Origin of the sequence: Salmonella sp. SAL00672, assembly GCF_046552175.1 — a bacterium.
Taxonomy (GTDB): domain Bacteria; phylum Pseudomonadota; class Gammaproteobacteria; order Enterobacterales; family Enterobacteriaceae; genus Salmonella; species Salmonella enterica.
On record NZ_JBGDUQ010000006.1, the window covers coordinates 173,015 to 229,999 of the forward strand.

The following is a 56,985-nucleotide window of genomic DNA, read 5'->3' on the forward strand; positions in this document are numbered from 1 at the left end:
CCGTGACCCAGCGCGGGCGGGTGATTTATGAGTCGCAGGTCCCGGCTGGGCCGTTTCGCATTCAGGATATTAATGAAACGGTATCCGGCGATCTACACGTCAAAATTGAAGAACAAAGCGGTCAGGTGCAGGAATATGACGTCAGCCCCGCCTCCATTCCGTTTCTGACCCGTCCCGGCCAGGTGCGCTACAAGTTGGCAGCCGGGCGACCGCAGGACTGGGATCACAATATGGAAGGCGGCTTTTTCACCTCAGCCGAAGCCTCCTGGGGGATCGCTAACGGCTGGTCGCTGTACGGCGGTGCCATCGGTGAGCAGGATTATCAGGCGCTGGCGTTAGGACTGGGGCGCGATCTGGCGCTGCTGGGCGCGTTTTCCGTCGATGTCACCCATTCCCGTGCGACGCTGCCAGAGGGTAGCGCCTACGGCGACGGCACCATTCAGGGTAACTCGTTCCGTGCCAGCTACGCTAAAGATTTTGATGATATAGACAGCCGTCTGACGTTTGCTGGTTATCGCTTTTCCGAAGAAAACTACATGACGATGGACGAGTTTATCGATACGCATAATGACGATAACGATCGTCAGCGCACCGGCCACGATAAAGAGATGTATACCCTGACGTACAGCCAGAACTTTTCGGCAATAAACGTCAACGCCTATATCAACTACACCCATCGCACCTACTGGAATCAACCTAACCAGGACAGCTATAACCTGACGCTGTCGCACTATTTCGATGTCGGTGAGGTGCGCGGGATCAGTCTGTCGGTGAACGGTTTTCGCAACGAATATGACAATGAGCGTGATGACGGCGTGTACGTCTCGCTCAGTATTCCGTGGGGCAACAACCGCACGCTGAGCTACAACGGCTCCTTTAGCGATGACAACAACAGCAATCAGGTCGGCTATTACGAGCGCATTGACGATCGCAATAACTACCAGATCAACGCTGGTCGCGCGGATAACGGTGCGACTCTCGACGGCTACTACCGTCATCAAGCGAGCTATGCCGACATTGACGTCAGTGCGAACTATCAGGAAGGCGACTATACCTCCGGCGGGCTGAACATCCAGGGCGGCGCGACGCTGACTGCTAAAGGCGGGGCGCTGCACCGCACCAGCGTCAACGGCGGCTCGCGGCTGCTGGTGGATGTCGGCGATGAAGCGAACGTACCCATCTCCGGCTACAGCACGCCGGTATATACCAACGCGTTTGGTAAAGCCGTCATTGTCGACGTCAACGACTACTACCGCAACCAGGTGAAAATCGACATTACCCAGTTGCCGGAAGACGCGGAAGCAATCCTCTCCATCGCTCAGGCGACCCTGACGGAAGGGGCGATCGGTTATCGCCGCATGGAGGTGCTCAGCGGTAAAAAAGCCATGGCCAGTATCCGCCTGCGCGATGGCGGCACGCCGCCCTTCGGCGCAGAGGTTTACAACAGTCGCCAGCAACAGTTAGGGATCGTAGGTGAAGACGGCAGCGTTTATCTGATCGGCATTAACCCCGGCGAGCGGTTGCAGGTGACATGGGAAGGTAAAACGCAGTGTGAAGCGACGTTGCCCGATCCGCTGCCGGGCGATCTGTTTAGCGGCCTGTTGCTGCCGTGCATCGGCGACGCTTCATCACCTGAGGCAACGCAGCCCGAAGAGAAACCATTACTCCAGCTTCATACGCAGCGGCGGACGTCTTCGACGCAACCCGAAGCGCTCTCTTCTCGTTATCCAACACATTGATTCAGGAAACCGCATTCATGATGTCATTAAAACGTTATAACCTGGCCGCTGTTTTGCTGCTTTTGCTGGGCGGCTACGGTAGCGCCCAGGCCGCCATCGCGCCCGATCGCACCCGCCTGGTGTTTCGCGGCGAAGATAAATCGATAAGCGTCGATCTGAAAAACGCCAACAGCAAACTGCCCTATCTGGCGCAGTCCTGGGTGGAAGATGAGAAGGGCGTCAAAATCACCTCGCCTTTAATCGTCGTCCCACCGGTCCAGCGCATTGAGCCGTCGGCAATCGGACAGGTCAAAATTCAGGGGATGCCGGCGCTGGCGTCGCTCCCCCAGGATCGGGAAACCCTTTTTTATTACAACGTGCGCGAAATTCCGCCGCAAAGCGACAAGCCCAATACGCTGCAAATCGCCCTGCAAACGCGCATCAAAGTTTTTTACCGCCCGCAGGCGCTATCGAAAATCGATATGCAGCATCCCTGGCAATACAAGATCACCCTTCAGCGTCAGGGCAATGGCTATCAGGTGAGCAATCCGACCGGTTACTACGTGGTGTTAAGCAACGCCAGCAACCGCATGGACGGCACACCAGCCAGAGGCTTTAGCCCTTTAGTGATTGCACCAAAAAGCAACGTGACGCTGGGAGGGGACGCCAGTGAATTAGGTCACTCGCCTGTGCTGACTTACGTCAACGATTATGGCGCGCGGTTACCGCTGATTTTTAACTGTACTGACAACAGTTGTGCGGTAGATGAAGCAAAAAGCAGAAAGTCGTAACCGACAAGGAGACGCAAGATGAGGCAATGGCGGTTACGGCTGGGCACGGTAACGTGTGCGGCCATGCTGAGTGCGGTCAGTATGCCGCTGGCAGCGGGAAGTAAGACGGTCAACATGACGCTGACGATAGTCGTTAATGCCGCGCCGCCCTGTACTGTGACCGGCGGTGAGGTGGAATTTGGCAATGTGTTGACGACGAAAGTGGATGGGGTGAATTACCGGCAGGCGGTGGGCTATCACCTGAGCTGTAACGGCAGAGTGAGCGATTACCTGAAGTTACAGATTCAGGGGAATGCGGTGACTATCAATGGCGAGTCGGTATTGCAAACCGATGTCGATGGATTGGGTATCCGTCTGCAAACCGCCACGGATGGCGCGCTGATTTCACCCGGCAATACGCAATGGTTGTCATTTCAATACAGCGGCGGCAGCGGTCCGGCCATTGAGGCGATTCCCGTCAAAAATAATGGCGTAACGTTAACAGGTGGCGCGTTTAACGCAGGCGCCACGTTGGTGGTGGATTACCAATGAAAAAAATAGTTTTGACGATGTTAATGGGGGGCAGCCTTGCCGCACAGGCAGCCGGTAATCTTAAGTTTCACGGCACATTAATTTCACCGCCGAATTGTACGATTAACAATGATCAGACGATCGACGTTAAGTTCGGTAACCTGCTGATTAATAAAATAGATGGTACGCGTTATGCGCAGAATGTTCCGTATGAGATCACCTGTGATTCAACGGTGCGCGATGAGACGATGGCGATGACCCTGACGCTAAGCGGTTCCGTGAGTGATTTTAATCCGGCGGCGGTAAACACCAGCGTGGCGGGGCTGGGGATTGAACTCAGGCAGAACGACCAACCCTTTACGTTGGGGTCCACCATTACGGTGAATGAACAATCGATACCTGTTCTGAAAGCCATACCGGTTAAAAAGAGCGGTGCTTCGCTGAAAGAAGGCGGCTTCGATGCGACGGCAACATTACAGGTGGATTATCAGTAATGGCTAAAAGACAGGCGTTATTACACGGCGCGGCCTGCATCCTCTGTGGGGCGCTGATATTGCCGGTCTCAGCGGCAGATAACCTGCATTTTTCCGGTAGCCTGGTGCCCAGTCCTTGCACGCTCACGATGCAGGGGACGGGGATTGCCGAAGTCGATTTTTCGTCGCTTGACAGTTCTGATTTCACTCCCGACGGCCAGTCTGCTCGTAAGCCTTTGGTGTTTGAACTCACGGATTGCGATTCGGCGCTGAGTAACGGGGTGCAGGTGACTTTCACTGGAACCGAAGCGACCGGAATGCGCGGTATCCTGGCCATCGATAGCCATTCAGGTGCTTTTGGGATCGGGATTGGTATTGAAACGCTATCCGGCGTTCCCGTGGGCATGAACGATAAAGAGGGTGCGATATTCACGCTGGTGACGGGGAATAACGCGCTAAACCTGAATGCCTGGGTACAACGCCTTCCTGGCGAGGACCTGGTTCCGGGAACGTTCTTCGCAAGCGCACTAGTTACCTTTGAGTATTTATGATGAGAAGCATACAGATTTTATTTTTACTGTTGGCGGTCGTTTGTTGCCGTTCAATAGCGGCGGGACCCATGCTGAAAGCGACGTTTTCAAGCACCACGATGTATTATGGTATTGGCCCTAATAGCGACAAATCTATTGTGGCGGAGGTGACGATAGCGACTCCGGAGGGAGTGTACTATGGCTCCTGGAACCTTTCGGGACATCGTAAAGGAGAAACGCTAACCGCAGACTCCTGGTCTGGGCCAGAACCTGCGCCGAAGGTTGTATTGAAGGATTTTGATAACACTGTTTCGCGATCTGCGTGCAAGAATCTTCCCTCGAACTGGAGGGGGTGTGGTTCTTTTACCCTGGAGATTACGGTACAAAGCGATGATTATGGTTGCCCCTGGCTGGCGTCGAGCCATATCGTTGCTACCGCTTTTATCACTAACGAAACGTATTCCCCGCCGGATACGCGCAGCTCAGTTTGCCCGAAAGTTCCCGTTGATACTTTTGATATTTCCTGGGATGCGAACGTTTCGAAACAGAAAACAACCCTCATGCTTGATGCCACCGGTGGCACAGTGAATCGCACGTTACATACCTATTTGATGGAGGGGGGGAAACTGTGCGATGGCAGCAAATTTGACAACCGTGGCGCTTATTGCCGTTTTGTCTCATCGGGTATTACGCTCAATGTGCTGGGCTGCGACCAGTCGAGCGTCACGACCAGCGCCGTTGATCATCCGATAACCGATGTTGAGCTTCATGACATTAATGTAGCGGTGAACACCCGCAACATTGGCTCCGGGCAGTTCACGTCGACCTGTAGCTTCCAGTATATTATTGATGAGCTTTAGGGGGGCTGGGTGTTTGGCGAAGATTCACGCTAACCTGGTATGAACCAAAAAAAAGCCGGGTGGCGGCTTCGCCTTACCCGGCCTACGTTGTTTTTGGACGTTCTCTTTTACAGTTTCGCAAACACCCGACGCGCGGCGTCAATAGTATTATTAATGTCGTCCATGCTGTGTGCGACCGACATAAAGCCCGCCTCAAACGCCGATGGCGCCAGATACACGCCTTCCTCCAGCATCAGGTGGAAGAAACGCTTAAAGCGTTCCACGTCGCACGCCATCACGTCCTGATAGCAGGTTACGCTCTCAGCGTCGGTGAAGAAAATCCCGAACATGCCGCCGACATGGTTAACCACCAGCGGAATATTCGCTTCTTCGGCAGCTTCCAGCAAACCTTCCGCCAGACGGGTGGTGAGCTCATCCAGCGTTTCATGAATGCCGGGCTGGGCGACTTCATTCAGGCAGGCGAAACCGGCCGCCATCGCAATCGGGTTGCCGGAAAGGGTGCCCGCCTGGTAAACCGGGCCCGTCGGCGCCAGCGCATCCATTACATCGCGACGACCGCCAAACGCGCCTACCGGCATCCCGCCGCCGATGATTTTACCCAGACAGGTCAGGTCAGGCACGACGCCGTAGTAATCCTGGGCTCCGGCCAGCGCTACGCGAAAACCGGTCATCACTTCGTCGATAATCAGCAGCGCGCCGAACTCATCGCACAAGGCGCGCAGACCTGGCAGAAATTCCGGCAGCGGCGGGACGCAGTTCATATTGCCCGCTACGGGTTCGACGATGATACAGGCGATTTCCTGCGGATATTGTTCAAACGCCGCGCGCACTGACGTCAGATCGTTATAAGTGCAGGTCAGCGTATGTTTCGCGAAATCTGCCGGCACGCCCGGCGAGTTCGGCTGACCGAGCGTCAGCGCGCCAGAACCGGCTTTGACCAGCAGACAGTCTGCGTGGCCGTGGTAGCAGCCTTCGAATTTGATAATCTTATCGCGGCCAGTAAAACCACGCGCCAGGCGAATAGCGCTCATCGTCGCTTCGGTGCCGGAGTTCACCATGCGCACCATGTCCATGGTCGGCACCAGGTTGGTCACCAGTTCCGCCATTTTTACTTCCATTTCGGTTGGCGCGCCGAAGCTTAAACCGCGCTCCGCAGCTTCGATCACCGCATTGCGGATAGCCGGATGGTTATGCCCCAGTACCATTGGCCCCCAGGAACCGACATAGTCGATATACGCTTTGCCATCGACATCATAAAGATAAGCGCCGTCCGCTTTTTCGATAAACAGCGGAGTACCGCCTACGCCAGTGAAGGCGCGAACAGGGGAGTTCACGCCGCCGGGGAGCAGCTCGCGGGCCGCGCTATAGAGATTTTCAGACTTACTCATGGAAAGATTCCTGGTTCGTAGAAAAAGTGAATACCCGCTATTCTAAGTTATTCAGAGAAGGTTATGAAAGTTTTACGCATTTGAAACAATACGATTTGCAGGGGATTTTCGCGGCGTTGGCGAGTAGAATGCCGACTTTAGATTTGTATTACCAATTAATGATCTTCTGATGAAAACAGACACTTCCACCTTTTTAGCTCAGCAAATTGTGCGCTTACGGCGCAGAGATCAGATTCGCCGGTTAATGCAGCGGGATAAAACGCCGCTGGCCATCCTGTTCATGGCGGCCGTTGTCGGCACGCTTACCGGGCTGGTTGGCGTCGCCTTTGAAAAGGCGGTTTCCTGGGTACAAAACATGCGCATTGGCGCGCTGGTTCAGGTCGCGGACCATGCGTTTTTGCTTTGGCCGCTGGCCTTTATCCTTTCGGCGTTACTGGCGATGGTCGGCTACTTTTTGGTGCGAAAATTTGCGCCGGAAGCCGGCGGCTCGGGTATCCCGGAAATTGAAGGCGCGCTGGAGGAGTTACGTCCGGTGCGCTGGTGGCGCGTGTTGCCGGTGAAGTTTATCGGCGGGATGGGAACGTTGGGCGCAGGAATGGTATTAGGGCGCGAAGGGCCAACGGTGCAAATCGGGGGCAACCTGGGGCGCATGGTGCTGGATGTTTTTCGTATGCGCAGCGCCGAAGCGCGGCATACGTTGCTGGCGACCGGCGCGGCGGCGGGGCTCTCTGCGGCGTTTAACGCGCCGCTGGCGGGTATCCTGTTCATTATTGAAGAGATGCGCCCGCAGTTTCGCTACAACCTGATTTCGATTAAAGCGGTGTTTACCGGCGTCATCATGTCGAGCATTGTGTTCCGCATATTTAACGGCGAAGCGCCGATTATTGAAGTCGGCAAACTGTCTGATGCGCCGGTTAACACACTGTGGTTATACCTTATCCTCGGCATTATTTTTGGCTGCGTCGGGCCGGTATTTAATTCGTTGGTGCTGCGTACCCAGGATATGTTTCAGCGCTTTCATGGCGGCGAAATTAAAAAATGGGTGCTTATGGGCGGCGCGATCGGCGGCCTGTGCGGTATTCTGGGGTTGATTGAGCCGGAAGCGGCAGGCGGCGGATTTAACCTTATTCCTATCGCCGCGGCAGGTAATTTTAGCGTCGGGCTACTGCTGTTCATCTTTATTACCCGGGTGGTCACAACGCTGCTTTGCTTTTCTTCCGGCGCGCCGGGGGGCATTTTCGCCCCGATGCTGGCGCTGGGAACGCTGCTTGGTACGGCCTTCGGTATGGCGGCGGCAGTGCTTTTCCCGCAGTATCACCTGGAGGCCGGTACCTTTGCGATTGCCGGGATGGGGGCGCTGATGGCGGCGTCGGTGCGCGCCCCGCTGACGGGGATTGTGCTGGTGCTGGAGATGACCGATAACTACCAGCTCATTTTGCCAATGATTATCACCTGTCTTGGCGCGACACTATTAGCCCAGTTTTTGGGCGGGAAACCGTTATACTCAACCATCCTGGCGCGCACTCTGGCGAAGCAGGATGCGGAACAGGCGGCGAAAAGCCAGAATGCGCCTGCGGGCGAGAATACTTGAACGAATTACTAGGGTATTAGATAATGACTGCCAATATTGGGTGAAAATTTATCCAATTACCGATGTCGTTTGGAGCAAAATATGAGTGATGACGTAGCGCTGCCGCTGCAGTTTACCGACGCAGCAGCGAATAAAGTAAAAAGTCTTATCGCTGACGAAGATAACCCGAATCTGAAATTGCGCGTGTATATCACCGGCGGTGGTTGCAGCGGCTTCCAGTATGGTTTTACCTTTGACGATCAGGTTAACGAAGGGGATATGACCATCGAAAAACAGGGCGTTGGCCTGGTGGTTGACCCGATGAGTTTGCAGTATCTGGTGGGGGGTTCGGTCGATTATACCGAAGGCCTGGAAGGTTCCCGCTTCATTGTAACCAACCCGAATGCGAAAAGTACCTGCGGGTGTGGCTCTTCCTTCAGTATTTGATTGCTGTTCGTTGTGCCGGATGGCGACGCGAGCGTCTTATCCGGCCGACAGGAAAGATGTTCCAGGCCCGATAAGCGTAGCGCCATCGGGCAAAACAATATCAACGTCCGTTTTCATCCAGGGCAAACGTCGGCAATTTCAAATGCCAGCGAATGGCCGCCAGGCGAATGAACAGCGTGACGACCATACCCATCATGCTGGCGCTTTCCAGCGGTACTGAAAACGTATAAAACGCGGTGGCGTGAACAATCCCGCCGATAATACAGGCCGTGGCATAGATTTCGGTGCGTAGGATCATGGGGATCTCGCGTGCCAGAACATCGCGAATAATCCCGCCGCCGACGCCGGTAATCACGCCCATACAGACGGCCACTAATGGCCCCGTTTCAGCGAGGAAGGCTTTATTCACCCCAATGCCGACAAACACCGCCAGCCCGACCGCATCCAGCACCGGCAACATCCATTTCGGCAGACGTCTTGGCTGGCGAACCAGCAGGATGGTCAGCATACTGGTGACCATGGCGACGACCAGATCGGTAGGATCTTTAACCCAGAATACCGGGCCGTTATCCAGCGCCATATCGCGGATTGTCCCGCCGCCGACGGCAGTAACGACGCCGAGCACCAGGACGCCGAACGGATCCATACGTAATTTCCCGGCCAGCAACACGCCAGAGATAGCAAATACAGCCGTGCCTACAATATCCAGCCAATAGACGAGCATTGTCGAATCCCCACTGGGAGCCTGGTAAGACAGGCTCTAATTCACCTGTGAAAGCGCATTACAGAGTTGTTTTGCGGCGAGGATAATACGCGGGCTTGCGCGTTCAAACCAGTCGCTGTTAAGCGGAATAACCGGAATTTTTAACAGGTTTCCCCAGTATTGTTCAATTTTGAGAATTTCGCCCGCTTTTCCGGCCACGATAATGGCCTGGGGATGCCTTGCCAGCACCTGCTCACGGCTGACTTGTGGCCACGGCACGCGGCTGTCAGCAAAGACGTTTTCTCCGCCGCAGGTCGTCAAAACCTGATGTTGAATAGACCCTTTACCACTGGTAAACAGAGGATTCATGCCAAACTGAAGAAAGACGCGCTTTTTAGCTTTACCGGCATACTCGACTTTGAGCGCGGCGTACTCGTTTAGCAATGTCTGCGCTGCCTGCTGAGCCTTTTCCGGCTGCGGGCTCCAGGCGGCCAGTTGGCGGAGCGCGTCGGCGATCTGTTCGATGGTTACCGCGTCCACCCACATAACCTTAATACCTAATGACGTTAGTTGGTTTACCTGGCGTTCCGTATTACCGCCGCGCCAGGCGACGACCAGATCCGGCTTCAGCGCCACAATGCGTTCCAGATTCATTCCCTGCCAGGTAGAGACCTGTTCTATTTTTTGCGCTTCGGGCGGGTAGTCGGAATAGCTGCTGACGCCAACGGGCGTAATCCCGGCGGCAAAAGCGAGCTCCGTATTGGCGGGAGAGAGGGTAATGACGCGCGGCGCAGCGTAAAGCCACACCGGGAGCGTAAGCAGCAGGGCGACCAGCGCCCTGAACATTTGCTTAACCATGCGCCAGTTTCTGTACCAGCGTTTCGACCATCAGAGTCGACTGTTTCGCCGCCACCGCGAGGAATTCGTCAAAGCTGAGGTGCGATTGCTGATCGGCCACGTCAGAAATAGCGCGTACCACCACGAACGGCACGTTGAAGTTATAGCAGACGTGTGCGATAGCGGTGGCTTCCATCTCTACGGCGACCGCGTCGGGGAAGTTATGCCGGATTTTCGCCAGCCCGACGGAGCCGTTAATAAACGCGTCGCCGCTAACAATAAGGCCGCGTACCGCGTTCAGATTCAGCTCTCTGATGCAGGATTCCGCGGCGGCGATCAGTTTGTCATCGGCCTTAAATCCGGCCGGACAGCCCGGTAATTGCCCGTATTCATAGCCGAAAGCGGTCACATCAGCGTCGTGGTAACGCGCTTCGTCAGAGACGACGATATCGCCGACCTTCAGCGTGGACGCCAGACCGCCTGCGGAACCGGTATTGATGATCACGTCCGGCTTGCAGTGCTCCAGAAGCAACGTTGCGCCCAGCGCCGCCGCGACTTTACCGATACCGGATTTCAGCAACGCCACTTCGGTGCCGTTCAACTGGCCAGTGTAAATTTCGCAGCCGCCCAGCGTAATCGTCTGACGGTTGTCAATTTTGTCACGCAGCAGCGTAACTTCTTCTTCCATTGCGCCAATGATGCCGATTTTCATAGATTTACTCGCGATAAGTCAGTTTTGGGGGCATAGTTTATCATGCGCTTATGGGGAAGCGCATTTCTCAGGCGGGGAGAGGATATGGCATCGATCGATTTCCGAAATAAAATTAACTGGCATCGTCGTTATCGTTCACCGCAGGGCGTAAAGACGGAACATGAGATCCTGCGGATTTTTGAAAGCGATCGCGGGCGGATTATCAACTCTCCGGCTATACGCCGTTTGCAGCAAAAAACGCAGGTTTTCCCGCTGGAGCGCAATGCCGCGGTGCGTACTCGTCTGACGCATTCGATGGAGGTGCAGCAGGTGGGGCGTTATATCGCGAAAGAGATTTTAAGCCGCCTGAAAGAGCAAAACCGACTGGAGGAGTACGGTCTGGATGCGCTGACCGGTCCCTTTGAAAGTATTGTGGAAATGGCCTGCCTGATGCACGACATCGGTAATCCGCCGTTCGGTCATTTTGGCGAGGCGGCGATCAATGACTGGTTTCGTCAGCGGCTGCATCCGGAAGATGCGGAAAGTCAGCCGCTCACGCATGATCGCTGTGTGGTTTCCTCGCTACGGCTACAGGAAGGCGAAGAAAATCTGAACGATATTCGCCGCAAGGTACGTCAGGATATCTGCCATTTTGAAGGCAATGCACAGGGAATTCGTCTGGTACATACGCTCATGCGGATGAATCTTACCTGGGCGCAGGTTGGCGGAATTTTAAAATATACCCGTCCGGCATGGTGGCGAGGGCCGGTGCCGGATTCCCATCGCTATTTAATGAAGAAACCGGGCTATTATCTTTCTGAAGAGAAGTATATTGCGAGGTTACGTAAAGAACTGCAGTTAGCGCCTTACAGTCGCTTTCCATTAACGTGGATTATGGAAGCCGCAGATGATATTTCTTATTGTGTCGCCGATCTTGAAGACGCGGTAGAGAAAAGAATCTTTAGCGTTGAGCAGCTTTATCACCATTTATATCACGCGTGGGGCCACCATGAGAAGGATTCGCTGTTTGAGCTGGTGGTAGGAAATGCGTGGGAAAAATCACGCGCCAATACATTAAGCCGCAGTACCGAAGATCAGTTTTTTATGTATTTACGGGTAAATACATTAAATAAACTGGTGCCCTATGCCGCTCAGCGTTTTATTGATAATTTGCCGCAGATTTTTGCCGGTACCTTCAATCAGGCGCTGCTGGAAGATGCCAGCGGTTTTAGCCGCCTGCTTGAACTCTATAAGAATGTGGCGGTTGAACATGTGTTTAGCCATCCGGATGTAGAACAGCTTGAACTACAGGGATACCGGGTGATCAGCGGGTTATTAGATATCTATCAGCCGCTATTAAGCTTGTCGCTTAACGACTTTCGCGAGCTGGTGGAAAAAGAACGGTTGAAACGCTTCCCTATAGAATCGCGCTTATTTCAGAAACTTTCTACGCGCCATCGTTTGGCCTACGTGGAAGTCGTCAGTAAATTACCCACGGATTCGGCGGAGTACCCGGTACTGGAATATTATTATCGCTGTCGGTTGATTCAGGATTATATCAGCGGGATGACTGACCTTTACGCATGGGATGAATATCGGCGTTTGATGGCGGTCGAACAGTAAATGGACTTTTGTAAAGATGGACAATAAATTTTTACTTTTTCCAGAAACTTTGTTCCGGAACTTCGCGTTATAAAATGAATCTGACGTACACAGCAATTTTGCGTTACCTGTTAATCGAGATTGAAACACATGAAAAAAACCACATTAGCAATGAGTGCACTGGCTCTGAGTTTAGGTTTGGCATTGTCGCCTCTGTCTGCCACGGCGGCTGAAACGTCCTCTTCAGCAATGACTGCCCAGCAGATGCCAAGCCTGGCACCGATGCTCGAAAAAGTGATGCCATCGGTGGTCAGTATTAATGTAGAAGGTAGCACCACGGTGAATACGCCGCGTATGCCGCGTAATTTCCAGCAGTTCTTTGGCGATGACTCCCCGTTCTGCCAGGACGGTTCTCCGTTCCAGAATTCTCCGTTCTGCCAGGGCGGCGGTAACGGCGGCAACGGCGGTCAACAACAGAAATTCATGGCGCTGGGCTCCGGCGTAATTATTGACGCCGCGAAGGGCTACGTCGTCACCAACAACCACGTGGTTGATAACGCCAGCGTGATTAAAGTACAGCTTAGCGATGGGCGTAAATTCGATGCTAAAGTGGTAGGCAAAGATCCGCGTTCTGATATCGCGCTGATTCAAATTCAGAATCCGAAGAACCTGACGGCGATTAAGCTGGCGGACTCCGACGCGCTGCGCGTGGGGGATTATACCGTCGCTATTGGTAACCCGTTTGGTCTGGGCGAAACGGTGACGTCAGGTATCGTTTCGGCGCTGGGGCGTAGCGGCCTGAACGTAGAAAATTATGAGAACTTTATTCAGACCGACGCCGCGATTAACCGCGGTAACTCCGGCGGCGCGCTGGTGAACCTGAACGGTGAGCTGATCGGTATTAACACCGCGATTCTGGCGCCGGACGGCGGCAACATCGGTATCGGCTTCGCTATCCCCAGTAACATGGTGAAAAACCTGACGTCGCAGATGGTGGAATACGGCCAGGTGAAACGCGGCGAACTGGGGATCATGGGGACTGAGCTGAATTCCGAATTGGCGAAAGCGATGAAAGTCGACGCCCAGCGAGGCGCGTTCGTCAGCCAGGTGATGCCGAATTCGTCCGCGGCGAAAGCGGGTATCAAAGCCGGGGATGTCATTACCTCGCTGAACGGTAAACCGATCAGCAGCTTTGCGGCGCTGCGCGCTCAGGTCGGCACTATGCCGGTCGGCAGCAAAATCAGCCTCGGTCTGCTGCGTGAAGGTAAAGCGATTACGGTGAATCTGGAACTGCAGCAGAGCAGCCAGAGTCAGGTTGATTCCAGCACCATCTTCAGCGGGATTGAAGGCGCTGAAATGAGCAATAAAGGCCAGGATAAAGGCGTTGTGGTGAGCAGCGTGAAAGCGAACTCACCCGCCGCGCAAATTGGCCTCAAAAAAGGCGATGTGATTATCGGCGCTAACCAGCAGCCGGTGAAAAATATCGCCGAGCTGCGTAAGATTCTCGACAGCAAGCCGTCGGTTCTGGCGCTGAATATTCAGCGTGGTGATAGTTCTATTTATTTGCTGATGCAGTAATCACCTTTGTCCCCCTTCCGCCATGGAAGGGGGCAACACTTTTCTGTGAAACCCCCCACAACTCCATACTTATTTGCACCGTTTTGTGCATTTGCACAATGTCGAGACCTGTCATCTTCCTTATGCTTGTGCTCTGCTCACAGGAGGGATTTATGGCTGGCTGGCATCTTGATACCAAAATGGCGCAGGATATCGTGGCGCGCACTATGCGCATCATCGATACCAATATCAACGTAATGGATGCCCGCGGGCGTATTATCGGCAGCGGCGATCGGGAACGTATTGGTGAATTGCACGAAGGCGCGCTGTTAGTGCTGTCGCAGGGCCGGGTTGTGGATATCGACGACGCCGTGGTGCGACACCTGCACGGGGTGCGTCAGGGGATTAATCTTCCCTTACGTCTTGAGGGCGAAATTGTCGGCGTGATCGGTCTTACCGGCGAACCAGAGCATCTGCGTAAATATGGCGAACTGGTGTGTATGACTGCCGAAATGATGCTGGAACAGTCGCGGTTAATGCACCTTTTGGCGCAGGATAGCCGTTTGCGTGAAGAGCTGGTGATGAACCTGATTCAGGCCGAAGAAAATACGCCGGCGCTGGTGGAATGGGCGCAGCGTTTGGGGATCGATTTGAACCAGCCGCGTGTGGCGGCGGTGGTGGAAGTCGACAGCGGCCAGCTTGGCGTCGATAGCGCAATGGCGGAACTTCAGCAGTTGCAGAATGCGCTTACCACGCCGGAGCGTAACAACCTGATAGCCATTGTTTCTCTCACCGAGATGGTGGTGCTCAAACCCGCCTTAAACTCGTTTGGTCGTTGGGATGCTGAAGATCATCGTAAGCGCGTAGAGCAGCTTATCTCGCGCATGAAAGAGAATGGTCAGCTACGTTTTCGCGTGGCGCTGGGCAATTACTTTACCGGGCCGGGCAGTATTGCACGTTCATACCGCACGGCGCGCACTACGATGATGGTCGGCAAACAGCGGATGCCAGAAAGCCGCAGCTATTTTTATCAGGATTTGATGCTGCCGGTTCTGTTAGATAGCCTGCGTGGCGGCTGGCAGGCCAATGAGCTGGCGCGCCCGCTGGTAAAACTCAAAGCGATGGATAACAACGGGTTATTACGTCGGACGCTGACGGCGTGGTTTCGCCATAATGTCCAGCCGCTGGCGACCTCTAAGGCGCTGTTTATTCATCGTAACACGCTGGAATATCGGCTAAATCGTATTTCGGAACTGACCGGGCTGGATTTGGGAAATTTTGACGATCGGCTGTTGCTGTATGTGGCGCTACAACTGGATGAACAGCGTTAAGCCCGGCGGCGCTACGCTTATCAGGCCTACCGGGATATATCTGTAGGCCGGATAAGGCGTAACACGTCGCCATCCGGCAACACACAGCTTACTTACGGGTAAGCTTGTCCAGATCGGCTTCGATTTCACTGATCTTATTCGCGACGACGCTTTCCAGATGGCGCAAGTCGTCGAGGATCTTACGTTTGAGATCGAGTTCTGAGCGGTCGCGCTGGCAGATTTGGTCCAGCTCGTCAATCACATAGCGTAGGTTAGGGCTAATCTCCTGTACTTCTTTATAACCCTGACCGATGCCATCGGCCACCACCGTTTTACGCTGGCGTGGATACTTAAACTTCACGCTTTTAGCAAAGAATTCACCTCTATCCTTTTGAAAATAGATTTTCAGGATATCGTTATTGGCTTCTTGCCGCAGGCTGTAACGATCGATTTCCTCAGGATTGGTAATGCCCAGACTTTTTAGATTGTCATACATAGCGGTATCCTTCATCACACTATAACTTTTGAATAATTAACGAAAAATTGGTTTTTCGCCACCAATGTATACAAAAAAAGCGCGGTTGATCGCAGAAGACGTCTCGGCAACGTCATGAGCAAAAGGGCGACGGTTATTGATAGCTTAAGTAATTCAACGCGATATTCCGTTTATAGAGAAAGCGTTTGAAGTCAGTGTGGGAAATTGACCGGAGGCAGTGGTCGATAACCTTGAGAGGCGGAGTCTATGTCCGGAACGTATAATGCTACTATTCGCCGGGTGGTGGTTTCCGCCTGGATAGGAAACTCCATTGAATATTATGATTTTCTATTATACGGCCTGGCAAGCGCGCTGGTATTTGGCCCGCTTTTTTTTCCTGGCGCCAGCCCATTGACTGCAACGTTATCTTCTTTTGCCAGTTTCGGCGTGGGATTTATCTCCCGGCCGCTGGGCGCGCTATTTTTTGGCAACAGGGGAGATACGCTTGGGCGTAAAAACACGTTATTAATTACGTTAGGGGGGATGGGCGCGGTCACGTTTCTCATCGGTTGCCTGCCTTCTTACGCCAGTATCGGCGCGCTGGCGCCTGCTTTACTGGTTATTCTGCGTTTTCTACAGGGATTTATGGTTGGAGGCGAATGGGGAGGCGCCATGTTGATGGTCGTGGAATATGCTGCTGGAAAGCACCGGGGGCGGTTAAGCGCGCTATCGCAAACAGGAGGACTCACGGGACAATTATTGGCGACAGGCGTATTTATAGTCGTGACCCAATTACCGAAGGAGGCGTTGTTATCGTGGGGATGGCGTATTCCTTTTCTGCTCAGTGCGCTTTTGGTGTTGCCTGGATTATATATGCGTCATCGTCTGGATGAGACGCCTGTCTTCCGTGCGTTTAAAAAGCAGCAGGCCATTAATCATAGGCAGCAAAGAGAAGAAAGGCCGGTGGTCAAAGTGGTACGAGAACAATGGCGTAGCATTTTGCTGATTATAATTCTGCGTTTTGCGGAAAGCGTTCCCTTTTTTCTTGCTACCGTCTTCGCGGTTTCCTGGGCGACGACGCAGCTTGGGATTGCCAGCCTGACTATTCTGTACATTGTAATGTTCACCTGTCTGCTGGCGTATCCCATGCACGTGCTATTTGGCATCATGTCGGATCGGCGTGGCTGCCGTCAGGTGTATATTTTCGGCGCGCTTTTTGTCGCGGCAATGGCTTTTCCCTTTTTCTGGCTGCTGGAAAGCCGTTCGCTCATACTGATGACAATGGGCTACGTTTTGCTTATTAACATTGGTCATAATTCACTGAATGCCGTGCAACCTTCTTTTTTCGCCGGACTGTTTCATCCGCCTGTACGCTACAGCGGTTCATCAATTGGCGCTCAGTTGGGGGCGGTTGTGGCAGGGGGATTCACGCCGTTTATCGCTAAAGCGTTAAGCGCAGTCTATGATAACAGTTGGACTTTGGTTGCCGGTTATGTCGTTTTGACTGCGCTGGCTTCGGCGTTTGCGGCAAAGATTGCGCCGGAAACCGTGTTACCGCATTCACCGTAATGCAAAGGGGGGCTGCCGCCCCCGCTTTTCACTCGCTTAATCAATAGTGCGCAATAATTCGTTAATGCCCACTTTACCACGCGTTTTGGCGTCGACTTTTTTCACGATCACCGCGCAGTACAGACTGTACTTGCCGTCTTTTGACGGCAGGTTGCCGGAAACGACCACGGAGCCCGCCGGTACGCGGCCATAGTGAACTTCACCGGTTTCGCGATCGTAGATTTTGGTGCTCTGGCCGAGGTATACCCCCATGGAAATGACGGAACCTTCTTCGACAATGACGCCTTCCACGACTTCAGAACGCGCGCCAATAAAGCAGTTGTCTTCAATGATGGTCGGGTTAGCCTGCAGCGGCTCCAGTACGCCGCCGATACCCACGCCGCCGGAAAGGTGAACATTTTTACCAATCTGCGCACAGGAACCCACCGTCGCCCAGGTGTCAACCATGGTGCCTTCGTCAACGTAGGCGCCGATGTTAACGTAAGACGGCATCAGCACGGTGTTGCGGGCGATAAATGCGCCCTGACGAACGGCCGCAGGCGGAACGACGCGGAAGCCTTCTTTCTGAAAACGCGCTTCGTCGTAATCAGCGAATTTCATCGGGACTTTATCGAAGTAGCGGCTTTCCGCACCGTCGATAACCTGGTTATCGTTAATACGGAAAGAGAGCAGAACCGCTTTCTTCAACCACTGGTGAGTGACCCACTGACCGTCGATTTTTTCTGCGACACGCAGCGCGCCGGAATCAAGTAGAGAAATGACCTGTTTTACCGCCTCTCGGGTCACGGTATCTACATTAGCCGGCGTAATATCGGCGCGGCGCTCAAAAGCGGTCTCAATAACGTTCTGTAACTGCTGCATTGTTAAACTCTTTCATATAAATAAACACACTACCCTTTATCGTTTGGATTGAGGGCCGCTGTCAACCGTTGTTGCACCTCAAGTTGCAGCACATTATTAAGTGCGCGCCGATCCGCTGTGGCGATTATGAATAAATCTTCTACTCGTTCACCAATGGTTGTAATTCGGGCGCCATGAAGCGAAATTCCCAGATCGGCAAAAATTTGTCCGACCCTGGCCAGCAGACCAGGTTGATCGAGCGCGATCAATTCCATGAATGATTTTCTGTCGGTATGGGTGGGCAGAAAATTGACTTCCGTTTCGACCGTAAAGTGCCGTAACTTTGCCGGTTGCCGACGCGGCTGCGGCGGCTGCCAGCTACGCTGCGTAATGGTCTGCTCAAGACCTGTGCGAATAACGTCATGGCGATCCGCCGCCAGCGGGCTGCCGTCTGGTTCCAGAACGATAAACGTATCCATTGCCATGCCGTCGCGAGTGGTAAAGATCTGCGCGTCATGGACGCTTAAATTACGCCTGTCCAGCTCGGCGCAGACGGCGGCAAACAGATAGGGTCTGTCCGGACTCCAGATAAAAATTTCGGTTCCACCGCGCGTGGCCTGCGGACTGAGCAACACTAACGGTTGGCGCAGATCGTGCTGCAATAAATGGCGTGCGTGCCAGGCGAGCTGATTTGGACTATGACGAACAAAATAGTTAGCGCGACAGCGGGTCCAGATTTTGTGCAGCGCGGCTTCATCAATATTGTCCATTCGCAGCAGCGCCAGCGCCTGAAGCTGATGGTGACGCACGCGCTCACGCATATCCGGCGTATTTTGCATTCCACGCCTGAGCTGTTTTTCAGTGGCGAAGTACAGCTCGCGCAGCAGGCTCTGTTTCCAGCTATTCCACAAGGTTTCGTTGGTCGCGCAGATGTCCGCGACGGTCAGGCAGACCAGAAAACGCAGCCGTGTTTCGGTTTGCACCTCTTCGGCGAACTGCTTGATGACTTCCGGATCCTGGATGTCGCGGCGCTGGGCGGTGACTGACATCAGCAGGTGTTGGCGCACCAGCCAGGCGACCAGTTGCGTTTCGCGTGAGTTCAAACCGTGCAGTTCGGCGAAGGTGAGTACATCCTGCGCGCCCAGTACCGAATGGTCGCCGCCGCGTCCTTTCGCAATATCGTGAAACAGCGCGGCGATCAGGATCAGTTCCGGATGGGGAAGCCGCGGCCAGAGATCGACGCATAGCGGATGGCGCTGGCGTGTCTCTTCTTTCGCAAAGCTCTCCAGTTTGAGCATTACGCGGATGGTGTGTTCATCCACCGTGTATGCGTGGAACAGGTCAAACTGCATTTGTCCGACGATGTGCGACCACTGCGGCATATAAGCCCACAGTACGCTGTGGCGATGCATGGGCAGCAGGCCGCGGCTGACCGCGCCGGGATGGCGCAGCATACTAAGAAACAGAGTGCGCGCCTCCGGGATGTAACACAGCGGTTGGCTCAGGTGGCGGCGGGCGTGGCGCAAATGGCGTAACGTCGTAGAGTAGATGCCGGTGATCGCGCTATTGCGCACCATCATATAAAACATCCGCAGGATCGCTTGCGGTTCGCGGATAAACAGCGTGTCGTCACGCAGATCAATGAGCGTGCCGCGCAGTTGAAACTCATCGTCAACAGGACGTGGTTTTTCATCCGCAGGTAGCGCCAGAATCGCCTCGTCAAATAGCTGAAGCAGCATCTGATTAAGTTCGCTCACCCGACGCGTAACCCGGAAGTAGTCTTTCATCATCCGCTCAACCGGATCGTTGCCCTCGCCGCTGTAGTTAAGGCGTTGAGCGACGCTTAACTGGCGGTCGAACAGCAGGCGGTTATCGTAGCGGCTGACCACCAGATGTAGCGCAAAGCGAATGCGCCACAGGATATGCAGGCACTCGTTGAGCTCCGCGCGCTCAGCGGGGGTTAAAAAGCCGAATCCCACCATCTCATCGAGCGAGGTAGCGCCGAAGTGACGTCGGGCGACCCACTGCAATGTATGGATATCGCGCAGGCCGCCGGGGCTGCTTTTAATATCCGGCTCCAGATTATAGCTGGTACCGTGATAGCGCTGGTGGCGCTGGTTCTGCTCTTCTACTTTGGCGGCGTAAAATTTGTCGGACGGCCAAAAACCTTCGCTGAAAATATGTTTTTGTAGTGCCAGAAACAGAGCGACATCACCGATCAGCAGGCGCGTTTCGATGAGGTTTGTTGCAACGGTTAAATCAGACAGACCTTCCAGCAGACACTCTTCCAGCGTACGTACGCTATGCCCGACATCCAGCTTGACGTCCCATAATAAAGTCAGCAGCTCGCCGACCTTTTGCGCCTGTTCATCAGGCAGCTTTTTGCGGCTTAAAATGAGCAGATCAATATCGGAAAGCGGATGCAGTTCGCCGCGTCCATAGCCGCCGACGGCGACCAGCGCCAGATCGGCAATCTGACCGAAACCGGCCTCAATCCACAGGCGTTGCAATAACTGGTCGATAAATTCGGTTCGGGCTTCAATAAGCTGTTCAGCACAAATGCCGCTGTCAAATGCCTCTCCCAGCCAGTGTTGAAAGATGTCGATGCGGGCTTTGATACCGGCGACGGTCAGTTCAGCGCGCGGCCAGACGCCAGGGTTTTGCGGCTGGTCAGGGAGGGTGGGGAGTGCGGTATTCGCGTGCTGTTCAGGAAGAGTATTCATATGCGCCACCCATTAAAAAGCCGGATAATGGCGTGAACGCCTTATCCGGCCTACGTATTTACTCTTCATCCTTCAAGTTGCTTCTACGTTGGCTGCGCTCGTTCACTCCAGTCACGTACTTATGTACGCTCCTGAAGATTCACTCTCTTGCCGCCTTGAGGCAACTCGAATGATTTTGAGTAAAGGTGTAATTTGTAGGCCTGATAAGATGCGAAGGCATCGCCATCAGGCAAAACATTATTCGTCGTGTGTGATGATCGCCGGGATGGTGTCATCTTTACGCAGCGTCAGAATTTCACAGCCGTTTTCCGTTACCACAATAGTATGCTCGTACTGAGCAGACAAGCTGCGGTCTTTGGTTTTTACCGTCCAGCCGTCTTTCATGGTGCGGATACGGTAATCCCCGGCGTTCAGCATCGGTTCAATGGTAAAGGTCATGCCAGGCTGCAACACGACGCCGCCATCGTCTGCATCATAATGCAGCACCTGCGGTTCTTCATGGAAGCCGCGACCAATACCGTGTCCGCAGTATTCACGTACCACGGAGAAACCTTCGCCTTCGGCATATTTCTGGATGGCGGCGCCAATGGTGCGCAGGCGGATGCCCGGTTTCACCATTTTGATGCCCAGATACAGGCTCTCTTGCGTGACGCGGCACAGACGCTCGCCCAGAATGGTCGGTTTGCCGACGATAAACATCTTCGAGGTATCGCCGTGGAATTCATCTTTAATCACGGTCACGTCGATGTTGACGATATCACCATCTTTCAGATGTTTAGCGTCATCCGGAATGCCGTGGCACACCACTTCATTAATAGAGATACAGACGGATTTCGGATAGCCGTGGTAGCCGAGGCAGGCGGAGATCGCGTGTTGTTCGTTAACGATGTAATCGTTACAGATACGGTCCAGTTCGCCGGTGGTGACGCCCGGTTTGATATACGGTTCGATCATTTCCAGCACTTCGGCTGCCAGACGGCCCGCGACGCGCATTTTTTCGATGTCTTCAGATGTCTTGATAGAGATAGCCATGAATTCTGTCCATCAGTGCCGATGATTTCGGCAATAATTGTGTAAGTGCTGACAATGGTATCAGTCAGGGGTGTGCCCTGCCAAATTGAGAATCATTCTGAACTTCGCCTTTCGTGCCACAGGTGCGTTGGCGACATTTTTTCACCCCAGTCACTGACTGGCCGTAAGCTCTCGGGGATGCAAAAATTTGCCGCCTGCCTGTAACACGAAATTCATCGTTCAATTCAGCACTGAGTGCCAACAATTATTGGTGTCGGTGGCGTATTTGTGGTATAAAGCGCGCCGGACTTCCGATCCATTCGAAGACTACACACGATGGACGGGAGCGACAAATCTCACTTTGTGTAACAACACACACGTATCGGCACATATTCCGGGGTGCCCTTTGGGGTCGGTAATATGGGATACGTGGAGGCATAACCCCAACTTAATCTATAGAGGTTTTAAATCATGGCAACTGTTTCCATGCGCGACATGCTCAAGGCTGGTGTTCACTTTGGTCACCAGACCCGTTACTGGAACCCGAAAATGAAGCCTTTCATCTTCGGCGCGCGTAACAAAGTTCACATCATCAACCTTGAGAAAACTGTACCGATGTTCAACGAAGCTCTGGCTGAACTGAACAAGATCTCTGCTCGTAAAGGTAAAATCCTTTTCGTTGGTACTAAACGCGCTGCAAGCGAAGCGGTGAAAGAAGCTGCTAACAGCTGCGACCAGTTCTTCGTGAACCATCGCTGGCTGGGCGGTATGCTGACTAACTGGAAAACAGTTCGTCAGTCCATCAAACGTCTGAAAGACCTGGAAACTCAGTCTCAGGACGGTACTTTCGAAAAGCTGACCAAGAAAGAAGCGCTGATGCGTACTCGTGAGCTTGAGAAACTGGAAAACAGCCTGGGCGGTATCAAAGACATGGGCGGTCTGCCGGACGCTCTGTTCGTTATCGATGCTGACCACGAGCACATTGCTATCAAAGAAGCGAACAACCTGGGTATCCCGGTATTTGCTATCGTTGATACCAACTCTGATCCGGACGGCGTTGACTTCGTTATCCCGGGTAACGATGACGCAATCCGTGCTGTTAGCCTGTACCTGGGCGCTGTCGCTGCAACCGTTCGTGAAGGCCGTTCTCAGGATCTGGCTTCCCAGGCGGAAGAAAGCTTCGTAGAAGCCGAGTAATAAGGCTTGATAACTCCCTAAAATAGTTCGAGTTGCAGGAAGGCGGCAAGCTCGAGAATTCCCGGGAGCTTACATCAGTAAGTGACCGGGATGAGCGAGTGAAGGCAACGCGCCTGCGGCTCGAAATATGAAGGGGAGAGCCCTTATAGACCAGGTAGTATCACGTTTGGTTAGGGGGCCTGTATATGGCCCCCTTTTTCACTTTTATATCTGTGCGGTTTGATGCCGGGCAGATCAAATCTTTCGAGGATTTTAGAATGGCTGAAATTACCGCATCCCTGGTAAAAGAGCTGCGTGAGCGTACCGGCGCAGGCATGATGGATTGCAAAAAAGCGCTGACTGAAGCGAATGGCGACATTGAGCTGGCAATCGAAAACATGCGTAAGTCCGGCGCTATCAAAGCGGCGAAAAAAGCAGGCAACGTGGCTGCTGACGGCGTAATCAAAACCAAAATCGACGGCAACGTCGCTTTCATTCTGGAAGTTAACTGCCAGACTGACTTCGTGGCTAAAGATGCTGGCTTCCAGGCATTTGCTGACAAAGTGCTGGACGCCGCTGTTGCTGGCAAAATCACTGACGTAGAAGTTCTGAAAGCACAGTTCGAAGAAGAGCGCGTTGCTCTGGTAGCGAAAATTGGCGAGAACATCAACATTCGTCGCGTCGCTTCCCTGGAAGGCGACGTTCTGGGTTCTTACCAGCACGGTGCGCGCATCGGCGTTCTGGTTGCCGCTAAAGGCGCTGACGAAGAGCTGGTTAAACAGCTGGCGATGCACGTTGCGGCAAGCAAGCCGGAATTCGTTAAGCCGGAAGACGTGTCTGCTGACGTGGTAGAGAAAGAGTACCAGGTACAGCTGGACATCGCGATGCAGTCCGGTAAGCCGAAAGAAATCGCAGAGAAAATGGTTGAAGGCCGCATGAAGAAATTCACCGGCGAAGTTTCTCTGACTGGTCAGCCTTTCGTCATGGAACCGAGCAAATCTGTTGGCCAACTGCTGAAAGAGCACAACGCTGACGTGACTGGCTTCATCCGCTTTGAAGTGGGCGAAGGCATTGAGAAAGTCGAGACTGACTTTGCAGCAGAAGTTGCTGCGATGTCTAAGCAGTCCTGATTTTCCTGAGGAGCCGCCTGAGGGCGGCTTCTTTTTGCGCCTCTCTTGTAAAATCAGCCGACGCCTGGCGTCTGCGCTGAAATGCGACGTACAATGTCGCCGGAATTAACTCATATCAATCGTTGACAGTCTCAGGAAAGAAACATGGCTACCAATGCAAAACCCGTCTATAAACGCATTCTGCTTAAATTAAGCGGCGAAGCTCTGCAGGGTACGGAAGGCTTCGGTATTGATGCAAGCATACTGGATCGTATGGCTCAGGAGATCAAAGAACTGGTTGAACTGGGTATTCAGGTTGGTGTGGTGATTGGTGGTGGTAACCTGTTCCGTGGCGCGGGTCTGGCAAAAGCGGGGATGAACCGCGTTGTGGGCGACCACATGGGCATGTTGGCCACCGTCATGAACGGCCTGGCAATGCGTGATGCGCTTCACCGCGCCTATGTGAACGCCCGCCTGATGTCGGCAATTCCTTTAAACGGCGTGTGCGACAACTACAGTTGGGCCGAGGCTATTAGCCTGCTGCGTAATAACCGTGTTGTGATTCTGTCTGCAGGTACGGGTAACCCGTTCTTCACTACCGACTCTGCGGCCTGTCTGCGCGGGATCGAAATTGAAGCGGATGTCGTACTGAAAGCGACCAAAGTGGATGGCGTATTCACTGCCGATCCGGCAAAAGATCCTTCCGCGACCATGTACGATCAGCTGACCTACAGCGAAGTGCTGGATAAAGAGCTGAAAGTGATGGATCTGGCGGCGTTCACGCTGGCTCGTGACCACAAACTGCCGATTCGTGTTTTCAACATGAACAAACCAGGCGCGCTGCGTCGTGTGGTGATGGGCGAAAAAGAAGGGACGTTAATCACGGAATAATTCCCGTGAGCGCCAAATACGGGTAAGATTCTGTTCTATTGACGGGTCTTATTACCTGGCAGAAATTAAACGAGACTATACTTAGCACATCTTTGTATTGTGTGACCGTCTGGTCTGACTGAGACTAGTTTTCAAGGATTCGTAACGTGATTAGCGATATCAGAAAAGATGCTGAAGTACGCATGGAAAAATGCGTTGAAGCGTTCAAAACCCAAATCAGCAAAGTGCGCACGGGTCGTGCTTCTCCCAGCCTGCTGGATGGTATTGTCGTAGAATACTATGGCACTCCGACCCCGCTGCGCCAGTTGGCAAGCGTAACGGTAGAAGACTCCCGTACCTTAAAAATTAACGTGTTTGACCGTTCTATGGGGCCAGCCGTTGAAAAAGCGATCATGGCGTCAGACCTCGGTTTGAATCCAAGCTCTGCGGGCACCGATATTCGCGTTCCGCTGCCGCCGCTGACCGAAGAACGTCGTAAAGATCTGACGAAAATTGTCCGTGGCGAAGCGGAGCAGGCGCGTGTCGCCGTTCGTAACGTCCGCCGTGATGCGAACGATAAAGTAAAAGCTCTGCTGAAAGATAAAGCGATCAGTGAAGATGACGATCGTCGCTCTCAGGAAGAAGTACAGAAAATGACCGACGCGGCAATTAAGAAAGTGGATGCGGCGTTGGCAGATAAAGAAGCAGAACTGATGCAGTTCTGATTGATCTGTACGCAGATATAAACTCATTCCACCGCTAAACCTGGCGGATGAGTGGTGTACAAAGCGCCGCGCAGAAGACATTATCAGGTCTCCTGTGCGGCGTTTTGCTTTTTATTCCGTTTCAACACTTCTGGACGTTTCATGAAGCAATTAACCATTCTGGGCTCGACCGGCTCTATTGGTTGCAGCACACTGGACGTGGTGCGCCATAATCCTGATAGCTTCCGCGTTATCGCGCTGGTGGCGGGTAAAAATGTCGCCCGCATGGCGGAGCAGTGCCTGGAGTTCTCGCCGCGTTATGCCGTGATGGACGATACGTCGAGCGCAGAACAGCTCAAAATAATGCTTCAGCAGCATGGCAGCCGCACCGAGGTTCTGAGCGGTCAGCAGGCTGCCTGTGAGATGGCGGTGCTTGATGAGGTCGGGCATGTGATGGCGGCCATTGTGGGCGCGGCTGGTTTACTGCCGACCCTGGCGGCGATTCGCGCAGGGAAGACGATTCTGCTGGCGAATAAAGAATCGCTGGTGACCTGCGGGCGGCTGTTTATGGACGAAGTAAAACGCAGCAACGCCCGGCTTTTACCCGTCGATAGCGAACATAACGCGATTTTTCAGAGTTTGCCGCAATCTATTCAGCATAATCTGGGATACGCTGACCTTGAGCAAAATGGCGTAACGTCGATTTTGCTTACCGGGTCTGGTGGCCCGTTTCGTGAAACGCCAATGTGCGATCTGGCAGCGATGACGCCGGATCAGGCATGTCGTCATCCGAACTGGTCGATGGGGCGAAAAATCTCCGTCGACTCCGCCACCATGATGAATAAAGGTCTGGAATACATTGAAGCGCGTTGGTTATTTAATGCCAGCGCACGTCAGATGGAAGTGTTGATCCATCCGCAATCGGTCATTCATTCGATGGTGCGTTATCAGGACGGCAGCGTCCTGGCGCAGCTTGGAGAACCTGACATGCGTACGCCTATTGCGCATACGATGGCATGGCCGAATCGCGTCACGTCCGGCGCGCAGCCGCTTGATTTTTGCAAACTCAGCGCGCTGACGTTTAGCGCGCCAGATTATCAGCGTTATCCGTGCCTGAAGCTGGCGATGGAGGCGTTTGAGCAAGGTCAGGCGGCAACGACGGCGCTCAATGCGGCAAACGAAATCACCGTTGCCGCGTTTCTGGCGCAACAGATTCGTTTTACCGATATCGCCGGGCTCAATTTAGCGGTGCTGGAGAGGATGGATTTACAGGAACCGGCAAGCGTTGAGGACGTATTGCAGGTTGACGCCATCGCGCGTGAAGTAGCCAGAAAACAAGTGATACGGCTCTCACGCTGACGATTATCCCGCGACAGAAGATCGTGCTATTTGTTAGCGTTGGGCTTCGGTGATATAGTCTGCGCCACCTGATCGCAGGTTTTTGGCTTTTTTCGGTCAGGTTAGCCGTGGTTTTACACGGCTTTTTTGTGGATACACAAAATCATTCAGGACGCATCGGGACGGCAGGCGAATACGTTCCCGGCGTGCGCAGACAGCGCACGACAGGGGCGATAATGCGCAGCCATCCGCGAAGCGGACCGAAGAGAATGTGTATAAAGGCTTCAGTATTCCTGAGTACCGCTAAATCCTTTCAGGGACAAAAAACGCGTTATGTTGTCTGCAACTCAACCAGTAAGCGAAAATTTGCCAGCGCATGGCTGCCGTCATGTTGCAATAATTATGGATGGCAATGGTCGCTGGGCGAAAAAGCAAGGGAAGATCCGGGCCTTTGGGCATAAAGCCGGAGCGAAGTCCGTCCGGCGAGCGGTCTCTTTTGCTGCCAATAACGGTATTGATGCGTTAACGCTGTATGCCTTTAGTAGTGAAAACTGGAACCGACCGGCGCAGGAAGTGAGCGCGTTAATGGAGCTGTTTGTGTGGGCGCTGGATAGCGAAGTCAAAAGCCTGCACCGCCATAACGTTCGCCTGCGTATTATCGGCGATATCAGCCGATTCAACTCACGTTTACAAGAACGTATTCGCAAATCAGAAGCGCTTACCGCCCATAATACGGGTCTAACGCTGAATATCGCTGCGAATTACGGCGGACGTTGGGATATTGTCCAGGGAGTCCGACAACTGGCGGAACAGGTGCAGGCTGGAGTGCTGCGCCCCGATCAGATTGATGAAGAGAGACTAGGCCAGCAAATCTGTATGCATGAGCTGGCGCCTGTGGATTTAGTAATTAGGACTGGGGGAGAGCATCGCATTAGTAACTTTTTGCTTTGGCAAATTGCCTATGCCGAACTTTACTTTACGGATGTTCTTTGGCCCGATTTCGATGAACAAGACTTTGAAGGTGCGCTGCATGCCTTTGCTAATCGAGAGCGTCGTTTCGGCGGTACCGAGCCTGGTGATGACAAAGCCTGATGGGGGTTGCTTTTGCTGAAGTATCGCCTGATTTCTGCTTTTGTGTTAATACCCGCGGTCATCGCTGCGCTTTTTTTATTGCCGCCGGTGGGGTTCGCCATTATTACGCTGGTTGTCTGTATGCTGGCCGCGTGGGAATGGGGACAGTTAAGCGGTTTCGCCGCGCGTTCACAGCGGGTTTGGCTGGCGGTGCTGTGTGGTCTGTTATTGGCGCTGATGCTATTTTTGTTGCCTGAGTATCATCACAACATTCGTCAACCGCTGGTTGAGATGTCGCTTTGGGCATCGTTAGGATGGTGGGTTGTCGCGCTACTGCTGGTGCTATTTTATCCCGGTTCGGCGGCAATCTGGCGCAACTCAAAAACATTGCGTCTCATTTTCGGTTTGTTAACTATTGTGCCATTTTTCTGGGGCATGCTGGCGCTGCGCGCCTGGCACTATGACGAGAATCATTACAGTGGCGCAATATGGCTACTCTATGTCATGATCCTGGTCTGGGGAGCGGACTCTGGCGCGTATATGTTTGGTAAATTATTTGGCAAACATAAGCTGGCGCCGAAGGTTTCCCCGGGTAAAACCTGGCAAGGGTTTATCGGCGGGCTTGCTACGGCTGCCGTGATCTCATGGGGTTACGGTATGTGGGCGAATCTGAATGTTGCGCCTGTTATCTTGCTGATTTGCTCTGTAGTGGCGGCTCTGGCTTCTGTACTGGGCGACCTCACCGAGAGTATGTTTAAGCGCGAAGCAGGAATTAAGGATAGCGGCCACTTGATTCCAGGCCATGGCGGCATTCTGGACCGAATTGACAGCCTGACGGCTGCCGTACCGGTCTTTGCTTGCCTGTTGTTACTGGTGTTCAGGACGCTCTAACGGAAGGTTTTATGCTGAGTATTCTCTGGAATCTGGCTGCATTCATCATCGCACTGGGCGTGCTGATCACTGTGCATGAATTTGGTCATTTCTGGGTTGCCCGGCGCTGCGGTGTGCGAGTTGAGCGCTTTTCCATCGGTTTTGGCAAAGCGCTCTGGCGTCGTACCGATCGGTACGGCACCGAGTATGTCATCGCCCTGATCCCGCTGGGCGGCTACGTCAAAATGCTGGATGAGCGCGCCGAACCGGTAGCGCCGGAATTGCGTCGTCACGCCTTCAATAACAAAACGGTGGGCCAGCGCGCCGCAATTATTGCCGCAGGTCCGGTTGCGAACTTCATTTTTGCTATCTTTGCTTACTGGCTGGTCTTTATCATCGGCGTCCCTGGCGTTCGTCCGGTCATTGGCGAAATAACGCCCAACTCGATTGCTGCGCAGGCGCAAATTGCGCCTGGTACGGAACTTAAAGCCGTTGATGGTATCGAAACCCCTGATTGGGATGCCGTGCGTTTACAACTGGTGTCCAAAATTGGCGATCAGCAGACGACGGTGAGCGTCGCGCCGTTTGGTAGCGACCAGCGGCAGGATAAAACGCTTGATTTACGTCACTGGGCATTTGAGCCTGATAAGCAAGATCCTGTATCTTCTTTAGGGATTCGGCCCCGCGGGCCACAGATTGAACCGGTACTGTCAGAAGTGCAGGCGAATTCCGCAGCCAGTAAAGCGGGTTTGCAAGCGGGCGACAGGATCGTTAAAGTCGATGGTCAGCCGTTAACGCAGTGGATGAAATTCGTGACGTTTGTACGCGATAATCCCGGTAAGCCGTTAGCGTTAGAGATTGAAAGGCAGGGGAGCGCCTTGTCGTTGACGTTAACGCCGGATACGAAATCGGTTAACGGAAAGGCGGAAGGGTTTGCAGGCGTGGTGCCTAAAATTATTCCTCTGCCGGAAGAGTACAAGACTATACGCCAGTATGGGCCTTTTAGCGCCATCCTCGAAGCCACGGATAAGACGTGGCAGTTGATGAAGCTGACGGTCAGTATGCTGGGTAAATTGATAACCGGTGATGTGAAACTGAACAACCTCAGTGGGCCGATTTCTATCGCTCAGGGGGCTGGGATGTCAGCGGAGTTCGGGGTGATTTATTACCTGATGTTCCTTGCGCTAATCAGCGTGAACTTAGGGATAATTAACCTGTTTCCGCTGCCCGTTCTTGACGGGGGTCATCTGCTGTTCCTGGCGATTGAAAAGCTTAAGGGCGGGCCGGTATCCGAGCGGGTTCAAGACTTTAGTTATCGCATTGGCTCGATTTTGCTGGTGTTGTTAATGGGGCTTGCACTTTTCAATGATTTCTCTCGGTTGTAAGAGAGTTAGTTAGGAAGAACGCATAATAACGATGGCGATGAAAAAGTTGCTCATAGCGTCGCTGCTGTTCAGCAGCGCCACCGTATACGGTGCTGAAGGGTTCGTAGTGAAGGACATTCATTTCGAAGGCCTGCAGCGAGTCGCCGTTGGTGCGGCTCTCCTCAGTATGCCGGTGCGCACAGGCGACACGGTTAATGATGAAGATATCAGTAACACCATTCGCGCTCTGTTCGCCACCGGCAACTTTGAGGACGTCCGCGTCCTGCGCGATGGTAATACCCTTCTGGTTCAGGTAAAAGAACGTCCGACCATTGCCAGCATCACTTTCTCCGGGAACAAGTCGGTGAAAGATGACATGCTCAAGCAAAACCTCGAAGCGTCTGGCGTACGTGTTGGCGAGTCTCTGGATCGCACCACTCTGTCTGATATCGAAAAAGGTCTGGAAGACTTTTACTATAGCGTAGGTAAATACAGCGCCAGCGTTAAGGCGGTCGTCACGCCGCTGCCGCGCAACCGTGTTGATCTTAAACTGGTGTTCCAGGAGGGCGTATCGGCGAAGATCCAACAGATCAACATCGTCGGTAACCATGCCTTTAGCACCGAAGAACTCATTTCTCATTTCCAGTTGCGTGACGAAGTGCCGTGGTGGAACGTCGTCGGCGATCGTAAATACCAGAAACAGAAGCTGGCGGGCGACCTTGAAACCTTGCGCAGCTACTATCTGGATCGCGGCTACGCGCGTTTCAATATTGACTCCACGCAAGTGAGTCTGACGCCGGATAAGAAAGGGATCTACATCACCGTCAATATCACCGAAGGCGATCAGTACAAGCTTTCCGGGGTTCAGGTGAGCGGTAACCTGGCCGGACATTCCGCTGAAATTGAGAAACTGACGAAAATTGAACCGGGCGAGCTCTATAACGGCACCAAAGTGACCAAAATGGAAGATGACATCAAAAAGCTTCTGGGTCGCTATGGTTACGCCTATCCGCGCGTGCAGTCACAGCCTGAAATTAACGATGCTGACAAAACCGTAAAACTGCGCGTGAACGTCGATGCGGGCAACCGTTTCTACGTGCGTAAGATCCGCTTTGAAGGCAACGATACCTCAAAAGATTCCGTTCTGCGCCGTGAAATGCGCCAGATGGAAGGGGCGTGGCTGGGCAGCGACCTGGTTGACCAGGGGAAAGAGCGTCTGAACCGTCTCGGCTTCTTTGAAACCGTCGACACCGACACGCAGCGCGTTCCGGGGAGCCCGGATCAGGTTGATGTGGTGTACAAGGTGAAAGAGCGTAACACCGGTAGCTTCAACTTCGGTATCGGTTACGGTACAGAAAGCGGCGTGAGCTTCCAGGCCGGCGTTCAGCAGGACAACTGGTTAGGTACCGGTTATTCCGTGGGGATTAACGGCACCAAAAACGACTACCAGACCTACAGCGAACTGTCCGTTACTAACCCATACTTTACCGTTGACGGCGTGAGCCTCGGTGGTCGTATCTTCTATAACGACTTCCAGGCGGACGACGCGGATCTATCCGACTATACCAACAAGAGTTACGGTACGGATGTGACGCTTGGCTTCCCCATCAACGAGTACAACACGTTGCGTGCTGGTCTGGGTTATGTCCATAACAAACTGTCCAACATGCAGCCGCAGATCGCGATGGATCGTTATCTTGAGTCGATGGGACAATCTGCTGATACCAGCAGTTTTGCCGCTGATGACTTCACCTTTAACTACGGCTGGACCTATAACAAGCTTGACCGTGGTTATTTCCCGACGGACGGTTCGCGCGTCAATCTGACGGGGAAAGTGACGATTCCAGGTTCCGACAACGAATACTACAAAGTGTCGCTGGATACCGCGACCTATGTGCCTATCGATAACGATCACAAGTGGGTGGTTCTGGGGCGTACTCGCTGGGGTTACGGCGATGGTTTAGGCGGCAAGGAAATGCCGTTCTATGAGAACTTCTATGCCGGTGGTTCCAGTACCGTGCGTGGTTTCCAGTCGAATACTATCGGCCCGAAAGCGGTTTATGGCTATGGTGCTCACACCGATCCTAATGATAACAATGATGATTACGAAGCCTGTACTCAGTCTTCAGGCTGTAAATCAGATGATGCGGTAGGTGGTAATGCCATGGCTGTCGCCAGCCTGGAATTTATTACCCCGACGCCGTTCATCAGCGAAAAGTATGCCAACTCGGTTCGTACCTCCTTCTTCTGGGATATGGGTACCGTTTGGGATACGAACTGGGATCCGTCATCTGCGCCGTCAGATGTACCGGATTACAGCGATCCAGGCAACATCCGTATGTCCGCGGGTATCGCATTACAATGGATGTCCCCATTGGGGCCGTTGGTCTTCTCCTACGCCCAGCCGTTTAAAAAGTACGATGGAGACAAAGCCGAGCAGTTCCAGTTTAACATTGGTAAAACCTGGTAATTGTTCACTGCAAAGGAATGCATTGGTAGTGTAGCGATGACTTTTGGCGATGCCCCCGGGGATCGCCAGGCCACGCAAAGAGCTGTACCTTCGGGTGCAAATGGGATGGTAAGGAGTTTATTGTGAAAAAGTGGTTATTAGCTGCAGGTCTTGGTTTGGCGATGGTAACGTCCGCACAGGCTGCTGACAAAATTGCAATCGTCAACATGGGTAATCTGTTCCAACAGGTTGCGCAGAAGACGGGTGTATCCAATACACTGGAAAACGAATTTAAAGGCCGTGCGGCTGAACTGCAAAAAATGGAAACCGATCTGCAATCTAAAATGCAGCGTCTGCAATCCATGAAAGCAGGTAGCGATCGTACTAAGCTGGAAAAAGACGTGATGTCTCAGCGCCAGACTTTCGCGCAAAAAGCGCAGGCTTTTGAGAAAGATCGCGCTCGTCGTTCCAACGAAGAACGCAACAAACTGGTGACTCGTATCCAGACTGCGGTGAAAAAAGTGGCTAACGACCAGAGTATCGATCTGGTGGTAGACGCAAACACCGTTGCTTACAACAGCAGCGATGTGAAAGACATCACCGCTGACGTACTGAAACAGGTTAAATAAGTAATGCCTTCAATTCGACTGGCTGACTTAGCAGAACAGTTGGATGCAGAATTACACGGTGATGGCGATATCGTCATCACCGGCGTTGCGTCCATGCAATCTGCAACAACAGGCCACATTACGTTTATGGTGAATCCTAAGTACCGTGAACACTTAGGTTTATGCCAGGCTTCTGCGGTTGTCATGACGCAGGACGATCTTCCTTTTGCTAAGAGTGCGGCGCTGGTAGTTAAAAATCCCTACCTGACCTACGCGCGCATGGCGCAAATTTTAGATACTACGCCGCAGCCCGCGCAGAATATCGCGGCAAGCGCCGTGATTGATGCGACGGCAACGCTGGGTAGCAATGTTTCAGTCGGCGCGAATGCGGTGATTGAATCTGGCGTACAACTGGGCGATAACGTGGTTATCGGCGCAGGCTGTTTCGTCGGAAAAAATAGCAAAATCGGGGCGGGTTCACGCTTGTGGGCGAACGTAACGATTTACCACGACATTCAGATCGGTGAGAATTGCCTGATCCAGTCCAGTACGGTGATCGGCGCGGACGGTTTTGGCTACGCTAACGATCGTGGCAACTGGGTGAAGATCCCACAACTGGGCCGGGTCATTATTGGCGATCGTGTCGAGATCGGCGCTTGTACCACCATTGACCGTGGCGCGTTGGATGATACTGTTATTGGCAATGGCGTGATTATTGATAATCAGTGCCAGATTGCACATAACGTCGTGATTGGCGACAATACGGCAGTTGCCGGTGGCGTCATTATGGCGGGTAGCCTGAAGATTGGCCGTTACTGCATGATTGGCGGCGCCAGCGTGATCAATGGGCATATGGAAATATGCGACAAAGTCACGGTAACTGGCATGGGTATGGTGATGCGTCCCATCACGGAACCGGGCGTCTACTCCTCAGGCATTCCGCTGCAACCCAACAAAGTATGGCGTAAAACTGCTGCACTGGTGATGAACATTGATGATATGAGCAAGCGTCTCAAAGCGATTGAGCGCAAGGTTAATCAACAAGACTAACGTTCCGCCTTGTAGTTGCCATTCTTTTCCGGCCTGTCACATTCATACGATTGCGGCAGGCCGTGTTATTATTGCCTTTTTGTATATTTGGACAGGAAGAGTATTTTGACTACTAACACTCATACTCTGCAGATTGAAGAGATTTTAGAGCTTCTGCCGCACCGTTTTCCGTTTTTACTGGTCGATCGCGTGCTGGACTTTGAAGAAGGTCGTTTTCTGCGTGCGGTGAAAAATGTCTCCGTCAACGAGCCGTTTTTCCAGGGACACTTCCCGGGCAAACCGATTTTGCCAGGCGTGCTGATTCTGGAAGCGATGGCGCAGGCAACCGGTATTCTGGCGTTTAAAAGCGTTGGTAAACTGGAACCTGGCGAACTGTATTATTTCGCGGGTATTGATGAAGCGCGCTTTAAGCGTCCGGTGGTGCCAGGCGATCAGATGATCATGGAAGTCACTTTCGAGAAAACGCGCCGTGGCCTGACCCGCTTTAAAGGGGTTGCGCTGGTCGACGGTAAAGTCGTGTGCGAAGCAACCATGATGTGTGCTCGTAGCCGGGAGGCCTGATTCGTGATTGATAAATCCGCCTTTATTCATCCTACCGCCATTGTGGAAGACGGCGCTGTAATTGGCGCTAATGCCCACATTGGTCCCTTTTGTATTGTTGGGCCGCAGGTCGAAATTGGTGAGGGAACCGTACTGAAGTCTCATGTGGTCGTGAATGGTCAAACCAAAATCGGCCGCGACAACGAGATTTATCAGTTTGCCTCCATCGGTGAAGTGAACCAGGATCTGAAATATGCGGGTGAGCCGACCCGTGTGGAAATTGGCGATCGTAACCGCATCCGCGAAAGCGTCACCATTCATCGTGGTACAGTGCAGGGCGGTGGGTTGACGAAGGTGGGTAGCGATAACCTGCTGATGATCAATGCGCATGTCGCACATGATTGTACGGTAGGTAATCGCTGCATCCTCGCCAACAACGCCACGCTGGCGGGGCACGTATCAGTCGATGATTTTGCGATTATCGGCGGTATGACGGCAGTTCATCAATTCTGCATTATCGGTGCGCATGTGATGGTCGGCGGCTGCTCCGGCGTGGCGCAGGATGTCCCTCCGTATGTGATTGCGCAGGGTAACCATGCGACGCCGTTCGGGGTAAATATCGAAGGGCTGAAGCGTCGCGGCTTTAGCCGTGAAGGGCTGGTGGCGATTCGTAATGCCTACAAACTGTTGTACCGCAGTGGTAAAACGCTCGACGAAGCGAAGCTGGAAATCGCTGAACTTGCTGAAAAGCATCCGGAAGTGAAGGCGTTTACCGAGTTCTTTGAGCGTTCAACGCGCGGTCCGATTCGTTAATGGCGGCACAGCGTCCTTTAACGATTGCCCTGGTCGCCGGTGAAACGTCCGGCGATATTCTTGGCGCAGGCTTAATTCGTGCGCTGAAAGCGCGCGTACCCAACGCCCGTTTTGTGGGCGTTGCGGGGCCGCGTATGCAGGCCGAAGGGTGTGAAGCCTGGTACGAGATGGAAGAGCTGGCGGTCATGGGCATTGTTGAAGTGCTCGGACGTTTACGCCGTTTGTTGCATATCCGCGCCGATCTGACCCGCCGTTTTACCGAACTCAAGCCCGATGTCTTTGTCGGGATTGACGCCCCTGATTTCAATATTACCCTCGAAGGTAATCTGAAAAAACAAGGGATTAAGACCATTCATTATGTCAGCCCGTCCGTTTGGGCCTGGCGACAGAAACGCGTTTTCAAAATAGGCAGATCCACCCATATGGTGCTGGCTTTTCTGCCTTTCGAAAAAGCGTTTTACGATAAATTTAACGTCCCGTGCCGCTTTATCGGTCACACCATGGCGGATGCCATGCCGCTGGACCCGGATAAAAATGCGGCGCGCGACGTGCTGGGTATCCCGCATGACGCCCATTGTCTGGCGCTACTGCCAGGCAGCCGTGGCGCGGAAGTGGAAATGCTCAGCGCCGACTTCCTGAAAACCGCGCAATTGCTGCGACAGCGCTATCCCGATCTGGAAGTGGTCGTGCCGCTGGTAAACGCGAAACGCCGCGAGCAGTTTGAAAAAATTAAAGCGGAGGTTGCGCCGGATCTCGCCGTTCATTTGCTGGACGGCATGGCGCGCGAGGCGATGATCGCCAGCGACGCGGCGTTGCTGGCCTCGGGTACGGCGGCGCTGGAGTGTATGCTGGCAAAATGCCCGATGGTCGTGGGGTATCGTATGAAGCCCTTCACTTTCTGGCTGGCGAAACGTCTGGTGAAAACGGAGTATGTGTCTTTGCCTAACCTGCTGGCGGGAAGAGAATTAGTCAAAGAGCTGTTGCAGGAAGAGTGCGAACCGCAAAAACTCGCCGAAGCGCTGTTGCCGCTACTGGCGAACGGTAAAACCAGCCATGCGATGCACGACACCTTCCGTGAGCTGCATCAGCAGATCCGCTGTAATGCCGATGAGCAGGCGGCAGATGCCGTCCTGGAGTTAGCACAATGATCGAATTTGTTTATCCACACACCCATTTAGTGGCGGGTGTGGATGAAGTGGGCCGTGGCCCGCTGGTGGGCGCCGTAGTGACCGCCGCCGTGATCCTCGATCCGGCTCGTCCGATCGTCGGTCTGAATGATTCCAAAAAATTGTCTGAAAAGCGTCGTCTGTCATTGTATGACGAGATTAAAGAAAAGGCGTTAAGCTGGAGTCTGGGACGCGCGGAAGCGCATGAAATTGATGAGCTGAATATTTTGCACGCCACCATGCTCGCCATGCAGCGCGCTGTCGCTGGTCTGCATATTGCGCCAGAATATGTGCTGATCGACGGCAATCGCTGTCCGGAACTGCCTGTGCCGTCAATGGCCGTGGTGAAAGGCGACAGCCGCGTGGCGGAGATTAGCGCGGCGTCTATTCTGGCGAAAGTCACCCGCGATGCAGAAATGGCGGCGCTGGATATCGTTTTTCCTCAGTATGGCTTTGCGCAGCACAAAGGCTATCCAACCGCTTTTCATCTGGAAAAGTTGGCCCAGTATGGCGCGACGGCGCACCACCGACGCAGTTTTGCGCCTGTTAAACGCGCTCTGGGACTTGTGTCCTGACTCTTGTATCGAGAAATCTGAAGATGTCTGAACCACGTTTCGTTCACCTGCGGGTGCACAGCGACTACTCTATGATCGATGGGCTGGCGAAGACCGGGCCGCTGGTGAAAAAGGCGGCCTCATTAGGTATGCCTGCGCTGGCGATCACCGATTTTACCAACCTCTGCGGTCTGGTGAAGTTCTACGGAGCGGGTCATGGCGCGGGCATTAAACCCATCGTCGGGGCGGACTTTAACGTTCACAACGAACTGCTGGGAGATGAGCTGACTCATCTGACGGTACTGGCGGCGAATAATACGGGATACCAGAACTTGACGTTGCTGATCTCGAAAGCGTATCAGCGCGGCTACGGCGCGGCAGGCCCGATTATCGAGCGCGACTGGTTGGTAGAGCTTAAAGAAGGTTTGATTCTGATTTCCGGCGGACGCATGGGCGACGTAGGCCGCTGTCTGCTACGCGGCAACCAGGCGCTGGTGGAGGAGTGCGTTGCTTTCTATGAAACGCATTTTCCCGATCGCTACTTCCTGGAACTGATCCGTACCGGCAGACAGGACGAAGAGACCTATCTCCATGCTGCGGTTGAACTGGCTGAGGCACGTGGTTTGCCGGTTGTCGCGACAAACGATGTCCGTTTCCTTGAAAGCGATGATTTTGACGCCCATGAGATTCGTGTCGCGATCCACGACGGTTTCACGCTCGACGATCCTAAACGTCCACGCAATTATTCACCGCAGCAGTATATGCGCAGTGAAGAAGAAATGTGCGAGCTGTTCTCCGATATTCCGGAGGCGCTGGAAAATACGGTGGAGATTGCCAAACGCTGCAACGTAACGGTGCGTCTGGGTGAATATTTCCTGCCGCAGTTCCCGACCGGCGATATGACCACCGAAGATTATCTGGTCAAAAAATCGAAAGAGGGGCTGGAAGAGCGTCTGGCTTTCCTGTTTCCGGACGAAGAAGAGCGCAAAAAGCGTCGCCCGGAATATGACGAGCGTCTGGATATTGAACTACAGGTTATCAACCAGATGGGGTTCCCTGGCTACTTCCTCATCGTGATGGAGTTTATCCAGTGGTCAAAAGATAACGGCGTGCCGGTAGGGCCGGGACGTGGTTCCGGGGCTGGTTCGCTGGTGGCCTACGCGCTGAAAATTACCGACCTTGATCCGCTGGAATTTGACCTGCTGTTCGAACGTTTCCTGAACCCGGAACGTGTCTCGATGCCTGACTTCGACGTTGACTTCTGTATGGAGAAACGCGACCAGGTGATTGAACACGTCGCAGATATGTACGGGCGTGATGCGGTATCGCAAATTATCACCTTCGGTACGATGGCGGCGAAAGCCGTTATCCGCGATGTGGGCCGCGTGCTGGGGCATCCGTACGGTTTTGTCGATCGTATCTCGAAGCTGGTGCCGCCCGATCCGGGCATGACGCTGGCAAAAGCCTTTGAAGCGGAACCGCAACTGCCGGAAATTTACGAGGCGGATGAAGAGGTCAGAGCGCTGATCGATATGGCGCGTAAGCTCGAAGGCGTCACGCGTAACGCCGGTAAGCACGCTGGCGGCGTGGTCATCGCGCCGACCAAAATTACCGACTTTGCGCCGCTGTACTGCGATGAAGAGGGCAAGCATCCGGTTACCCAGTTTGATAAAAGTGACGTGGAATATGCCGGGCTGGTGAAGTTCGACTTCCTCGGTTTGCGTACGCTGACCATCATCAACTGGGCGCTGGAGATGATCAACAAGCGGCGCGAGAAAAACGGCGAGCCGCCGCTGGATATCGCCGCCATTCCGCTGGATGACAAGAAAAGCTTCGACATGCTGCAGCGCTCGGAAACCACGGCGGTCTTCCAGCTTGAATCGCGCGGCATGAAAGATCTGATCAAACGTCTGCAGCCGGACTGCTTTGAAGATATGATCGCACTGGTGGCCCTGTTCCGTCCCGGCCCGTTGCAGTCAGGGATGGTAGATAACTTTATCGACCGTAAGCACGGTCGTGAAGAACTCTCTTACCCGGACGTTCAGTGGCAGCATGAAAGCCTGAAGCCGGTACTGGAGCCGACCTACGGCATCATTCTGTATCAGGAACAGGTGATGCAGATTGCCCAGGTACTTTCCGGGTATACTCTCGGCGGCGCGGATATGCTGCGTCGTGCGATGGGTAAGAAAAAGCCGGAGGAGATGGCCAAACAGCGTTCCGTTTTTGAAGAGGGCGCGAAAAAGAACGGTATCGACGGCGAACTGGCGATGAAAATCTTTGACCTGGTGGAGAAATTCGCCGGTTACGGGTTTAACAAATCGCACTCCGCCGCTTATGCGCTGGTTTCTTACCAGACGCTATGGCTAAAGGCGCACTATCCGGCTGAATTTATGGCGGCGGTGATGACTGCCGATATGGATAACACCGAGAAGGTCGTCGGCCTGGTGGACGAGTGCTGGCGGATGGGACTGAAAATTCTACCGCCGGATATTAACTCCGGATTGTACCATTTCCACGTTAATGATGAGGGCGAGATCGTCTACGGCATCGGCGCGATCAAAGGCGTCGGCGAAGGGCCGATCGAAGCGATCATCGACGCGCGTAATCAGGGCGGCTATTTCCGCGAGCTGTTTGATCTGTGCGCGCGGACCGATACCAAAAAGCTCAACCGCCGGGTGCTGGAAAAGCTGATCATGTCCGGGGCGTTCGACCGCCTGGGGCCGCACCGCGCCGCGCTGATGAACTCATTGGGCGATGCGCTGAAAGCCGCCGACCAGCACGCTAAAGCGGAAGCTATCGGTCAGGCGGATATGTTCGGCGTGCTGGCGGAAGAGCCGGAGCAAATCGAACAATCCTATGCCAGCTGCCAGCCGTGGCCGGAGCAGGTGGTGTTAGATGGGGAACGTGAAACGTTGGGGCTGTACCTGACGGGCCACCCCATCAATCAGTATTTAAAAGAAATTGAGCGCTATGTCGGCGGGGTAAGGCTCAAAGACATGCATCCGACAGAACGTGGTAAAGTCACCACGGCTGCGGGGCTCGTGATTGCCGCAAGGGTTATGGTCACCAAGCGCGGCAATCGTATCGGCATCTGTACGCTGGATGACCGTTCCGGGCGTCTGGAAGTGATGTTATTTACCGACGCGCTGGATAAATACCAGCAGTTGCTGGAAAAAGACCGCATACTTATCGTCAGCGGACAGGTCAGCTTTGATGACTTCAGCGGGGGGCTTAAAATGACCGCCCGCGAAGTGATGGATATTGACGAAGCTCGCGAAAAATACGCTCGCGGGCTTGCTATCTCGCTGACGGACAGGCAAATTGATGACCAGCTTTTAAACCGACTCCGTCAGTCTCTGGAACCCCACCGCTCGGGGACCATTCCAGTACATCTCTACTATCAGAGGGCGGATGCGCGTGCGCGGCTGCGTTTTGGCGCAACGTGGCGTGTCTCTCCGAGCGATCGTTTACTTAACGATCTGCGTGGCCTCATTGGTTCGGAGCAGGTGGAACTGGAGTTTGACTAATACAGGAATACTATGAGTCTGAATTTCCTTGATTTTGAACAGCCGATAGCAGAGCTGGAAGCGAAAATCGATTCTCTGACTGCGGTAAGCCGCCAGGATGAGAAACTGGATATTAATATCGATGAAGAAGTCCATCGCCTGCGCGAAAAAAGCGTAGAACTGACGCGCAAAATCTTCGCCGATCTCGGCGCATGGCAGGTAGCCCAACTGGCGCGCCATCCGCAGCGTCCGTACACCCTGGATTATGTCCGTCTGGCGTTTGATGAGTTTGATGAGCTGGCGGGCGATCGCGCCTATGCTGATGACAAAGCCATCGTCGGCGGTATCGCGCGTCTGGAAGGGCGACCGGTGATGATCATTGGTCATCAGAAAGGTCGTGAAACCAAAGAAAAAATTCGTCGTAACTTTGGCATGCCAGCGCCGGAAGGCTACCGCAAAGCGCTGCGTCTGATGGAAATGGCTGAACGCTTCAACATGCCGATTATCACCTTCATCGACACCCCGGGCGCTTACCCTGGCGTGGGCGCGGAAGAGCGTGGTCAGTCTGAAGCTATCGCCCGCAACCTGCGTGAGATGTCTCGTCTGAACGTACCGGTCATCTGCACCGTGATTGGCGAAGGCGGCTCCGGCGGCGCATTGGCGATTGGCGTGGGTGATAAAGTGAATATGCTGCAATACAGCACCTATTCCGTTATCTCCCCGGAAGGTTGCGCCTCTATTTTGTGGAAGAGCGCCGACAAAGCGCCATTGGCTGCTGAAGCAATGGGCATCATCGCGCCGCGTCTGAAAGAGCTGAAGCTAATCGATTCCATCATTCCGGAGCCGCTGGGCGGCGCGCACCGTAATCCGGAAGCGATGGCGGCATCGCTAAAAGCGCAGCTGCTGGAAGATTTAGCCGATCTCGATGTGTTAAGCACCGATGATTTAAAAAACCGTCGTTACCAGCGTTTGATGAGCTACGGTTACGCCTAATCATTTACCTCATTTTTCCCAAGAGGCCGGATAATCCGGCCTCTTTTTTTTTGGTCGAGGAAAAATGAGACGCCGATGAGCTGATGTGATTAAACGCAACGGCATGTTCTCCCTGACACTGTATCAACTGCCAGGCGTGTGGCCAGGGCAGGCAGTGAACTACCCTTCAAGGAGAAAATTATGGGATTGCAAAAAACACTGGCGCTCAGCGCCGTAGCGGCAGGGATCATGTTGAGCTTATCCGGTGCGCAGGCCGCGCCGCTGCTTAGCAGTAGTGAGCCAATGACCATTAACGCCAGCGATCTGGCGGCGAAAGAGAAAGCGCTGACGGATTTTCCGTTAATGGAGGCCGTGAAATCCTCTATCCAGACGTTGGATAACAGCGCGGTCGAACAAATCGAACCGGGGCGCGCCGCTAACCCGGCAAACGTAAAACGCGTTGAAAGTATTCTGAAAGAGGCCGACTGGGATTATCTGTTCCCGATGCGCGCGCCGGAATACACTTACTCTAACTTCCTGAAAGCGATAGGTAAATTCCCGGCGGTTTGTGGTACCTACACCGATGGACGCGATAGCGACGCTATCTGCCGTAAAACCCTGGCTACTATGTTTGCGCATTTTGCCCAGGAGACGGGCGGTCACGAAAGCTGGCGTGACATTCCGGAATGGCGTCAGGCGCTGGTCTATCTGCGCGAAGTCGGCTGGACTGAAGGGCAGAAAGGCGGCTACAACGGCGAATGTAACCCGGATGTATGGCAGGGCCAGACCTGGCCGTGCGGTAAAGATAAGGACGGCGATTTCCTCAGCTATTTTGGTCGCGGGGCAAAACAGCTTTCTTATAACTACAACTATGGGCCTTTCTCTGACGCGATGTATGGCGACGTTCGCCCTCTGCTGGATAAACCCGAGCTGGTGGCGGATACCTGGATGAACCTGGCGAGCGCCGTCTTCTTCTTTGTGTATCCGCAGCCGCCGAAGCCGTCTATGCTACATGTGATTGACGGTACCTGGCAGCCAAACGATCGCGATAAAGCAAACGGCCTGGTATCAGGTTTCGGCGTCACCATTCAAATCATCAATGGCGGCGTGGAGTGCGGCGGCGCAGATGAGAATGCGCAGTCGCTTAACCGCATCGCCTACTACAAAGAGTTTGCCAACTACCTGAAAGTGCCGGTGCCGGCGGACGAAGTGTTGGGCTGTAAAAAGATGAAGCAGTTCGATGAAGGCGGCGCTGGCGCGTTACCGATCTATTGGGAACAAGACTGGGGCTGGAGCGCCGATACTGCGGACGGTAAAACCTATTCCTGCCAGTTAGTGGGATATCAGACGCCGTATACCGCCTTTAAAGAGGGCGACTACACGAAATGTGTACAGCATTATTTCAACGTTAATGTCGTCGATGATAACGGAACCACTGAACCGGATGTCACGCCAACTCCGGCGCCAGTGACGGATGAAAACGTGGCGCCAGTCGCGCGCATTGCCGGGCCAGTCGGGGCGGTGGAAGCCGGTAGCCCGGTTTCACTCAGCGCGGAAGGATCGACCGACGCGAATGGCGACAAGCTCACCTATACCTGGATGTCGCAGGATGGCAAAACGCTGAGCGGCCAGGATAAAGCCGTTGTGATTTTCAACGCGCCGGATGTCACTCAGAACACCCAGTATGTGGTGAATCTGACCGTTAGCGACGGTACGCTCTCCAGTACAGCGGTTTATACGCTGAATGTGAAAGCGAAGGCCGCCGCTGCGGATGACGAAGATAAGACCACCAGCTACCCTGCCTGGAGCAGCAGCCAGAAATGGAATCCGGGCGACATCGTTAATAGTAATGGCGCATTGTACCAGTGCAAACCGTTCCCGGAAGGCTCATGGTGTAATGTTGCGCCTGCCTACTATGAGCCCGGCGTAGGGATTGCCTGGGCCGATGCATGGAACGCATTGTAATAAGATAAATCCTGTCGGTGCTTTGCATCGGCAGGATTGTTACTATGCTTATCTCAGGTTTTTTCAGGAGAAAGCATGAACATCATCGCCATTATGGGGCCGCACGGGGTTTATTATAAAGATGAACCCATCAAGGAGCTTGAGCGTGCATTACAATCCCTGGGATTTCAAATTATCTGGCCGCAAAATAGCGTTGACTTGTTGAAGTTTATTGAACATAACCCGCGCATCTGCGGCGTTATTTTTGACTGGGATGAATACAGTCTCGACCTTTGTAGCGAAATCAACCAGCTAAATGAATACCTTCCTCTCTACGCCTTTATCAATACCAACTCCACGCTGGACGTTAGCGTTCACGATATGCGCATGGCACTGTGGTTTTTTGAGTATGCATTGGGGCTGGCTGAAGATATCGCGACGCGCATTCATCAATATACAAACGAATATCTCGATAATATTACGCCGCCGTTTACCAAAGCGCTGTTTACCTACGCCAAAGAAGGAAAATATACCTTTTGTACGCCGGGTCATATGGCGGGAACGGCGTATCAGAAAAGCCCGCCAGGCTGTCTGTTTTATGACTTTTTTGGCGGCAATACCTTAAAGGCCGATGTGTCGATTTCGGTGACTGAACTGGGATCGCTGCTGGATCACACCGGGCCGCATCTGGAAGCGGAAGAGTATATCGCCCGTACTTTTGGCGCCGAGCAGAGTTATATGGTGACGAACGGTACGTCGACCTCGAATAAAATTGTCGGTATGTATGCCGCGCCTGCGGGAAGTACGCTACTTATTGATCGCAATTGCCATAAATCGCTGGCGCATTTGCTGATGATGAGCGATGTGGTGCCTCTCTGGTTGAAGCCGACGCGCAATGCGCTCGGTATTCTCGGCGGTATTCCTAAGCGTGAATTTACCCGCGACAGCATTGCGCGTAAGGTGGCGGAAACCGCGCAGGCGCAATGGCCAGTTCATGCGGTTATCACCAATTCTACTTACGATGGTCTGCTGTATAACACTAACTGGATCAAGCAGATGCTGGATGTTCCCTCGATCCATTTTGATTCCGCCTGGGTACCCTATACCCATTTCCATCCGATCTACCAGGGGAAAAGCGGGATGAGCGGCGATCGGGTGCCCGGAAAAGTGATTTTCGAAACGCAATCCACCCATAAAATGCTGGCGGCTTTTTCGCAGGCGTCGCTTATTCATATCAAAGGGGAATATGACGAAGAGACGTTTAACGAAGCGTTTATGATGCACACTTCCACATCGCCGAGCTATCCCATTGTCGCCTCTATCGAGACCGCAGCGGCGATGCTGCGCGGCAATCCAGGGAAAAGATTGATTAATCGTTCGGTGGAGCGGGCGCTCCATTTTCGTAAAGAGGTACAGCGGCTACGTGAAGAGTCCGATAGCTGGTTCTTTGATATCTGGCAGCCGGAAGAGGTTGATGAGGCCGAATGCTGGCCGGTCACGCCGGGAGAAACCTGGCATGGCTTCGCCGATGCCGATGACGATCATATGTTCCTCGATCCGGTTAAGGTGACAATCCTGACGCCGGGGATGGATGAACAGGGCAACATGAGCGAAGAGGGGATACCCGCCGCGCTGGTGGCGAAGTTCCTCGATGAGCGAGGCGTGGTGGTGGAAAAAACCGGGCCGTATAATCTGCTGTTTTTGTTCAGCATAGGGATTGATAAGACCCGTGCGATGGGGCTGCTGCGCGGACTGACGGAATTTAAACGCGCCTACGATCTTAACCTGCGCGTCAAAAATATGTTGCCGAATCTGTATGCGGAAGATCCGGATTTTTACCGCAATATGCGCATTCAGGATCTGGCGCAGGGGATCCATAAACTGATCCGCCAGCACGATCTTCCGGGGCTGATGCTGCGGGCGTTCGAGGTTTTACCGGAGATGATCATGACCCCGCACCAGGCCTGGCAGCGTCAGATCAAAGGCGAGGTGGAAACCGTGGCGCTCGATCAACTGCCAGGGCGCGTTTCCGCGAATATGCTCCTGCCTTATCCGCCAGGCGTTCCGCTGTTGATGCCCGGCGAGAGGATTACGCAACAGAGTCGGGCCGTGCTCGATTTTCTGCTGATGCTCTGCTCGATTGGCCAGCATTATCCCGGTTTTGAAACGGATATTCACGGCGCGAAACGGAATGAAGACGGGGTGTACCAGGTACGAGTCTTAAAACACGCCTGTTAGCTTGCCTGACGGGAATGTGACGAGTAACGTACTGATAATCAATAAAGGAGACGCTATGCTGGGATTAAAACAGGTTCATCACATCGCGATCATTGCGACAGACTATGCGGTGAGCAAGGCGTTTTACTGCGATATTCTGGGGTTCGATCTGTTAAGCGAAGTTTGGCGGGAAGAGCGTGACTCGTGGAAGGGCGATTTGGCGCTAAACGGGCAGTATGTGATTGAGCTTTTCTCTTTTCCCTTCCCTCCGGCGCGTCCAAGCCGACCTGAAGCCTGCGGCCTGCGCCATCTGGCTTTCAGCGTGGAAAATGTGGAAAACGCCGTTGCGCATCTGGAAAAGCATCAGGTTAAGTGCGAACCGATACGCATCGATCCGTATACCGGGAAGCGCTTTACTTTTTTCAACGATCCGGACGGTTTACCGCTTGAGCTGTATGAGCAGTAAGGCTTGTCATTAAGACGCTCGCCAGGTAACGTTGCCGGGCTAAGTCACTATAAGCATGGATCATGACCACTCTCACGTTGAATACCTCGTTACTCTCTTCTTGCCGTATTCTGGCTGCCTTTAGCGGCGGCCTGGATTCTACGGTGCTTCTGCATCAACTGGTGTTGTGGCGAGAACGCCATCCTGACGTTACGCTGCGTGCTATCCATATTCATCACGGTTTAAGCCCTCATGCTGATAGCTGGGTGCGGCATTGCGAAACCGTATGCGAACGCTGGCAGGTTCCGCTGGTAGTGGAGCGGGTGACGCTGGCAGATAATGGCCTGGGTATCGAGGCCCATGCGCGTGAAGCGCGCTACCGGGCGTTCGCACAGACGCTATTGCCTGGCGAAGTGCTGGCAACCGCGCAGCACCTTGACGATCAGTGTGAAACATTCCTGCTGGCGTTAAAGCGCGGCAGCGGTCCGGCCGGACTTTCCGCGATGGGAGAATGCTCGCCTTTTGCCGGAACTCTGCTTCTTCGCCCGCTGTTGAGAGAAACGCGGAAGACGCTGGAACAGTGGGCTGTGCGGCATGGCTTATGCTGGATTGAAGATGAAAGCAATCAGGATGACGCCTACGATCGCAATTTTTTACGCCTGCGCGCGCTTCCGCTCTTACAGCAGCGCTGGCCGCATTTTCCTGCGGCGGTAGCCCGTAGCGCGACGCTCTGCGCCGAGCAAGAAAGGCTGCTGGACGAGCTTCTGGCCAGCGATCTTACGGACTGTATCACGGCGGAGGGAACATTGCGGCTCTCTCCATTAATGTCGATGAGCGATGTGCGGCGGGCGGCGATTTTGCGTCGCTGGCTGGCGATGCGTAATGCGCCGATGCCCTCTCGCGACGCGCTGGAACGTATCTGGCAGGAGGTGGCGCTGGCGCGCGACGATGCCTCTCCCTGTTTACGCTTTGGCGATCACGAGATTCGCCGTTATCAGTCGCAACTGTGGTGGATTAAAACCGTAGCCGGACAACACGAAACGACGGTCGCCTGGCCCGTCTGGCAAACACCGCTGGCGCTGCCTGCCGGCTTAGGGACGGTACAGCTCGCTCCTGGCGGCGAACTGCGCCGACCGCGAGAGGAAGAATCCATCAGCATTCGTTTTAAAGCGCCAGGCGTACTACATATTGTCGGGCGTAACGGCGGACGTAAATTAAAGAAAATCTGGCAGGAGCAGGGGATCCCGCCTTGGCGACGAGACACCACGCCGCTGTTGTTTTACGGCGAAACGCTGATTGCGGCTGCGGGTGTTTTTGTGACGCGTGAGGGAGCAGCAGAAGATAAAGAAGGGGTGAGTCTGGTTTGGCATGCCTGATGGCGCTGCGCTTATCAGGCCTACGTATCGCATGGAACGTAGGCCGGATAAGGTGCTTGCACCACCATCCGGCAACAAAATACTCAGGATTCGCTAACTACCACGGTACCAATTTCCGGGTGGCTGAAACTGGCGATTTTATCGAGACGAAGCTCACAAGACTCGCCGGAAACCTCGGCAAGCAGATATTCTACGTTTTTACGTAAGATCAAATCGTTCGCTTTTGCCTGCAAAACCTCGCCATCTTTTAACGTTAGCGTCAGTATTAAATGATGCATGCAGGCAAGCTCAAGACTATCGTAGTCATCGCAATTAATGGGTTGATACGTTTCATTCATTGACATAATCGCTCACCAGTAAGTTCGCGGCAGCATAAGCTGCCTTTTCCCTGACCGACTCTGAAAGGGCGCTATCTGCCGCCACTTCATTAAGCACTTTCAATACACAACCCAGCGCATCCGGGACATACCCTAAGTCTCCGCTGGCGATTTCCGCATACCGCTTGCGTACTAACTCACAATATTTTTCCACATGCCCTCCTGTCAGCATTCTGACTTAACCGTGGATGCAAGTCTAAGCCTACGAAGTTAAATCTTGTTTAGCAAGGTGACTATACCATACTCATTTGCGCAATATCAGCGCCTGACGCGAGTGGGTAAAAGATTCGTTAACAGCCTTTTAGCGCGGTTTTCGCTACAATGGGCGCCTGATTCGAAAGGAGTTTTCTCATGGCGCTTAAAGCGACAATTTATAAAGCCGTCGTCAATGTGGCTGACCTTGATCGCAACCGGTTTCTGGATGCGGCATTGACGCTGGCGCGTCACCCTTCTGAAACGCAGGAGCGCATGATGCTGCGCCTGTTGGCATGGATAAAATATGCTGATGAGCGGTTGCAGTTTACACGCGGGCTCAGCGCGGAAGATGAGCCGGAGGCCTGGCTGCGTAACGATCATCTGGGCATCGATCTCTGGATAGAGCTGGGGCTGCCGGATGAGCGCCGTATTAAGAAAGCCTGTACTCAGGCAAGCGACGTCGCGCTCTTTGCTTATAACACCCGGGCGGCGCAAATCTGGTGGCAGCAGCATCAAAGCAAGTGCGCGCAGTTCGCTAACCTGTCCGTCTGGTATCTGGATGACGGGCAACTGGCGCAGCTCAGTGAATTTGCCGATCGTACCATGACGCTACAGGCGACGATTCAGGACGGCGCAATCTGGCTTTCTGATGCTCGGAATAATCTGGAAATACAGCTAACCGCCTGGCAACAGCCCTCATGATTGCCATCTCCCGGACGGTCTCCATAGCCGACAATGAGCTGGAAATTACGGCCATTCGCGCGCAGGGCGCAGGTGGTCAGCACGTAAATAAGACCTCTAGCGCGATTCATTTGCGCTTTGACATTCGGGCCTCTGGCCTGCCAGAGTATTATAAACAGCGTTTGCTGACGGCCAGCCACCATCTGATAAGCGATGATGGCGTCATTATCATTAAGGCGCAGGAGTTCCGGAGCCAGGAGCTCAACCGGGAAGCGGCTATCGCCAGGCTGGTTGCCGTCATAAAAGAATTAACCGCGGAGCAGAAAAGCCGTCGCGCAACCCGTCCGACGCGTGCCTCGAAAGAGCGCCGTTTGTCCTCAAAGGCGCAAAAATCTTCTGTAAAGGCGCTTCGCGGCAAAGTTCGTCGTCCACTGGATTGACGGGCAGGAATAGCAATTTCATAAGGATTTTATGGTGAGAACAGCAATATTGTCAGTAGCGGCAGCCTGTACGCTATTTGCATTGATAGGGTGTAATAACCGTGCGGAAGTTGACGCCCTGCAACCTGCGCAGGCGGCGGAATTAAAACCCATGCAGCAAAGCTGGCGCGGCGTGCTGCCCTGTGCGGATTGTGAAGGTATTGAAACGTCACTGTTTCTGGAAAAAGACGGCACATGGGTGATGAACGAGCGCTATCAGGGCGTACGCGAAGAACCTTCCTCTTTTGCGTCATACGGTACCTGGGCGCGGACGGCGGATAAACTGGTGTTAACCGACAGCAATGGCGAGAAATCGTATTATCGCGCGAAGGGCAATGCGCTGGAGATGCTCGACAGAGAAGGCAATCCGGTGGCTTCGCCGCTTAATTATACGCTTGTGCCTGTTACCGCCAGCCTGCCGGTAACGCCAATGCCGTTGCGTGGTATGTATGTATACAGGGCCGATGCGGCGACCTTTACCGATTGTGCGACCGGAAAACGGCTGCCGGTCGCCAGTAACGCCCAGCTTGAGCGCGGCTATTTGACGGCGAAAGGTGAAGCGGAAAAACCGGTGCTGCTGACGGTAGAAGGGCATTTTGTGTTTGCCGCGAACCCGGACACGGGCGAGCCGGTAAAAATGCTAATAGCCGATAAAAATGCGAAGTTTACGCCGGGTAAAGATTGCACCCACTAATAAAAGGCCTCGCAGGGTGCGAGGCCTTTACATATCTGCCGGATGGCGCCGGGCAATCCCAACAAAATGTCGTTTAGCCTTTAATCGCCTTGACCAGATAATCAACGATATCGCCGGTTTTAATCAGCGATTTTTCACCGCTGCGACGGTATTTATACTCAATATCGTCGTTATCCAGGTTGCGATCGCCAATCACGATAGTATGTGGAATACCAATCAGCTCCATATCGGCAAACATCACGCCCGGGCGCTCTTTACGGTCGTCCATCAGCACTTCAATGCCCTGCGCGCGCAATTCGCTGTACAGCTTTTCCGCCAGCTCCTGCACACGGAAGGATTTGTGCATATTCATCGGCAGAATAGCGACCTGGAAAGGCGCAATAGCGTCAGGCCATACAATGCCGCGCTCGTCAAAGTTCTGCTCGATAGCGGCGGCAACGACACGTGTTACGCCGATACCGTAACATCCCATTGTCAGGATCTGGTTACGGCCATCTTCACCCTGAACGGAGGCTTTCAGCGCTTCTGAGTACTTGGTACCTAACTGGAAGATGTGACCCACTTCGATACCGCGTTTGATAAGCAACGTTCCCTGACCGTCCGGACTCGGATCGCCGGCGACTACGTTACGGATGTCGGCAACAACAGGCGTCGCCACATCGCGATCCCAGTTAATACCAAAGTAGTGTTTACCGTCGATGTTGGCGCCAGCGGCAAAATCGCTCATGGCGGCAACGGTGCGATCGATGATGACCGGAATCGGCATATTGACCGGGCCGAGGGAGCCAGGGCCGGCATTAATCACGGCGCGAATCTCTTCTTCGGTAGCGAAGGTCAGCGGGCTGGCAACGTGCGGCAGTTTTTCCGCTTTAACTTCATTCAGTTCATGATCGCCGCGAACCAGCAGAGCCACCAGCGGAGACTTGCTGTCTTTCACCGCTTTCACCAGCAGCGTTTTTACCGTTTTTTCAATTGGCAGGTTGAATTGTTCCACCAGCTCCGCGATGGTTTTGGCATTTGGCGTATCGACCAGAGTCATTTCCTGCGTCGCCGCTGCGCGCGGCGTTTGCGGCGCGATAGCTTCAGCCAGTTCAATGTTAGCCGCGTAATCAGAAACATCAGAGAAAACAATATCGTCTTCGCCGCTTTGCGCCAGCACCTGGAATTCATGCGAGGCGTTGCCGCCGATAGAACCGGTATCGGCCTGTACCGCGCGGAAATCCAGCCCCATACGGCTGAAGATACGGCTATACGCGGCGTACATGGCGTCATAGGTTTCCTGCAACGACTCCTGAGAGGTGTGGAAAGAGTAAGCATCTTTCATCAGGAATTCGCGCGAACGCATCACGCCAAAGCGCGGACGCACTTCATCACGGAATTTGGTCTGGATTTGGAAGAAGTTCAGCGGCAACTGCTTATAAGAGCTGAGTTCATTACGCACCAGATCGGTGATAACTTCTTCGTGGGTCGGGCCGAGTACGAACGGACGCTCGCCACGGTCGACAAAACGCAGCAGTTCCGGACCGTACTGTTCCCAACGACCACTCTCTTGCCACAGGTCGGCTGGCTGAACGACTGGCATCGACACCTCGATAGCACCGGCGTTGTTCATCTCTTCACGCACGATGTTTTCGACTTTTTTCAGGACGCGCAGGCCGGTCGGCAGCCAGGTATATAACCCGGAGGCGAGCTTGCGGATCATCCCGGCGCGCAGCATCAGCTGGTGGCTGATAACCTCGGCGTCGGCAGGTGTCTCCTTCAGAGTGGAGAGCAGGTATTGGCTAGTACGCATGTTGTTACGGTTCCAGTTGAACGATCGAACAGGCTCAATGTGAGCCTGATACAAAAAAAGTGATTTAGTTTACCAGCGTGCAAGAGATGTCAAAAGAGAAGGGCGTGAAATTACCGTGGTTCCAGCGCAAACACTTCAAATCCCGAGTTAACCACACGCCAGCGCACGTTAAAATCATGCAGCCAGACGGCATAGGTTTTGCCCGTCTCTTCACCCTTACGATAAGCCGGGCGAGGATCTTGCGCCAGCACATCGCAAATAAATGTCCGTAGCTGCGGATAACGCCTTTCCAGCGTCGTAAGCTGTTGAGCCACCTCAGCGGTAAAACTCACGGGCATTTCAGCTATCGGCGCCTGTTGCGCATAGCTGGCGGCGGCGTCCGGTAAGGCCTCGGCAAACGGTAAATACGGTTTGATATCCACCACCGGCGTGCCATCCACCAGATCCAGACTGCCTAATTTCAGAATTACGCTCTCTTTCCGGCACTCGATACCTTTTAGCGCAACGAGCGACATGCCAATCGGATTGGGGCGGAACGTGGAGCGCGTGGCAAAAACGCCCATTCTGGCGTTACCGCCAAGACGGGGCGGACGAACTGTTGGCCGCCAGCCGCCGTCCATCGTCTGATGAAAAACGAAAAGTACCCACAAATGGCTGAACGCCTCCAGGCCGCGAACGGCATCGGCCTGGTTGTAAGGCGCTATCAGATGCAGTTCGCCGCAGGCGCTTTTGACCAGACCAGGCTGGCGCGGAACGGCGAATTTTTCTTTATAGGGGGAGCGAATAACGCCGATTTGTTCAAACTGAAAGCTGCTCATTTCGCCGAAATATTCAGGGCGGACCCGATACAAACCGCCTGACGATAGCAGCCTGGCGTGCCGCTGGTAATTTCACAGCTGTGCAGCAGGACGGCGTTGGCTTTCATTTTAGATGCATTAATCTGCATACGCTTGCGCGCAGTTGGAATGTTAGGCGGAGAGTCTTGATTTGTCGCCTGGCAGGATTCGCCGCTAACCTCGCCAAGATCGCGGAAAGGTTTGCCGACTAAGTCTTCAGCATTGGTGTAAATCCTGACGGGAGCGGCACGCGGCGCTTTAGGTTTCTCCGGCTCCGCTTTTGGCGGGGTTGCGGTGCTTTGAACGGGTTCAACAGGGGATCTGCTTAGCATGGAACAACCGCCCAGCATGAGTGCCAATAAACAGATCGGTAAAGCACGCATAATATTTCCTCAATGAATGTTCTAATTGCCAGATATTGAATCAGGAGCTTGCATAAATGACAAGACGGGCAATAGCCCGTCCTGAATAATATTACAGATTGTGGAATCAGCCTAAAACTTACCAGCCTTTCACCGCACCGCCATTAAAAACTTTATTTGCGGCTTCGTACACTTCATCAGACTGATAAGCCTGAACGAATTTTTTCACATTCTCGGCGTCTTTGTTATCTTCACGCGTTACGATCAGGTTAACGTACGGAGAATCTTTATCTTCAACGAAGATACCGTCTTTCGCTGGCGTCAGGCCAATCTGGCTGGCGTATGTCGTATTGATGACTGCTAACGCGATCTGCGCGTCATCCAGCGAACGCGGCAACTGCGGCGCTTCCAGCTCAACAATTTTCAGATTTTTCGGGTTTTCGACGATATCCAGCGAGGTAGGAAGCAGACCAACGCCGTCTTTCAGTTTAATCAGCCCTACTTTTTGCAGCAGCAACAGGGAACGACCAAGGTTGGTCGGGTCGTTAGGCACAGCGACCTGGGAACCGTCCTTGAGCTCATCCAGGGATTTGATTTTTTTGGAATATCCTGCAATGGGATAGACAAAAGTCTTACCAACAGAAACCAGTTTGTAGCCGCGATCTTTGATTTGCTGATCCAGATACGGTTTGTGCTGGAAGGCATTGGCATCGATATCGCCTTTGCTCAGCGCTTCATTAGGCAGAACATAATCATTAAAGGTCACCAATTCCACGTCCAGGCCGTATTTTTCTTTCGCGACTTTCTGCGCGACTTCGGCAACTTGCTGCTCTGCGCCAACGATTACGCCGACTTTAATATGATTCGGATCTTTTTCATCCTGACCGCAACCCGCAAGTGCCAGAGAACCAATCAGAGCACCCACTGCCGCAAAGGTTTTGAATTTGAACGCCATGCTTATTTCCTTAATGAGTATTTGTGTTGTGTTTAACGTTACTTATGCGTGACAGCCCTGACGATGCGATCGCCGGATAACTGAATTAAATAAACCAGAACGACAAGTAATACCAGCACCGTATTCATCACGGTAGCATTGTATCCAATATAACCGTACTGATAGCCGATTTGACCGAGGCCGCCTGCGCCGACAGCGCCGCCCATTGCGGAGTAACCGACCAGGGTGATCAGTGTAATGGTTGCCGCATTCACCAGACCAGGCAGCGCTTCCGGTAAAAGGATTTTACGTACAATTTGCAGCGGCGTGGCGCCCATCGCTCGCGAGGCTTCAATCAGCCCGGCAGGGATCTCTAACAACGCATTTTCCACCATACGGGCGATAAAAGGCGCGGCGCCGACGGTCAGCGGTACAATCGCGGCCTGCAAACCAATGGAGGTGCCGACAATTATTCGGGTAAAAGGAATCATCCACACCAGCAGGATGATAAAGGGAATTGAGCGGAAAATATTGACCACCGCAGAGAGGGAGCGATACAGCCTGGCGTTCTCCATAATCTGCCCCGGGCGCGTAACATACAGCAATACGCCAACCGGCAGGCCAATCACGAAACCGAAGAAACCGGAGACAAAGGTCATCGCCAACGTTTCCCAAACGCCACGAACCAGTAACCACATCATTGCCTCAGACATAACCCAGTACCTCTACTTTCACATGGTGATCCTGCAGCCAGGCAATTGCGGCTTGCGTCTCTTCTTGTGTGCCGTGCATTTCCGTTAGCATAATGCCGAACTTCACACCGCCCGCGTAATCCATCTGCGCGCTGATAATATTATTGTTCACGTTGAAACGACGCGCGGTTTCAGAAAGCAGCGGGGCATCCACAGACTGTCCGGTGAATTCCATGCGCAGCATCGGCACGCTGTCAGTTTCCGGCGACGCTTTCAAACGCGCCTGGTAATCTTCCGGAATGTCCAGGTGCAGAGTGGACTGAATAAACTTCTGCGCCAGCGGCGTTTTAGGATGCGAGAAGACTTCGCTGACCGTATCCTGCTCAATAAGCTCGCCATTACTGATGACGGCAACGCAGTCGCAGATACGTTTTACGACATCCATTTCATGAGTGATAAGCAGAATCGTCAACCCCAGACGACGGTTGATATCTTTCAGCAATTCCAGAATCGAACGGGTCGTCGCGGGATCAAGCGCGCTGGTGGCTTCATCGCACAGCAACACTTTTGGATTACTGGCTAACGCGCGGGCAATCGCGACACGCTGTTTCTGACCGCCGGAAAGATTTGCCGGATAGCTGTCGTGCTTGTCGCCAAGACCGACTAAATCCAGCAGCTCTGTGACACGGCGTTTGATCTCTTCCTTTGGTGTGTTATCCAGTTCCAGCGGCAACGCGACGTTGCCAAACACGGTACGGGAAGAGAGCAGGTTAAAATGTTGGAAAATCATGCCGATTTGACGGCGAGCTTTGGTCAACTCAGACTCTGAAAGCGTTGTTAGCTCCTGACCGCCGACCTGAACGCTACCTTCGGTTGGGCGTTCAAGTAAGTTAACGCAGCGGATAAGCGTACTTTTACCGGCGCCGGAGGCGCCAATGACGCCATAAATCTGCCCGGCAGGAACGTGCAGGCTGACATTATTTAGCGCCTGAATGGTGCGCGTCCCCTGCTGGAACACTTTGGTAATATTCGAAAGTTTAATCATTGATTCTTTATTATCGTAATGAAATGAGCGGAGGCATTTTCGTCTGCCTAATACGGTCAACGCCGTCAACAGAATGGATGTTAAGGCATCCAGACGTCTAAATCAATCAGGCTTTATACGATGAGCACTTTCTTGCCTGCTGAAACATGCGATACTAGCGCCACTTGCTTTACTCAGGAGCTATAAAAGGTGGCAAAGTCTGTACCCGCAATTTTTCTCGACCGTGACGGCACCATTAATGTGGATCACGGCTACGTACATGAAATCGATGCATTTGAGTTTATAGACGGCGTTATTGACGCGATGCGCGAGCTAAAAAAAATGGGCTATGCGCTGGTGGTGGTGACGAACCAGTCCGGAATCGCGCGCGGCAAATTCACTGAGGCGCAGTTTGAAACGTTAACCGAATGGATGGACTGGTCGTTGGCGGATCGCGATGTTGATTTGGACGGCATCTATTATTGTCCTCACCATCCGCAGGGCAGTATAGAAGAGTTCCGTCAGGTATGTGATTGCCGCAAGCCGCATCCAGGAATGCTTATCTCGGCGCGTGATTTCCTGCATATCGATATGGCGGCTTCTTATATGGTGGGAGACAAGCTGGAAGATATGCAGGCGGCTGCGGCGGCAAATGTCGGGACAAAAGTGCTGGTGCGTACGGGCAAACCGGTCACGGCAGAAGCAGAAAACGCGGCGGACTGGGTGTTAAACAGCCTTGCCGATCTGCCATCGGCGATAAAAAAGCAGCAAAAATAAGCGTTATGGATAAAAGATGAGCGGTTAAAACAAAAATGCATTTTTCCGCTTGTCTTCCTGAACCGACTCCCTATAATGCGCCTCCATCGACACGGCGGATGTGAATCACTTCACACAAACAGCCGGTCGGTTGAAGAGAAAAATCCTGAAATTCAGGGTTGACTCTGAAAGAGGAAAGCGTAATATACGCCACCTCGCGACGGTGAGCTGAAAGCCGCGTCGCACCTGCTCTTTAACAATTTATCAGACAATCTGTGTGGGCACTCGAAGATACGGATTCTTAACGTCCTCGGACGAAAAATGAATACCAAGTCTCAAGAGTGAACACGTAATTCATTACGAAGTTTAATTCACGAGCATCAAACTTTTAAATTGAAGAGTTTGATCATGGCTCA

General features: G+C 53.4%; 53 protein-coding genes (1 of these 53 running past the window's edge). 37 read left to right on the top strand and 16 right to left on the bottom strand.

Features of this window, described 5'->3' with window-relative positions:
* The 6 genes in view from ACLJTG_RS16385 to stfH are tightly spaced (at most 18 nt apart) and all read left to right on the top strand, a layout consistent with a single transcriptional unit that may run on beyond the window.
* Positions 1–1,739, top strand: the 3' portion of a protein-coding gene (locus ACLJTG_RS16385; protein WP_198898319.1) for an outer membrane usher protein. The gene continues 919 nt to the left of window position 1, outside the view; only the last 1,739 of its 2,658 coding nucleotides appear in the window; its start codon lies off the left edge, out of view; it ends in the stop codon at positions 1,737–1,739.
* Between the two features lie 17 nt (positions 1,740–1,756).
* On the top strand, positions 1,757–2,509 hold the full coding sequence (stfD, locus tag ACLJTG_RS16390) for a fimbrial chaperone StfD (protein ID WP_000987333.1): 753 nt from the start codon (positions 1,757–1,759) through the stop codon (positions 2,507–2,509).
* A gap of 18 nt (positions 2,510–2,527) precedes the next feature.
* A complete protein-coding gene (locus tag ACLJTG_RS16395) occupies positions 2,528–3,040 on the top strand; it encodes a fimbrial protein (RefSeq protein ID WP_198898320.1) in 513 nt (170 codons plus the stop codon).
* Entirely contained in the window at positions 3,037–3,513 is a 477-nt protein-coding gene (stfF, locus tag ACLJTG_RS16400; RefSeq protein WP_198898321.1) for a fimbrial minor subunit StfF, read from the top strand. Before ACLJTG_RS16395 ends, stfF begins: the two co-directional genes overlap by 4 nt.
* Positions 3,513–4,043 (top strand): fimbrial protein, encoded by a 531-nt coding sequence (locus tag ACLJTG_RS16405; protein WP_410959019.1) that lies wholly within the window; start codon positions 3,513–3,515, stop codon positions 4,041–4,043. The genes stfF and ACLJTG_RS16405 overlap by 1 nt, the downstream gene beginning before the upstream one ends.
* A complete protein-coding gene (gene stfH / locus ACLJTG_RS16410; RefSeq protein ID WP_001669135.1) occupies positions 4,043–4,882 on the top strand; it encodes a fimbrial adhesin StfH in 840 nt (279 codons plus the stop codon). Before ACLJTG_RS16405 ends, stfH begins: the two co-directional genes overlap by 1 nt.
* A gap of 107 nt (positions 4,883–4,989) precedes the next feature.
* Here stfH and hemL read toward each other — a convergent pair whose 3' ends face one another.
* Complete coding sequence (hemL, locus tag ACLJTG_RS16415) at positions 4,990–6,270, bottom strand: glutamate-1-semialdehyde 2,1-aminomutase (protein ID WP_198898323.1); 1,281 nt, start codon at positions 6,268–6,270, stop codon at positions 4,990–4,992.
* A gap of 169 nt (positions 6,271–6,439) precedes the next feature.
* On the opposite strand from hemL, the gene clcA reads away from it, so the two are divergent.
* Both clcA and erpA read left to right on the top strand, forming a co-directional pair.
* Positions 6,440–7,861, top strand: coding sequence for a H(+)/Cl(-) exchange transporter ClcA (gene clcA / locus ACLJTG_RS16420; RefSeq protein WP_001748943.1), 1,422 nt, complete (start codon positions 6,440–6,442; stop codon positions 7,859–7,861).
* 81 nt (positions 7,862–7,942) lie between these two features.
* Entirely contained in the window at positions 7,943–8,287 is a 345-nt protein-coding gene (gene erpA / locus ACLJTG_RS16425; protein ID WP_001278668.1) for an iron-sulfur cluster insertion protein ErpA, read from the top strand.
* A 100-nt stretch (positions 8,288–8,387) separates the two neighbouring features.
* On the opposite strand, the gene ACLJTG_RS16430 is transcribed toward erpA, so the two are convergent.
* Genes ACLJTG_RS16430 through mtnN form a run of 3 tightly spaced genes read right to left on the bottom strand, consistent with a single transcriptional unit; the run spans position 8,388 to position 10,539 of the window.
* On the bottom strand, positions 8,388–9,011 hold the full coding sequence (locus ACLJTG_RS16430; protein ID WP_000964234.1) for a TRIC cation channel family protein: 624 nt from the start codon (positions 9,009–9,011) through the stop codon (positions 8,388–8,390).
* A 36-nt stretch (positions 9,012–9,047) separates the two neighbouring features.
* Entirely contained in the window at positions 9,048–9,848 is an 801-nt protein-coding gene (btuF, locus tag ACLJTG_RS16435) for a vitamin B12 ABC transporter substrate-binding protein BtuF (protein WP_198898324.1), read from the bottom strand.
* Positions 9,841–10,539: a 5'-methylthioadenosine/S-adenosylhomocysteine nucleosidase gene (gene mtnN / locus ACLJTG_RS16440; protein WP_000689822.1), complete on the bottom strand. Its 699-nt coding sequence runs from the start codon at positions 10,537–10,539 to the stop codon at positions 9,841–9,843. The genes btuF and mtnN overlap by 8 nt, the downstream gene beginning before the upstream one ends.
* Before the next feature lie 84 nt (positions 10,540–10,623).
* Here mtnN and dgt point away from each other — a divergent pair, with 84 nt between their 5' ends.
* The 3 genes from dgt (at position 10,624) to cdaR (ending at position 15,008) form a co-directional block, all read left to right on the top strand.
* On the top strand, positions 10,624–12,141 hold the full coding sequence (gene dgt, locus ACLJTG_RS16445) for a dGTPase (protein ID WP_000146450.1): 1,518 nt from the start codon (positions 10,624–10,626) through the stop codon (positions 12,139–12,141).
* Between the two features lie 129 nt (positions 12,142–12,270).
* Positions 12,271–13,698 (top strand): serine endoprotease DegP, encoded by a 1,428-nt coding sequence (degP, locus tag ACLJTG_RS16450; RefSeq protein ID WP_000753958.1) that lies wholly within the window; start codon positions 12,271–12,273, stop codon positions 13,696–13,698.
* A gap of 152 nt (positions 13,699–13,850) precedes the next feature.
* Positions 13,851–15,008, top strand: coding sequence for a DNA-binding transcriptional regulator CdaR (gene cdaR, locus ACLJTG_RS16455; RefSeq protein ID WP_410959020.1), 1,158 nt, complete (start codon positions 13,851–13,853; stop codon positions 15,006–15,008).
* Between the two features lie 88 nt (positions 15,009–15,096).
* Here the strand turns inward: cdaR and ACLJTG_RS16460 are convergent, their stop codons facing one another.
* A complete protein-coding gene (locus tag ACLJTG_RS16460) occupies positions 15,097–15,483 on the bottom strand; it encodes a DUF3461 family protein (protein WP_000272193.1) in 387 nt (128 codons plus the stop codon).
* A 246-nt stretch (positions 15,484–15,729) separates the two neighbouring features.
* Here ACLJTG_RS16460 and ACLJTG_RS16465 point away from each other — a divergent pair, with 246 nt between their 5' ends.
* Positions 15,730–17,031 (top strand): MFS transporter, encoded by a 1,302-nt coding sequence (locus tag ACLJTG_RS16465; protein ID WP_000017192.1) that lies wholly within the window; start codon positions 15,730–15,732, stop codon positions 17,029–17,031.
* A 36-nt stretch (positions 17,032–17,067) separates the two neighbouring features.
* Here the strand turns inward: ACLJTG_RS16465 and dapD are convergent, their stop codons facing one another.
* From dapD to map, 3 genes are all read right to left on the bottom strand, one after another.
* Entirely contained in the window at positions 17,068–17,892 is an 825-nt protein-coding gene (gene dapD, locus ACLJTG_RS16470; protein WP_001186670.1) for a 2,3,4,5-tetrahydropyridine-2,6-dicarboxylate N-succinyltransferase, read from the bottom strand.
* A gap of 29 nt (positions 17,893–17,921) precedes the next feature.
* Positions 17,922–20,594, bottom strand: a complete 2,673-nt coding sequence (gene glnD / locus ACLJTG_RS16475; protein WP_001094519.1) for a bifunctional uridylyltransferase/uridylyl-removing protein GlnD — start codon at positions 20,592–20,594, stop codon at positions 17,922–17,924.
* 237 nt (positions 20,595–20,831) lie between these two features.
* Positions 20,832–21,626, bottom strand: coding sequence for a type I methionyl aminopeptidase (map, locus tag ACLJTG_RS16480; protein ID WP_001018214.1), 795 nt, complete (start codon positions 21,624–21,626; stop codon positions 20,832–20,834).
* Between the two features lie 450 nt (positions 21,627–22,076).
* Between map and rpsB the strand changes: the two genes are divergently transcribed.
* The 21 genes from rpsB (at position 22,077) to tilS (ending at position 47,747) form a co-directional block, all read left to right on the top strand.
* Positions 22,077–22,802 carry a 30S ribosomal protein S2 gene (rpsB, locus tag ACLJTG_RS16485; RefSeq protein ID WP_000246886.1) on the top strand — a complete coding sequence of 242 codons (726 nt, stop codon included), beginning with the start codon at positions 22,077–22,079 and terminating at the stop codon, positions 22,800–22,802.
* A gap of 257 nt (positions 22,803–23,059) precedes the next feature.
* Positions 23,060–23,911: a translation elongation factor Ts gene (tsf, locus tag ACLJTG_RS16490; protein WP_000808106.1), complete on the top strand. Its 852-nt coding sequence runs from the start codon at positions 23,060–23,062 to the stop codon at positions 23,909–23,911.
* 144 nt (positions 23,912–24,055) lie between these two features.
* Entirely contained in the window at positions 24,056–24,781 is a 726-nt protein-coding gene (pyrH, locus tag ACLJTG_RS16495) for a UMP kinase (protein ID WP_000224567.1), read from the top strand.
* Between the two features lie 146 nt (positions 24,782–24,927).
* Positions 24,928–25,485, top strand: a complete 558-nt coding sequence (gene frr, locus ACLJTG_RS16500; protein WP_000622423.1) for a ribosome recycling factor — start codon at positions 24,928–24,930, stop codon at positions 25,483–25,485.
* Between the two features lie 141 nt (positions 25,486–25,626).
* Positions 25,627–26,823: a 1-deoxy-D-xylulose-5-phosphate reductoisomerase gene (gene ispC, locus ACLJTG_RS16505; RefSeq protein WP_079903187.1), complete on the top strand. Its 1,197-nt coding sequence runs from the start codon at positions 25,627–25,629 to the stop codon at positions 26,821–26,823.
* A 312-nt stretch (positions 26,824–27,135) separates the two neighbouring features.
* Positions 27,136–27,894, top strand: coding sequence for a (2E,6E)-farnesyl-diphosphate-specific ditrans,polycis-undecaprenyl-diphosphate synthase (gene ispU, locus ACLJTG_RS16510; RefSeq protein WP_000947413.1), 759 nt, complete (start codon positions 27,136–27,138; stop codon positions 27,892–27,894).
* 12 nt (positions 27,895–27,906) lie between these two features.
* Complete coding sequence (gene cdsA, locus ACLJTG_RS16515; RefSeq protein ID WP_000922422.1) at positions 27,907–28,764, top strand: phosphatidate cytidylyltransferase; 858 nt, start codon at positions 27,907–27,909, stop codon at positions 28,762–28,764.
* Between the two features lie 11 nt (positions 28,765–28,775).
* A complete protein-coding gene (gene rseP, locus ACLJTG_RS16520; protein WP_000949017.1) occupies positions 28,776–30,128 on the top strand; it encodes a sigma E protease regulator RseP in 1,353 nt (450 codons plus the stop codon).
* A 31-nt stretch (positions 30,129–30,159) separates the two neighbouring features.
* A complete protein-coding gene (gene bamA, locus ACLJTG_RS16525; RefSeq protein WP_001240927.1) occupies positions 30,160–32,577 on the top strand; it encodes an outer membrane protein assembly factor BamA in 2,418 nt (805 codons plus the stop codon).
* A 122-nt stretch (positions 32,578–32,699) separates the two neighbouring features.
* The gene (gene skp, locus ACLJTG_RS16530) at positions 32,700–33,185 is read left to right on the top strand and encodes a molecular chaperone Skp (RefSeq protein WP_000758966.1); all 486 of its coding nucleotides are present in this window, start codon (positions 32,700–32,702) and stop codon (positions 33,183–33,185) included.
* 3 nt (positions 33,186–33,188) lie between these two features.
* Positions 33,189–34,214, top strand: a complete 1,026-nt coding sequence (lpxD, locus tag ACLJTG_RS16535) for a UDP-3-O-(3-hydroxymyristoyl)glucosamine N-acyltransferase (protein WP_001139260.1) — start codon at positions 33,189–33,191, stop codon at positions 34,212–34,214.
* 105 nt (positions 34,215–34,319) lie between these two features.
* Positions 34,320–34,775: a 3-hydroxyacyl-ACP dehydratase FabZ gene (gene fabZ, locus ACLJTG_RS16540; protein ID WP_000210741.1), complete on the top strand. Its 456-nt coding sequence runs from the start codon at positions 34,320–34,322 to the stop codon at positions 34,773–34,775.
* A gap of 3 nt (positions 34,776–34,778) precedes the next feature.
* Positions 34,779–35,567 (top strand): acyl-ACP--UDP-N-acetylglucosamine O-acyltransferase, encoded by a 789-nt coding sequence (gene lpxA, locus ACLJTG_RS16545; protein WP_000565950.1) that lies wholly within the window; start codon positions 34,779–34,781, stop codon positions 35,565–35,567.
* Complete coding sequence (lpxB, locus tag ACLJTG_RS16550) at positions 35,567–36,715, top strand: lipid-A-disaccharide synthase (RefSeq protein ID WP_000741216.1); 1,149 nt, start codon at positions 35,567–35,569, stop codon at positions 36,713–36,715. The genes lpxA and lpxB overlap by 1 nt, the downstream gene beginning before the upstream one ends.
* Positions 36,712–37,308, top strand: coding sequence for a ribonuclease HII (rnhB, locus tag ACLJTG_RS16555; protein WP_000569412.1), 597 nt, complete (start codon positions 36,712–36,714; stop codon positions 37,306–37,308). Before lpxB ends, rnhB begins: the two co-directional genes overlap by 4 nt.
* A 23-nt stretch (positions 37,309–37,331) precedes the next feature.
* On the top strand, positions 37,332–40,814 hold the full coding sequence (gene dnaE / locus ACLJTG_RS16560) for a DNA polymerase III subunit alpha (protein ID WP_001294821.1): 3,483 nt from the start codon (positions 37,332–37,334) through the stop codon (positions 40,812–40,814).
* 12 nt (positions 40,815–40,826) lie between these two features.
* The gene (gene accA, locus ACLJTG_RS16565) at positions 40,827–41,786 is read left to right on the top strand and encodes an acetyl-CoA carboxylase carboxyl transferase subunit alpha (RefSeq protein ID WP_000055753.1); all 960 of its coding nucleotides are present in this window, start codon (positions 40,827–40,829) and stop codon (positions 41,784–41,786) included.
* A 180-nt stretch (positions 41,787–41,966) separates the two neighbouring features.
* Positions 41,967–43,730: a chitinase gene (locus ACLJTG_RS16570; protein WP_000524168.1), complete on the top strand. Its 1,764-nt coding sequence runs from the start codon at positions 41,967–41,969 to the stop codon at positions 43,728–43,730.
* A 75-nt stretch (positions 43,731–43,805) separates the two neighbouring features.
* A complete protein-coding gene (gene ldcC / locus ACLJTG_RS16575; RefSeq protein ID WP_198898325.1) occupies positions 43,806–45,947 on the top strand; it encodes a lysine decarboxylase LdcC in 2,142 nt (713 codons plus the stop codon).
* Between the two features lie 55 nt (positions 45,948–46,002).
* Entirely contained in the window at positions 46,003–46,392 is a 390-nt protein-coding gene (locus ACLJTG_RS16580; RefSeq protein ID WP_000901088.1) for a VOC family protein, read from the top strand.
* A 62-nt stretch (positions 46,393–46,454) separates the two neighbouring features.
* The gene (tilS, locus tag ACLJTG_RS16585; protein ID WP_198898326.1) at positions 46,455–47,747 is read left to right on the top strand and encodes a tRNA lysidine(34) synthetase TilS; all 1,293 of its coding nucleotides are present in this window, start codon (positions 46,455–46,457) and stop codon (positions 47,745–47,747) included.
* Between the two features lie 83 nt (positions 47,748–47,830).
* Here the strand turns inward: tilS and rof are convergent, their stop codons facing one another.
* Together rof and ACLJTG_RS16595 are read right to left on the bottom strand one after the other, a co-directional pair.
* Positions 47,831–48,091, bottom strand: a complete 261-nt coding sequence (gene rof / locus ACLJTG_RS16590) for a Rho-binding antiterminator (RefSeq protein WP_000062330.1) — start codon at positions 48,089–48,091, stop codon at positions 47,831–47,833.
* Positions 48,078–48,278 (bottom strand): YaeP family protein, encoded by a 201-nt coding sequence (locus tag ACLJTG_RS16595; RefSeq protein ID WP_001518678.1) that lies wholly within the window; start codon positions 48,276–48,278, stop codon positions 48,078–48,080. The genes rof and ACLJTG_RS16595 overlap by 14 nt, the downstream gene beginning before the upstream one ends.
* A gap of 197 nt (positions 48,279–48,475) precedes the next feature.
* Between ACLJTG_RS16595 and ACLJTG_RS16600 the strand changes: the two genes are divergently transcribed.
* Genes ACLJTG_RS16600 through nlpE form a run of 3 tightly spaced genes read left to right on the top strand, consistent with a single transcriptional unit; the run spans position 48,476 to position 50,173 of the window.
* Positions 48,476–49,021 carry a YaeQ family protein gene (locus ACLJTG_RS16600; protein ID WP_023243425.1) on the top strand — a complete coding sequence of 182 codons (546 nt, stop codon included), beginning with the start codon at positions 48,476–48,478 and terminating at the stop codon, positions 49,019–49,021.
* Positions 49,018–49,440 carry an alternative ribosome rescue aminoacyl-tRNA hydrolase ArfB gene (gene arfB / locus ACLJTG_RS16605; RefSeq protein WP_000560527.1) on the top strand — a complete coding sequence of 141 codons (423 nt, stop codon included), beginning with the start codon at positions 49,018–49,020 and terminating at the stop codon, positions 49,438–49,440. Before ACLJTG_RS16600 ends, arfB begins: the two co-directional genes overlap by 4 nt.
* A 31-nt stretch (positions 49,441–49,471) precedes the next feature.
* A complete protein-coding gene (nlpE, locus tag ACLJTG_RS16610; protein ID WP_079835159.1) occupies positions 49,472–50,173 on the top strand; it encodes an envelope stress response activation lipoprotein NlpE in 702 nt (233 codons plus the stop codon).
* A 73-nt stretch (positions 50,174–50,246) separates the two neighbouring features.
* Here the strand turns inward: nlpE and proS are convergent, their stop codons facing one another.
* The 6 genes from proS to metN form a co-directional block, all read right to left on the bottom strand.
* The gene (gene proS / locus ACLJTG_RS16615; RefSeq protein ID WP_001260683.1) at positions 50,247–51,965 is read right to left on the bottom strand and encodes a proline--tRNA ligase; all 1,719 of its coding nucleotides are present in this window, start codon (positions 51,963–51,965) and stop codon (positions 50,247–50,249) included.
* Between the two features lie 110 nt (positions 51,966–52,075).
* Entirely contained in the window at positions 52,076–52,783 is a 708-nt protein-coding gene (tsaA, locus tag ACLJTG_RS16620; RefSeq protein ID WP_000093986.1) for a tRNA (N6-threonylcarbamoyladenosine(37)-N6)-methyltransferase TrmO, read from the bottom strand.
* Entirely contained in the window at positions 52,780–53,184 is a 405-nt protein-coding gene (rcsF, locus tag ACLJTG_RS16625; RefSeq protein WP_001202315.1) for an Rcs stress response system protein RcsF, read from the bottom strand. Before rcsF ends, tsaA begins: the two co-directional genes overlap by 4 nt.
* A gap of 118 nt (positions 53,185–53,302) precedes the next feature.
* Positions 53,303–54,118: a methionine ABC transporter substrate-binding lipoprotein MetQ gene (gene metQ / locus ACLJTG_RS16630; RefSeq protein ID WP_000874215.1), complete on the bottom strand. Its 816-nt coding sequence runs from the start codon at positions 54,116–54,118 to the stop codon at positions 53,303–53,305.
* Positions 54,119–54,156: 38 nt separating this feature from the next.
* The gene (locus tag ACLJTG_RS16635) at positions 54,157–54,810 is read right to left on the bottom strand and encodes a methionine ABC transporter permease MetI (RefSeq protein ID WP_001287486.1); all 654 of its coding nucleotides are present in this window, start codon (positions 54,808–54,810) and stop codon (positions 54,157–54,159) included.
* The gene (gene metN / locus ACLJTG_RS16640) at positions 54,803–55,834 is read right to left on the bottom strand and encodes a methionine ABC transporter ATP-binding protein MetN (RefSeq protein ID WP_000594021.1); all 1,032 of its coding nucleotides are present in this window, start codon (positions 55,832–55,834) and stop codon (positions 54,803–54,805) included. The genes ACLJTG_RS16635 and metN overlap by 8 nt, the downstream gene beginning before the upstream one ends.
* Positions 55,835–56,023: 189 nt before the next feature.
* Here metN and gmhB point away from each other — a divergent pair, with 189 nt between their 5' ends.
* Complete coding sequence (gmhB, locus tag ACLJTG_RS16645) at positions 56,024–56,590, top strand: D-glycero-beta-D-manno-heptose 1,7-bisphosphate 7-phosphatase (RefSeq protein WP_001140158.1); 567 nt, start codon at positions 56,024–56,026, stop codon at positions 56,588–56,590.
* The last annotated feature ends 395 nt before the right edge of the window (positions 56,591–56,985 follow it).

Bases quoted from the DNA above. Each gene is read 5' to 3' on its own strand.
- rof (WP_000062330.1), bottom strand. From the start codon at position 48,091: ATGTCAATGAATGAAACGTATCAACCCATTAATTGCGATGACTACGAT.
- ldcC (WP_198898325.1), top strand. From the start codon at position 43,806: ATGAACATCATCGCCATTATGGGGCCGCACGGGGTTTATTATAAAGAT.
- stfH (WP_001669135.1), top strand. From the start codon at position 4,043: ATGAGAAGCATACAGATTTTATTTTTACTGTTGGCGGTCGTTTGTTGC.
- dnaE (WP_001294821.1), top strand. From the start codon at position 37,332: ATGTCTGAACCACGTTTCGTTCACCTGCGGGTGCACAGCGACTACTCT.
- metQ (WP_000874215.1), bottom strand. From the start codon at position 54,118: ATGGCGTTCAAATTCAAAACCTTTGCGGCAGTGGGTGCTCTGATTGGT.
- ACLJTG_RS16570 (WP_000524168.1), top strand. From the start codon at position 41,967: ATGGGATTGCAAAAAACACTGGCGCTCAGCGCCGTAGCGGCAGGGATC.
- pyrH (WP_000224567.1), top strand. From the start codon at position 24,056: ATGGCTACCAATGCAAAACCCGTCTATAAACGCATTCTGCTTAAATTA.
- glnD (WP_001094519.1), bottom strand. From the start codon at position 20,594: ATGAATACTCTTCCTGAACAGCACGCGAATACCGCACTCCCCACCCTC.
- dapD (WP_001186670.1), bottom strand. From the start codon at position 17,892: ATGCAGCAGTTACAGAACGTTATTGAGACCGCTTTTGAGCGCCGCGCC.
- ACLJTG_RS16460 (WP_000272193.1), bottom strand. From the start codon at position 15,483: ATGTATGACAATCTAAAAAGTCTGGGCATTACCAATCCTGAGGAAATC.
- btuF (WP_198898324.1), bottom strand. From the start codon at position 9,848: ATGGTTAAGCAAATGTTCAGGGCGCTGGTCGCCCTGCTGCTTACGCTC.
- accA (WP_000055753.1), top strand. From the start codon at position 40,827: ATGAGTCTGAATTTCCTTGATTTTGAACAGCCGATAGCAGAGCTGGAA.
- map (WP_001018214.1), bottom strand. From the start codon at position 21,626: ATGGCTATCTCTATCAAGACATCTGAAGACATCGAAAAAATGCGCGTC.
- lpxB (WP_000741216.1), top strand. From the start codon at position 35,567: ATGGCGGCACAGCGTCCTTTAACGATTGCCCTGGTCGCCGGTGAAACG.
- bamA (WP_001240927.1), top strand. From the start codon at position 30,160: ATGGCGATGAAAAAGTTGCTCATAGCGTCGCTGCTGTTCAGCAGCGCC.
- rcsF (WP_001202315.1), bottom strand. From the start codon at position 53,184: ATGCGTGCTTTACCGATCTGTTTATTGGCACTCATGCTGGGCGGTTGT.
- dgt (WP_000146450.1), top strand. From the start codon at position 10,624: ATGGCATCGATCGATTTCCGAAATAAAATTAACTGGCATCGTCGTTAT.
- clcA (WP_001748943.1), top strand. From the start codon at position 6,440: ATGAAAACAGACACTTCCACCTTTTTAGCTCAGCAAATTGTGCGCTTA.
- erpA (WP_001278668.1), top strand. From the start codon at position 7,943: ATGAGTGATGACGTAGCGCTGCCGCTGCAGTTTACCGACGCAGCAGCG.
- mtnN (WP_000689822.1), bottom strand. From the start codon at position 10,539: ATGAAAATCGGCATCATTGGCGCAATGGAAGAAGAAGTTACGCTGCTG.
- arfB (WP_000560527.1), top strand. From the start codon at position 49,018: ATGATTGCCATCTCCCGGACGGTCTCCATAGCCGACAATGAGCTGGAA.
- rpsB (WP_000246886.1), top strand. From the start codon at position 22,077: ATGGCAACTGTTTCCATGCGCGACATGCTCAAGGCTGGTGTTCACTTT.
- stfD (WP_000987333.1), top strand. From the start codon at position 1,757: ATGATGTCATTAAAACGTTATAACCTGGCCGCTGTTTTGCTGCTTTTG.
- ACLJTG_RS16405 (WP_410959019.1), top strand. From the start codon at position 3,513: ATGGCTAAAAGACAGGCGTTATTACACGGCGCGGCCTGCATCCTCTGT.
- stfF (WP_198898321.1), top strand. From the start codon at position 3,037: ATGAAAAAAATAGTTTTGACGATGTTAATGGGGGGCAGCCTTGCCGCA.
- ACLJTG_RS16580 (WP_000901088.1), top strand. From the start codon at position 46,003: ATGCTGGGATTAAAACAGGTTCATCACATCGCGATCATTGCGACAGAC.
- ACLJTG_RS16465 (WP_000017192.1), top strand. From the start codon at position 15,730: ATGTCCGGAACGTATAATGCTACTATTCGCCGGGTGGTGGTTTCCGCC.
- nlpE (WP_079835159.1), top strand. From the start codon at position 49,472: ATGGTGAGAACAGCAATATTGTCAGTAGCGGCAGCCTGTACGCTATTT.
- tilS (WP_198898326.1), top strand. From the start codon at position 46,455: ATGACCACTCTCACGTTGAATACCTCGTTACTCTCTTCTTGCCGTATT.
- proS (WP_001260683.1), bottom strand. From the start codon at position 51,965: ATGCGTACTAGCCAATACCTGCTCTCCACTCTGAAGGAGACACCTGCC.
- lpxD (WP_001139260.1), top strand. From the start codon at position 33,189: ATGCCTTCAATTCGACTGGCTGACTTAGCAGAACAGTTGGATGCAGAA.
- ACLJTG_RS16635 (WP_001287486.1), bottom strand. From the start codon at position 54,810: ATGTCTGAGGCAATGATGTGGTTACTGGTTCGTGGCGTTTGGGAAACG.
- metN (WP_000594021.1), bottom strand. From the start codon at position 55,834: ATGATTAAACTTTCGAATATTACCAAAGTGTTCCAGCAGGGGACGCGC.
- ispC (WP_079903187.1), top strand. From the start codon at position 25,627: ATGAAGCAATTAACCATTCTGGGCTCGACCGGCTCTATTGGTTGCAGC.
- rnhB (WP_000569412.1), top strand. From the start codon at position 36,712: ATGATCGAATTTGTTTATCCACACACCCATTTAGTGGCGGGTGTGGAT.
- ACLJTG_RS16395 (WP_198898320.1), top strand. From the start codon at position 2,528: ATGAGGCAATGGCGGTTACGGCTGGGCACGGTAACGTGTGCGGCCATG.
- rseP (WP_000949017.1), top strand. From the start codon at position 28,776: ATGCTGAGTATTCTCTGGAATCTGGCTGCATTCATCATCGCACTGGGC.
- ACLJTG_RS16600 (WP_023243425.1), top strand. From the start codon at position 48,476: ATGGCGCTTAAAGCGACAATTTATAAAGCCGTCGTCAATGTGGCTGAC.
- degP (WP_000753958.1), top strand. From the start codon at position 12,271: ATGAAAAAAACCACATTAGCAATGAGTGCACTGGCTCTGAGTTTAGGT.
- cdaR (WP_410959020.1), top strand. From the start codon at position 13,851: ATGGCTGGCTGGCATCTTGATACCAAAATGGCGCAGGATATCGTGGCG.
- tsf (WP_000808106.1), top strand. From the start codon at position 23,060: ATGGCTGAAATTACCGCATCCCTGGTAAAAGAGCTGCGTGAGCGTACC.
- tsaA (WP_000093986.1), bottom strand. From the start codon at position 52,783: ATGAGCAGCTTTCAGTTTGAACAAATCGGCGTTATTCGCTCCCCCTAT.
- hemL (WP_198898323.1), bottom strand. From the start codon at position 6,270: ATGAGTAAGTCTGAAAATCTCTATAGCGCGGCCCGCGAGCTGCTCCCC.
- ispU (WP_000947413.1), top strand. From the start codon at position 27,136: ATGTTGTCTGCAACTCAACCAGTAAGCGAAAATTTGCCAGCGCATGGC.
- ACLJTG_RS16430 (WP_000964234.1), bottom strand. From the start codon at position 9,011: ATGCTCGTCTATTGGCTGGATATTGTAGGCACGGCTGTATTTGCTATC.